We start from the raw sequence: 56521 nt of genomic DNA, 5'->3' as shown, positions 1-56521 counted from the left end.
TTTTTAAATGGTGAGGTGGTCTAATGCTTCTTCTTCGTAATGGAGTAACTGGTTTTAGTAATAGTGAAAAAGATACACCTCCATCTGTTGATGGGCAAAGGTTCGAACAACTTTGCAGGAAAGTAGCCAAACTCATTGGTGGAAAAGTTTCATCCTTTAGAAAACCATTTGCACATTATCCTTCAAATTTCTATGAAGCGAAACTTGGTAATAAGAATATTTATATTTTACTAAATGGTCATTACCCATTTGTAGCCTTTGCTTCTTTTATTCAATACACTGAAATCAAATTTATAGATGAACCCCAACTATATAAAGCATTTAATTCATTTAATTATAGGGTATTGACTACAAACGAATTAAACAAACCAATACGATTAGTGGAAAAAGATGGGATGCTTGTTGTTGAAAATCAAAATAATTTAAATGAAGGCGAAATGCTGCAAATGGAAGATTGGAAACCAAAAACCTATGGAGAGATAATATTTAACTTTTGGGATTAAATGAAAGAACGATTATTTTTTGTTTTGATATAGAAGTTATTACGCTAACGGGGTGCTTGAGTTGAAGAACAAGGGTTGCTGCGGTTAACGGGGCAGGTTCGTTTAGGAAAGGGGTTTTTTTATGAATTATTCTGAACTGCTTCAATACCAAGGTTATATTTACTTAAACTCAGTATTCGAACCCTTAATCGTTGATATTGATCGTTGTAAAATAAATGGAATTCCAGTCGGTGAGAATGATACTTCTTCGTCTTATGGATCCATAGATGTGGATGACACACTTCCCATTATTCGACTTAAATTTGATTGGTATATTGCTTACTCAGTTAGAAATGAGAGTTTTACCGCTATGGATAAGTACGAGGTTTATGAGGGAAGGGTTTTTTCGCTTTATTCAAAATCCCGATACCTAGACTTTATTGAAGTCAGCACCATAGCTGACGATATATATCCTGGACCATTCAAACATTATGGGATAAATGCTTTAAATCACATAATTGATGTGATATCGACTGAATCTCCAAGCGTTTCAGTAATACAAAGAAATGCTCAGCAAGAGTAAGGGAAAACCAATAGATTGTGAAGAAATGTACTTAAACAAACGGGGGCTTTGCTTCAATAAGAAGTAAGGCTTTTTTATTGTACTAACAGGGCAGGTTAGCTTAATAAGGATTATGATAGATATCAGGTGAAATTAATACTTTAAGGGGAAAGACTGTATGGAAAATGAACAATTAAAAACTTTTGATGAATACAGAAATCAAATAGGTGTTGCTACTCGTGAAGAGGTACATAGACTTGGATATTGGCACGAGGCTTTTCACTGTTGGTTTATTAGTAAAGAGAAGGGAATTGATTATCTTTATTTACAACTCCGTAGTAATACAAAAAAGGACTATCCAAATCTTTTGGATATTACGGCTGCTGGGCATTTACTGGCTAATGAAACAGTTCAAGATGGTGTAAGAGAGATTAAGGAAGAAGTGGGGATTGATATTTCCTTTCAGGAATTAATACCGTTGGGAATAATAGACTACTGTGTAATAAAAGAAGATTTTATAGATAAGGAATTAGCAAATGTATTTTTGTATAAAAGTGAAAAATCCCTTGATGACTTTACTCTTCAAGAAGAAGAAGTTGCAGGGATTGTGAAAGCTGAATTTAACCATTTTGTTGAACTTTGGTTTGGTGAAAGAGAAACAATTAAGATAAGAGGATTTGAAATAAAAAAGGATGGAAATAAAATTTTGATTGATGAGAATGTAGGAAGGGATAAATTTGTACCTCATCAAATTGAGTTTTATAAGAATGTTATTCAAAAAATTAAAGAAAAGATTTAATTGACTAAATGTTCTTCAACAAACGGGGCAGGTTTGTTGAACAAGGACTAGAATTAATTGTACATAGTTAAATAAACTGGATCAGAGGTGGATGTTTGTGAAACATTTTCCTGATGAGTTGGAATTTATATCACTATTTTCAAGTGAACCTGTAAAGCGTTATAACGATTTACCTTTTGAATACGAAGAGTCTACATTTAGATTTGAAAATGCTACGGAGACGTTTATTGTTAAGATGCGTCCGATTGATGGCGAATTCCTTTTAGAGGTAAAAAATAAAAATGATGGAGCATTGATAGCTCATTACGACTTTAAAACAGTTGGAAACTTAGAAATAATAAAGGATGATAAAGAATCATCAAAAGTTTTATTATTTTTAGATGATGACAGAACACGCTTTATTACAACAGTGGAACTTTCATTTAAACCGAAATTCTGCTCCATTTTTAAAGAACAGTTTGATGGATAGTTAATCTTTAACTAAAGGCGACACTACTTTAATAATAAGTGGTGCCGCCTTTTTTATTGAACAAACGGGGCAGGTTAGTGAAACAAGAAATAATTGGAATGGATGGAGTTCCCAAAAGAGTGTATCGTTCCTTTTAGGATATATAAATTTTAAGATAAAGGAAGATTACTTTGAAACTTACAAAAGGTGATTTGCTTGGTGCTGTTCTGTGGGGAGGACTAGTCACAATTATTTTAAATATCATTAACCCTTCTCAATTTAATTTTATTGTGGAATTTATCATTGTGTTTTTGATTGGGGGCTTTGGAGCGATAGTTGGGGGCTAAATAGATTTTAGGAATAGAAGAAATAAAAAAGGATAATTTTCTTCTTCAACAACGGGTAGGTTAGTTTAAAAAAAGAATAACAAAACAGATATTAAATGATTTACGCCTATTTGGTACTAATATACATTACAAGTTTCTTAAGACTGAATTTATAATATAGCTATCAACTTGTTAAAGGGGCAGGTTATGTTATATATTTTAGCAACCTTGTTTTTCTTATTTGGTGGTATTGGGATTTTCTATTTTAACTGGGAAATGATTAAGACTGAATTTGACATAATTAAAAAGGACCCTAATGAGGCAAGGTCCTGGTTTCTCATCTTATTAGAAATTGGCACTTTAAATAACTTGTCAGGGCTTTTTGGGGGATTGGTTATGACATTGATTGGAATAGGGATTCCTATCTTTTTTATTGTAGCTATGCTTCTGTAATAGGATAAACAAAAATAACGAAACTTAAATAAACCTATGTCCTTGTTAAACTAACGGGGGCTTGAGTTCAACAATCGAAGGCTGCTTCAGCAGCCTTTTTCTAATGTAGCTAATGGGGACAGAATACTAGTTAAATGCTATGCTGTTGAAAAATGCTATTTTATAGAGTGAAAGTAAGGGTGAACGGAATGAAAAATAAGTTAAAACCCATTTTAGTAACAGTGATCGTAATATTTGCTGTATATATGACTGGTAAATATGTATTGGATTCATTATTTGGTGATATGTGTGGGAATGAGGTTGTACAAAAAGTCCCTTCTCCTAGTGGTAAAAAAGTGGCTTATATTTTTACTAGAGATTGTGGGGCAACAACAGGATTTGCACCCCAGCTATCAATCTTGGACAAAGGTGATAAATTCCAAAACAAATCCGGAAATACATTTAGGTCGGATAAAGATTTCTCTATTGGCTGGATTGACGATAAGAGATTACAAGTCATTTACGATAAAAAATCTAACACTTACGAAATGGACAAAAGGGTGAATGGGATTAAGGTTGAATATGTAGGAAAGTAAGAGTTGAAAAGATTATATCTTGTTGAACGGGGGCTTTAGCTGAAGAATGGAGGTAGCTGCGGCACCTCTTTTTTATTCAACAAACGAAGCAGGATAGTTGAAGAAAGAGATGTTAATTACAACATCTCTTTTCTACCTATATACCCCTTTGTTCTTCAGTTTTCAGCATTTCCTCATCTATGATGTCAACCAATTCTTGAATACTATACATATAAAGAACAACTTCTTTAAGAAGAACTCCTTTAGGACCTTCTTGAATATGAACCTCGCCTTCAATTCGTATCTTTGTCGGCTTTCCTTTATAAATAACATCAAAGGTTCCAAATCCTTTAACTTCATTGTGTTTCATTGTGTCGATTTCAGAATGAATCGTATTGATTTCGTCTTGACTAAAACCTGAATCCAATACTGAGGATGATAAATGTTTTAAAAAAGGTTCTACTTCTTCGAGGTCAAAATTCATTCCTGCTGCATATGGTGCTTCATTATAGGCGTTTTTTTTGTTAAACATATAAATAGTACCTCCAACTAAAAGTATTATAACAAGACCGATAATTAAACCTTTAATATGTCTCCCCCCTTGCCTTTCATCTATTATAAAACAACATTTAATTGCCACTAACTATATAAATAATTCCAAATTATTCTGATAGGAAAGGATAGTGGTGGAAGGTTTCTTATTCAACAAACGGGTTAGTTCAACAAAAGCTTGAACATTTATGTTATTCTCAATGTAAATAATTGACCGATAAGGTGATGGATGTTTATGAATAAGCAGTTTGAAATAAAAATCTTGAAACAGGATTGGCTGGGTTCCCCAGAAGAAGATTTATGTTCCCACGGTGAAATATACTTGAATGTCAATGGCGTTATTATTACGCAATCTGGTATAGATGAAGACTGGGGAATTAGTGAGTCTGCTTTAGCTCTGTTAAGGACTCTTGATGGCGATTATATTTGTGATCCTGATAACGATTGGGGACTAATACTCCACGGTTGCGGCACGATTTTGATGATGGGCTGCCCTATTTCAATTCATTGGACTGTAAAGCACCTTGGGGACCAAGTGAGATTATCGGATTTTGTTAAAGTGGCTACAACAGATCATCAGACGGGAAGCATCTATTACCCAGGACTAAAGGTTACAATTAGTACAAAAGAATATAAAGAGCTGATTGTTTCATTCGCCATACAAGCAAAGAAGCTATTTAAAGATTCTAAGGAAAAACAGATTGATGATGACTTTGATGAAGAAATGTATGAAAGCTTTTGGGATGAATATAACGAATTATTGGAGCTTTACTCACAAGAAAACTAATGGAAATGTCATAAGGGTTCTTATGTAACGGGTGGCGATTCTTCAATAAGATGGATCGCTTTTTCTTATTGAACAAACGGGGCAGGTTAGTTCAATAAGGATTATGATAAAGCGGAGTCAAACTATCTTATAAAGGGTGACTTTTATGGATAATAGATACTTTGAATCAGATAATTATAAGGGTCCCCATATTCATATAGATAATTGGGAACCTTTTTGGGCAGAAGCAATTGCTTGGGAACGGATAGACGGAAGCTGGGATGTCATGTTTTATGATTTCAAGAGTCAAGAAGAATTTGACTTACTCTTTGGAACAAAAGAATACTATAAAGATGAAGTAGGAGGAGTTTTTCTCTTTAATGCTCAAACGGATGAGGAGTGTACAGACAAGTTCATTAGATGGGTTCATTCAAACTTACTGCCGTTAAGAACAAATAAGTAATACTTCTTGTTGCACTAACGGGGGCTAGAATTAAACAAGTTAGGGCTGCTGCGGCAGCCTTTTCCTTATTTGACTAACGGAGCAGTTTAGTTTAATAAGGAGACATTTTTTTGGGGAAACTACCTACCGAGGAAAAGCATAATAATTATGAAATGGAGATAACCAATTGAACGTTTCTGTAAAACTAATTCTTGGTTTATTATTGATCGTTAATTTGATATTAGGAATTGAAGCGAATTTAGTACAAGCAATTAAATATAATCATAACTCGATCACTATTCCAGAATTAAAAAAGAAAGTTGATTTTAAGGTTCTTACTCCTAAAGAGATACCGTCGCATTGGACTCTGGACATCAAAACATATCCTTGGGGTGAAAAGGAAGATATAACTGATTTCAGATTACATTATATGGATAAGTATGATGAGCATTTGATGTTTGGTATTGGAGAAAGGAAGGCTTCTGGTCGTTTAGAGAAGCCTGAGTACAGTGGGAAGACAGTTAATATAAATGGTTATAAAGGATATTTTTCACCATTTAAAGCTTCCAGAAGAAATGAACACCCTATTGGTGGAATCTTGTGTTGGGTTCAAAATGATACTTACTTAGAAATGGATAGCTCCACATTAACAAAAAATGAGATGATTAATATAGCTGAATCAATGGAATAAGAATGAATTTAAGTTGTTCTTCAGCTAACAGGGCGAGCCTTTACTAGGGTTCGTCTTTTTTCTTGAACAAACAGGGCAGATTAGTGGAAGAAGCAATGATAAAATATATGTAGTTAATTGGGCTGAAAAGTAGGTGTAGAGCTATGTTAAAGAATAATAGAGGAAATATTAACGAAATAATTTACAATAACACTGTTTACTATAATGGAAAATATAGATATTACCCGACTATTACAGGGTTAAAGGGCATATTAGAAGAAATTATTAGCTCTAATTCAACTACCGATTACATTAGGATTACACCATTCTATGTCAATGAACAGTTGGAAAGGCAAATTGAATTTGAAGAATATATGTTTTATATAGAGTGCCGAGAATGGTTTGACGAGGAAATTCAAGGGATGCACGTCAAAGAATGCTTTAATGTGGAGGATACCCAAAGAACTCTTAAGGATTTAGAGTTAGGAGCAATACTATATCCTTTATGTAAAAGCAACGATGTTGACTCTTATAAAAAGGCACTCACAAAATATAAAGAAGCTTTAAAGGAGATTCTTATCCAGATGATGAAGATTGCAAAATCAGAAATGGAATTAAAAGAAGAACATTTACCTTTTGGATATTTCTGCTTCGAAATTCATAGTGGATAATACGTTGTTTCACTAACAGGGGTACTACTTCAATAAGTAGTGCCGTCTTTTTTTCTTGAATTAACGGGGCAGGTTAGGTTGAATATGTAGGAAATTAAGAATTGAAAAGATTATTTCTTGTTTAACTAACGGTGGCTTGAGTTGAGCAACAGGGGGGCTGCGGCGGACCTTTTTTATTGTGTTAACGGGAGGTTAGTTAAATAAGAGGTATAATTTTCAAAGGAGAAATTTTAGATTAAATAATGTATAAAGGAGATTAGTGATGGAGTTTGACTTGACTATAAATTCTAAAAGACGATGTGAAAATTTTATAAGAAGAGTGTCAGAAAGTAAGACGGTTTGGGGATTAAAGAGCAAAGATGGATGGTGTGTGTGTGAATCGAACGAATATGAAGATACAGAGGTTATACTTTTTTGGTCAGATGAAGCATATGCGCGGCAATGTGTAGTTGAAGAATGGTCGAATTATAAGCCAACATCCATTGATGGTGAGTTCTTTTAGAGGTAAAGAACAAAAATGATGGTGCATTGGTAGCTTATTACGATTTTAAAACGGTTGGAAGCTTAGAAATAATAAAGGATGATAAAGGATCAGCAAAAGTTTTATTATTCTTGGATCGCGACAGATCACGCTTTATTACAACAGTAGAGCTCACATTCAAGCCGAAATTCTACTCGATTATTAAAGAGCAATTAGATGGATAATTAACCAACTTCCAATAACAGAAGAGTTCAATAAAGGAAGGTTGAAGGTTGCTGTGGCAACTTTTTTTTGTGTTAATAGGGCAGATTAGTTGAGCACGAGGATATATATTATGATTAAAGAAATGAACCAAACAGTAAGCAAGGGAGGTACACAGTATATGTCACATCCGTATGAACAATTTGAAGGCACACCTTTATGGGAAACTATTAATAAAGGTATAGATGACCTTGTAGAAAATAACGATATTGAAGAAACGACACGCAGAGAATACATAGTTGGATACCTTTGCAAGTTAATAAATGAATCAGTAACGAAAAAAAATGAATAGTTCGTGTTGAACACGAGGCAGTTAGTTCAATAAGCATATGTTAAGAATAAATGAAAGTAAGCGCAAGAATGGCGATGATGTTGGGAGGAAGTCCAATTGAATGATACAAAATTTGTTTGGGGTATATTTGTAGCAAACAGGACAGGGAAATTTCCTAACTTTTTCCCTGTAGGTATTTATTCCACTCATAAAAAGGCAGAGGAAGAACTGAAAAATTTGCCAAGAGACAATAATTATCAATTGTTAAAATTACCAATAGACAGTTTCTTCGGGTATTTTAATAAAAGTGGGGATTTAGTTGGAATGGATGCTATACATCACGAGCACTTTGACTATCGAGATGAAGAAAATTAAACAAAGCGCTTGTTAAACTAACAGATGGTATTGGCGAAAAATCTAAGGAGTATAAGATGTTTAAGACAATTGAATGGCGTATATATATAAACGCAACTTCAAAAGAAAAGGCACAAAGAGTAATAAAGAGATTAACTCAAAAAGTTGGAGATATAGAAATTTTATCGCTGCAACAATATTGGAAAGATAAGGCGTTATTTGAGTTAGAATGTAGTACTGAATTACAAATTGAAGAACCAGAAAAGGCAGTGTTTTATGTTCTTCAGTTAGCCAACCAACTTGGAAGAGATATAAATGTAACTGGTCCTTTTACATACGAAGAAAATCATATAGAGTTTGAAGGCATTTGTGCAACACCTACTGTAGTAAGGGTTAATTGGCTTCATTTTCATATAGATAATTTTAGATAAGCCTTGTTTAACTAACAAATAGCTTCGACTAAAGAATGAGGATTGATTAACCATTTAATTATTATACTCATAGGGCATTTTAGTTTAACAAGAAATGATAAAATAAAATACTTTGGAGGGAAATGATTTGGAAAATGAGCAATGGGAAGAACAAATGTTAGAAGAATATGGCTGGTATATGGACGTCATTTATGCTGAAGAGTATGATGGAATTCACTCTAATTATCATACACACGGAGTTCAAGAGAACTTTAATCATATGGATTTTCAAATAGTACTTAATATGGATCCTGAAGTGGCAAATGATGTTTTCTTTACTTTAATTGATGACATAAATAATGGTAAGAGGTTTGAGGAAGGCAAAGAATACTCTGACATAATAGAAGGACTTAAAGTGACATTTAAACAATATAGAGAAATGGGGCGGGACGTGTTAAGAGTTCTTCTGCCTGATGAAAATGGAATTCTTCCAACTGAAAATGGCTGTGATGAATATTATAAAACTCAGCTTGATGACTATGATTTTGAGAATATTGACTAAAAAAGTTACTGAACTAACAAGTGCGATTTTTCAACAAGAAGGATTGTTTTTCTTAATTAAACAAACGAGGAGTTTAGTTTAATAAGCTACTAAACTAAAATATACAGTAGATAATTCTTAAAGAGGTTTATTTATGTTTGAAATAAGAACGTTCTTAGAGTTACATTGTTATGACTATACTGACCCTTATTATAAAAAAAATCCTGAAGGAAAATACATATCTTTGGATGATTCTTCGAAATTCAGAGAGTATATTGAGCACAGTAATTTCACGTCTAAGCATATTCAAATGCTTATTACAATTAAGTACAAGAATGAAATTGTGGTTGGAATTGATGGGCCAAGTGGTCTAGATTTATGGGAACAGAGTTATATGGCTCTGGTTGAGAATTATTTAGACCAGGAAAAGGTTAATGTTATGTACGGTATCGAGCCAATTGTTATGAGAATAAAATCATTAGACAACCACTTATTCGAGTTCTCTATCACAGATGAATGGAAACCTATTGAGGTTTATGCTAAAGCTGTCCTGCCTAAGAAGGAATTCTTTGAAACAATTTTAGATGGAGCAGAGCACTTTTGGAATACATTGAACAATTATAAAGTGTTTGAAAAAATGGATATAAAAGAAAAAGGCCTAATAGAATACCCGGTACTAATGGCTGAGAAAGTTGAAAAATTAAGAGAGGAGATAAAAACCTTATTGAACTAACAGATGACTTAGATTTAAGAATAGGGATTGTTGCGGCAATCCCTTTGTTCTTGTCTAACAAACGGACCGATTAGTGAGATAAGAAAAGGAACGATACTTTTCTTATCGAATTAACAAGTACAATGATTATTTAGAAAAAAGGAGTTAAGATAATGATTAAATTAGGGGATACAGAAAATTATCTTAAAAATAAAATTGCTGAAAACTCCAGTGATATAACAAAGGTTTGGGAAGCGTTTAAATCGTTTGGACGAGAACACGTAGAAGGCGAAGAGGAGATTGCCCTTCTCTTTCAATGTGGAGTATATGACTTTACAGGTGAAGAACTATTTTATTTCCATTTTGTTAGGCAATTTACCATATATGACGATGAAGAGTATTCTCATATGGAGCAACTACACTGTGAATTTGTCTTTGAACCAACAGATGATCTGAGAGAACTGGAAACTTCACAGTGGTATTTTGAAAACGATGGTGATGTAGAGGATTTTTTCATAGAAATTGAAAATATTGAAGAGTTCAAAGTACCAATGAAAAGGAAGCCAATTCGTTTAAGTGTATATCAGGAAGAAGTATAAGTTTTATTTAGTTAACAATGCCTTGAGTTTAATAAAACAAGCTTGCAGCGACAGTCAGTGGCTAAAAATACAGTGAAGTTTATGTGAAATTAGGTGAAGAAATGGATGGATATTTCAATTAAGTTTAGCGATGTTGATTTTTCGCCTTTTTTGGGTCTAAAGGTTACTGAGGTGACTCCAATTGGAGTAGAGTTAATAAACATTAAATTTGAGAATGGTAACTTAAATGTGGAATGCCCTTGGAGATTAAGACATAGGAGCGGTATTTTAGTAGGTTCTACGGAACAACCAGGAAACGATTTTATTTCCATTTTAAAAAAGCATTTATTAAGGGCTCCAATTACAAATATTTATCATTTTGATCCAACGGAAGATTTGATAATTGAATTTAATAAAGAATTGTATTTAGACTTATTTGCTGATTCTACAGCTTTTGAACAGTATCAATTGTATGAAGGAGAAAGTCTGTTTTTGATTGGCAAATAAACGATGATCTTCAGCTAACGAGGGCGTGAGCTGGAGGTGATAACAAACAAAAGGGCCGTTTTTGGTCCTTTTTCTCCTGGTGAAATATCAACTTTGCTATTCAACAGAGCAAAAAATCAAGAGTTGAAGAAAGGTGTATGTGAAAATGAGTATAGTCAATTATCTTGGTTGCAACTTTACTCTGCCTATTAGTGATGATGATAGTGATGATAAAGTCTTAGTTGGTGAGTGGCTTATAAATGATGAAATAAAACAAAAATTGAAAAAGCACCTTTCAACTACACAAGTTTACGAAATCCTCACTGATGGACATATAGGGATAAAGTTTAACGATGATTATAAAATGCGGCACCCAAGAAGTAATATGGAAGCACAAGAGAGCTTTCTTGCGCTATGTAGACTTTTAGATAGTTATCTAAAAGAAGGCGATTATTGTGAATTGTACATTTGTTGGGCTGGTGATGAGGAAGAAGATAGAGATGTAGAATTAGACCAGACCATAAATCTTAATAATATTAACATCAATGACATCCAAATATATGAGAAGACACTATTGGTAATAAAAAAATAGTTGTTGAACGGGCAGGGCAGGTTAGTAGAAGAAGAAAAATTTATTGATTCTTTATTGTGTTTTGGGGCTAATATCGAGAAAAAAACTGTTTCTCTCGTGGAGGATTATATAATGAGTAATTATCAAGAAGGTTATTTATGTAGATGTTGTGGAAAGTATCACGATGAACTTCCAATGAGTTATGGAAGTCCTGTTCCTGATTATTGTTACGACATACCGTCAGAAGAGCAAGAAAGCCGAATAGAGATGAATGAAGATTTGTGTATTATTGACGATGAATATTTTTTTATTCGTGGGTGTATTGAGATTCCTGTAATAGATGGGGAAGAACCATTTATCTGGGATGTCTGGGTTTCATTAAGCGAAGTAAATTTTAATAAAACGAATGACTATTGGGAAGTAGAAGGAAGAGAACAAGAACTAGAGCCGATGTTTGGCTGGTTATCGACTTCAATTCCTTGTTATCCTGAAACAATAAATTTAAAAACAATGGTTCATACTCGTTCGGTTGGAGTACGTCCTTATATTGAGTTAGAACCAACTGATCATCCCTTAGCTATAGAACAAAGAGAAGGTGTGACAGTAGAGCGCATAAAGCAGATTGCACAAGAGCTATGTGATGAAGAGAAACAATAATAACTTTTCTTGTTTCACTAACGGGTGGCAAGAGTTAAAGAATGGGAGTTGCTGAGGCCTCCCTTTTTCTTATTCGACTAACGAAGCAGTTTAGTTGAAGAACAAAATAATGAAAAATTTACCACTGTAATCCTGATAAAAAATGGTTCCGTTTTAAGAATGCTCCATTTATGATTAAGAAAAATGGTTAGTCCACGATTCCTATGACGTGGCAGGAGGTCAAAAAATGGCTCAATTTTTATTTGATTTAATAGTTTTTATAGTTGTAGACATAATCATAGGTGGCATAAAGTGGTTGTTCCGTGGAGCTAAACGAATATTTAAAAAAAGTTGAATCATTCATTATTACTAAAGCTATCTGCTTTTCAGCTAACGGGGGCAGAATAGTGAAATGCTATGATTTTGAAAAACACTATTTTATGGATTGAAAGCAAGGATGTATGGAATGAAAAATAAGTTAAAACCTATTTTAATAACAGCAATCATAATATTTGTTGTATATATGGCTGGTAAATATGTATTGGATACATTATTTGGAGATATGTGTGGGAATGATATTGTACAAAAAGTCCCTTCTCCCGGTGGTAAAAAAGTGGCTTATATTTTTACTAGAGATTGTGGGGCAACAACAGGATTTTCACCCCAGTTATCAATCTTAGACAAAGGTGATAAATTCCCAAACGAATCCGGAAATACATTTAGGTCAGATAAAAGTTTCTCTATTGGCTGGATTGACGACAAGAAATTACAAGTCATTTACGATAAAAAATCTGAAACTTACGAAATGGACAAAAGGGTGAATAGTGTTAAGGTTGAATATGTAGGAAAGTAAGAATTGAAAAGATGGTATGTCAACACTAAACTAGACAGATTTTTTAAGGTGTTCAAGTTTATAATTAATTGGACTTACATAACCAAGTGTCCCATGAATTCGGATGTGGTTAAACCAGTGGACATAGTCATGTAGTTCTCTTGTTAATTCTTCTAAACTCTCAAAATGTTGACCTTTCACAAACTCTGTTTTGATGATTTTAAACGTTGCTTCAGCCACAGCGTTGTCATAGGGGCAGCCCTTCATGCTTAATGATCGTTGAATGTTAAACGTCTCTAACGCATCGTCCATTAGCTTATTTTTAAACTCATTCCCACGATCCGTATGGAAAAGCTGAATGTTACGGAGATCACCCTTGATGGAGGCGAAGGCACGATAGACGAGTAACGCATCTTTGTTCGGACCTGCGCTGTAACCCACGATTTCCCGATTAAAGAGATCGACAAATACACATACGTAATGCCATTTTTGTTTGACTCTTACGTACGTTAAATCACTTACGAGCGCTGTCATCTCTTCTTCTTGGTTGAACTCGCGGTTTAGTTCGTTCTTCTGTTCGGATTCGTTACAGGATTTCGCATGTGGTTTAAATTGAGCTATGGTGTAAGTAGAAACAAGGCCCTGTTCTTGCATAATGCGTCCAATTCTTCGTCTAGAAACGATGCGCCCACGCTTTTTTAATTCAACTTTGATTTTGCGTGTTCCATAATTTTGACGACTCGCTTGGAAAATATCAATGACATCTGAGGTCACGTCATCTACGGCTGCTCTTTCCCTAGATTCATAATAGTAGGTGCTTCTAGGCAGTTGTAGGACTTTGCACATTGCTGATATCGAGTATTTATGTTGATTGTTCCTGATCACATTTACTTTCGTCCTAGTATCAGCGCGGCTTGCTTTAAAATATCGTTCTCCATTTGAAGCTGCTTAATTTCTTTGCGAAGTCGGTTCAATTCCTGTTGCTCAGGGGATAGGTTCTCTTTTTCTTTGAACGATCCAGATGTCTGGCTTTGATTCACCCACTTGTCCAATGACGAGGGTGTCAAATCATACTCCCGGATGATGTCCTTTCTTGGTTTTCCATTAAGATAGAGCTGCACGATTTGTTCCTTAAATTCAGCTGTAAATGTTCGTCGAGCTTTTTTCGTCATAGTAGATTCTCCCCTGTAGTATTTCCTGTATTCTACTTGACCTTATCTTTTCTGTCCAACTCAGTGTAGCCTATCCAAGATTATATCTTGTTGAACGAGGGCGATTCTTTAACAAGGGATCGCCTTTCTTATTGAATAAACGGGGCAGGTTAGTAAAGAAACATTGAAGAATTGATTTTAAGAGTGGTGATATGTTGGTGAAAGTGGAAGGAATGATTCTCCTTTTAGTTGCAATTTTATCTATCCTGTTAGGAATTTATTTGTGGAGAAGGGGAAACTCGAAAGAACCATTTTGGCAGGCTTTATTTGATGTAATAGGAAATATAATAGTACGGCACCTACCGATATTTTTGACTTTCCGTGCTTGGGCTGTGTTTTTATGGCTAGTTGGATTTTTCATATTAATAGCATTTTTATTCGCAACAATCAGTAATTGGTTTTAATACAATTTTAAAGAAAAAGAAACTCGTATAATTTTTGCTTCTTCAATTAATGGGGGCTTATGTTTAAGAACGGGAGGTGCTGCGGCATCTCCTTTTCTTATTGAACTAAACCAGCTAATAGTTTGTCAACATTTTTCAATAAAAACTTAAATTATTTCATGCTATACTAAAAATACGCACACCAAATAACCTTCCACTACCTTAATTTTGGAAGGTTTTGTTTTATTTAGTTAGATATAGTCATTAAGCTATATCTTGGAAAATTGTTCTGTTTTTTAATAAGGCAAAAATCCAATGTAAGAGCTTGTTTACACAAGCAATGACAGCGACCTTAAAGGGCTTTCCTTCTTCGCGTTTCTTATCATAAAACTCCCGCATTCTTTTGTTTCTAGGGAGTATTTCATCTGTGGTTTTCTTCTTACGACAATCACGAATGGCACAACGAACTGCCATATATAAGGCATGGCGAAGTCTACTTGATCCTCTTTTAGTAATACGGTTTTGGGTAGCTCTAAATTTACCAGATTCAAATACACTAGGATCAACACCAGCGAAAGCGACAAGCTTTTTAGGGTGGTTAAATCGATCTATCTCACCGATTTCAGAAATAATCGTGGCAGCGATTTTTTCTCCAATGCCGGGGATGGATTTGATAATATTATATTCTTCAATTTCTTTAGCGAGAGCGTCTATCTCTGACTCTAATCTTGATAGATGCTCTTTGTATTGAAGAATAATGTTAATGTACATACCTAAGCTTAATATATGACTCTGGTAGACTGTTTTTTCAAAAGGATTACGAGCTGCCGCCTCTTTTAGTTTTAGAGCTTTTTCATTTGCCCATCTGATTGAGCGACTTTGACATAATTCTTTGATCTTATTCGAGATTGTTTCATCACTAGCCTTTAATATGTCTTCAGATGACGGAAACTCTTGTAATGTTAAGAGTGATACCACAGAATACAAATCACCGAAAACTCCTCGATATTCAGGAAATACCTGATCAAGTACAGCCTGAAATTGAAGCTTAGTCTGAATCATAACGCCTGTAATATTTTCGTGTTGTCTCGTAAGATTACGAAGGTTTAATAACTGAATCCCTCGCTTTTTGTATGGCTCTAATTCCTCTTTATAATACAATTCACAGAGTAGGTATGCATCGACTGCATCTGTCTTTACTTTTCTTAGACTTGAACTCTTTGCCTTATACGAAATTAAAGGATTAATAATAATTAATAAATACCCACGTTCATCTAGATATTGGACAACTGGTGTCTGATAGTGTCCAGTTGCTTCTAGAATCACAGGAGGCTTCTGACCTGTTTCTTTCTGCACATCATCTAAGAACTCTACAAGTAAACCAAGCCCATCAAGAGTATGAGATACTTTAAAGCTCTTACGAAAAGGTTTGCCTTTATCTACAAAAGCTTGAACTTGACTTTCTCCCTTTGAAATATCCAGACCAACGACTGGATTCATCCTCCATCATCTCCTAATCTCTTATTTGCCGGTACCCCTAATTCCTTCTTGCAGTGTCACAGCTTCGCTTGTTATACGAGATCTAGGTCCCAACCAGCCTCAATCATGTTTCTACAAGTAGGGGGCAAACTGTTTAGCTGACGGGATCTAGGTCCCACGGGCAGTTACGTTTTACCCCGGCTACCGTTATAATAAGACCATATAAAAAATGGTCAACCAGAAATATTTTCTTATCTGGCTGACCTTATAATACGAAAGGGGCAGTTTAGTGGAAGAAGGCTGTGTTATGTTATGCTTAAGTTTAAGAAATGCTTTAAACCATAGGCGGGTGAATATAATGGGATTGTTTTTTGAAAAAAGAAAACTAACTAAAAAGGATTTAATTCTTTTCATTCTGATATTAATAAACTTGATAATAAGTACCATTGAGTATTTTACAGATATAGATTTATTTTGGTTATATATAGTAGTGACAATAGCAATATTTGGACTTGGTGTTGCTATATATAATGAACGGAAACGAGATATAAAAGGTAAGGAATAAATCACTTATTCAAGTAACCGGGTGCTTAAGTTAAACAAGTTAGGGCTGCTTCGGCAGCCTTTTTATTGTGCTAACGGGGCAGGTTAGTTTAACAAAAACGTAGAAACTAGTCAGAAGTGAAAAGGAGTGAATGCAAATGAGTTTAGCTACATATATAGGCTCTAATGTAGAATTACCTATTAATGATGAATCGGATGATTTAGTTACCATTGGGAGTTGTTTTTCAGATGAGCGTCACCGACTAAATATAAAGAAATATCAATTTACTACGCTATATGTTTATGAAATATCAAGTAATTGGGGGATTGAAATTTCGAAATATGTGAACAAAAGAATACGTGCCGAATCGAAAGAAAAGCTAATAGCACTCTGTGAAATTATGGACAGCTATCTTGAAGAAGGTGATTTTTTTGAACTGTATAGTTGTTGGGTGGGTGAAGAAACTGAAAAGCGAGAAGGAGAATTAACCTTGAACATCAACGGTTTTGACATTGACCATATTGAAATGCCTGAAAAAACATTAGTAAGAATTGAAAAATGAATTCTTCTTATTAAACTAACGGAGGCTAGAGTTGAACAACAGGGGTTGCTGCGGCGACCCTTTTGCTTATTCGACTAACGGAGCAGGATAGTTAAAGAACAGTAGAGAAATTTTTAAGTTAGGCAATGTCAAAAAGGAGTTTTTTATCAAATGGACTTTAAAATAGGTGAAACACTAAAATTTGAAGAAATTTGGGTTAAAGTAGTTGAAATTAAAGAAGATGCTATTGTGTTTGAGGTTTTATCCACAGGTCACGAGGAAGATGAGGGCGAACTGATGGAAGTGCCAATGTGGTATATTCAATCCAATAAAGACCAAGTAAAAAGATAGCAATATTATTAAGCTAATGGGGGCTTTACTTCAATAGGGAGTATGGCTTTTTTCTTACACTAACGATTAGAATAGTTGAATAGTCAGGAAGGGATAAGGTGCAGTGCGAAAAAAGTGTTAATAAAGCAATTGTAGTGTTGAGGAGAGATTATTATGCTAATGATAACTGAAAATGTAAAGGGTAAACGCTATAAACAACTAATAAATTTACTATCAAAACATTGCGATAGCTTTGCTTTTGTTGAGAATAGACAAATGATGGAGATTGAAGAAGAGCGTCTTGCCTATATTGATAATTTAATAACCGATATTGAAGGACATTTACTCGAAAGAAAAATTCAACGAGAATGGGAAACCACAAAACTTGCCGGGGGCACAGCATTTGTTTTTTATTTTCAGTTGAATAATACTACAAGGCAATTTTTGAAAGAACGTAGCAATTCTCTTTTTGATTGGATTAGCCCAGAACTACCAGAAGACTTAATGGATAGGCTACACTGAGTTGGACAGAAAAGATAAGGTCAAGTAGAATACAGGAAATACTACAGGGGAGAATCTACTATGACGAAAAAAGCTCGACGAACATTTACAGCTGAATTTAAGGAACAAATCGTGCAGCTCTATCTTAATGGAAAACCAAGAAAGGACATCATCCGGGAGTATGATTTGACACCCTCGTCATTGGACAAGTGGGTGAATCAAAGCCAGACATCTGGATCGTTCAAAGAAAAAGAGAACCTATCCCCTGAGCAACAGGAATTGAACCGACTTCGCAAAGAAATTAAGCAGCTTCAAATGGAGAACGATATTTTAAAGCAAGCCGCGCTGATACTAGGACGAAAGTAAATGTGATCAGGAACAATCAACATAAATACTCGATATCAGCAATGTGCAAAGTCCTACAACTGCCTAGAAGCACCTACTATTATGAATCTAGGGAAAGAGCAGCCGTAGATGACGTGACCTCAGATGTCATTGATATTTTCCAAGCGAGTCGTCAAAATTATGGAACACGCAAAATCAAAGTTGAATTAAAAAAGCGTGGGCGCATCGTTTCTAGACGAAGAATTGGACGCATTATGCAAGAACAGGGCCTTGTTTCTACTTACACCATAGCTCAATTTAAACCACATGCGAAATCCTGTAACGAATCCGAACAGAAGAACGAACTAAACCGCGAGTTCAACCAAGAAGAAGAGATGACAGCGCTCGTAAGTGATTTAACGTACGTAAGAGTCAAACAAAAATGGCATTACGTATGTGTATTTGTCGATCTCTTTAATCGGGAAATCGTGGGTTACAGCGCAGGTCCGAACAAAGATGCGTTACTCGTCTATCGTGCCTTCGCCTCCATCAAGGGTGATCTCCGTAACATTCAGCTTTTCCATACGGATCGTGGGAATGAGTTTAAAAATAAGCTAATGGACGATGCGTTAGAGACGTTTAACATTCAACGATCATTAAGCATGAAGGGCTGCCCCTATGACAACGCTGTGGCTGAAGCAACGTTTAAAATCATCAAAACAGAGTTTGTGAAAGGTCAACATTTTGAGAGTTTAGAAGAATTAACAAGAGAACTACATGACTATGTCCACTGGTTTAACCACATCCGAATTCATGGGACACTTGGTTATGTAAGTCCAATTAATTATAAACTTGAACACCTTAAAAAATCTGTCTAGTTTAGTGTTGACATACCAAACCGTCTTATTAAAGTAACGGGTGGCATTAGAATAAATGAATGCAGCAAGGGTGAGGATTGAATTATGAGTAGCGATTATATGTTGCAAATGAAAAGTGAAGTGAACTGTTTTAAATTATGGGCTGAAAAAACCGACAGAAGTTATGGAGAATGGGAAACCGATTATGATGATTGGTATAAAATTTATAATGTTACAGAGAAGCTAATTAAAAACGTTCCTGTTGAACAATGGAATGGAAAAATAGTTGAAGAGTTTCTCTATATACTGGCTAGAGACAATGAAGTTGAAAACATAATTGAACAACTTATTGAACGGCCCCATCAACTATTATCGTTGGCTAAGTTGGCCGTATCTTATAAAGACCCTGATGCAAAATGGCAGATTGCTTACGGGCTAGGAGAAATTAACGGAGAGGATTCAGCAATTAAAAGCTTATTAAGTGAATTTTTGCGGGATGAATGTGAGTATGTTAGAAGGCGTGCTTTATTTGCCTTAAGAAAAAGGAATTAATTGTGCCTTCTTGAACAAACGGAGCAGGTTAGTTGAACAACAGGAGGTTGCTGCGGCAACTTCTTTTTTATTCAACAAACGGGAGTTTAGTTGAATAAGAACAACTGTTAAAATAACAATAAATCAGTTAAAAAAGGTGTTGGTATTTTGGGGAATTACCTGTTGCTTATAGATGTTTTACCTCATTTGGCAAACAAGATTCAAGAGTATTTTATTAGTAAATCCCGATTTGAATTAGCAAACCAAGTTGATAATCTTCGAATTAAGGGACTTTATGAATGTGGTGAACCTGACTGTGGTTCATTTTATCTTGCAGAATATGAAGAAAATGAGGATAAACTAGAAGGTTTTTCATTTGAAGAAATAGGAACAATCGAAGTTTATGAAGGTAAAATCGGTTTTGTTGAAATCTTTCCAAGTAATTTTGGTTACGAAATACGTTCAACACTAAAGAAAAACAATATATCTTGTTGAACTACGGGGGCTTTAGTTTAGTAAAAAACTGATTTTGGCTAATTACGTTATCCTATTTACATAGTCTTTTCAAGATAACAATAAAGCAAAATCGGAGGAATATGATGAAATTTAAATATAGATTAACTGGAACGGGTTGGGCGGAGTGTTTTTTGGAAATTAATTCGCAAACCTGTACATTTGATGTAAGTTATCTTACAGATGCTTTAAAATACCTTCTTGAAACATTACTTGAGATAAATCCTTTATATATGGATAAGGATTATGTAAAAGATGGTTCCTCCTTTAAATGGGAAGGTGAACCACAAGAACTTCATTGGAATTTTGACGTATTACCAAAAGGAAAAATTCTAATAAGAGTAACCGAAGACGATGGTTATGGAGAAGAAATTACATCAAAAATCAATGCAGAGTGCGATTATGATGAATTTTTATCGGAAATTATCAGGGAAATGAAAGCTCTTCTTAAAAAATATGGAGTTGTGGGTTACAAGGATAATTGGGGATACGACTTCCCCTTAACTGCTTTGATTCAGTTAAATTACTATCTTAAAAATAAAACATTATATCCTTTTACAATGATTATTGAGGATTACTCGGAACTTAGTTGCAGTGATTTGAACAACGATTTAAATGAACTAATTTAATTTGAAAATAATAAACTGTTTAGGTGACTATTTTTGTTCTTTCACTAACTGGGGCGATTCTTTAATAAGAGATCGCTTTCTTTATTGAACAAACGGGGCAGGTTAGCTGAAAAAGTCTGATATACTGTAAAAAATAATAAGGGAGGAAAAGGTGACCTAGATATGGATAAAAGTGTGCAGGCAGAGGTTTTTAATAACTTTTACTCCGGAAAAATTAGGGATGTTAGTGAAACAGAGAATGGGATGATACTCACGATTGATATGTCGGAGTATAATGAACCCCATTCCTCTTTCTTTAGATGTGAGTTAATCAATTGTAGGGAATTTTCATTAAAGTTTTCGAGAATGAGGGTTTTAACGGATTTGAATCAACTCAGGGATTATGAAATAGAGATGTTAGACACGCAATTAACAAATGGTAAGCTAAAGGTTAATTGCCTTGTGAATAAAATAAATAAAGCAAACCTCCTGATTGAAACAGAAACTATAAAGGTATATGGTGAATTAAACAGAGAAATACCTCTATTGGAGCTTTCGATTATAGGGGGATTATGTAGCGACGGGGTAGGAATAGATTTCTATATCGGCAATACCATAAACGAGACCTATTACACAGAAAGGTATGTAAAATTTAACGAGGAGCTACAGGGGTATCTTCGGAATAAGGAGCAATATGTCCAGCGATATAAAGAAAAGAAGCCTAAAGAGGCTTTTGATTTGCTTATAGGGTTAGACCAGTATGGGGATAAACTGTTTTCAGCTCCGGAAATAAATCAATTAATAAATATTTGCGATGGGTTATTAGGTAAGTACAAAACCGATCATATAAACAATCAAAAAATCAGATATTTTGCTGAAAAGTTAAAAGAACTTTGTGAAGAAGCCAAGCTGAAAGGCAAACTTATCATTGCAATAGGAGATTAAAGCAAGTTGAGACTAAACTAAGTAGGTGAGTTTCTTATATAACTAACTGGCAGCACTCCTTTAATAAGGAGTGCTGCCTTCTTTCTTCAACAAACGGGGCAGGTTAGTTTAAGAAGAACTGAAAATCACTTTGTTTACGGAATATAATGTAAGTTAAGGGGGGTGGTCTTGTTGATGTGGCTTATTGTTTTCATTCTTGGAATTGTAACATTTGCTTTATTGGTAGACTTGAGGAATAAAAAAATCAATAATAACCCTCATATACCAACCGATCCAAACGCTAAGCCAGGGGACAGTTCAAACTATATGATGGGGGATAATAAATACACAAATGGAGGGGAATAATACCTCTTTCTTCTTGCACCACAGAAAATGAAAGAACGTAATATTCTTTCATTTTCTGTGGTGCAGCATTGTCCTTACGCTGCATAGATGGCTAACGGGGGCTAGAGTTGAAAAACGGGAGGGAGGTAGCTGCGGCACCTCCTCTTCTTATTCAACAAACGGGAGGTTAGTGCAACAAGGAAAACTTATATAAACTAGAGAATGACAATGGTTAGAGTTTGTTCAAAGGAGAGAAAAAGATGGATGAAAAAAACATAGCCAAGATTTTTATTGAACACTTTGAAGAGTATAAGCCCATCTTACAGGAACACATTGACTTTAATGGTGAAATTTTAAACCACGTATTCTTTGGTGAGTGCAATGACCATTTTATAAAACTTATTGAGGAAGAGAAGGAAATATCCAAAATAGAACTTTTATTTGATTTTTTTGAACGGATGGCAATTCAAGGTGATGATTATGTTAAAGAACTATTAAGCGTCACCATTCTTGAAAAACTTGGCGACTCTAAATCGGTGCTAAAAACGGCATATAAGTATATGGGTCCTGAAACGAAGAAAGCATCAGACGAAATTGAAAAGTTCTGGGGGAGATTTTGAACGGGAGCTTGAGTTTAAGGATGGATGGATACGGTACCTCCTTTTCTTCTTGAACGGGGAGGTTAGTGAATGAAGGATTATCTGGTATTTGTGATGAATTTAAACAGGGTAAGGTTAACAGTTTAAGAAGGAAGAACTTTATGATAAATTGAAGAACTATCTGGAATTTATGTCAAGGAGTGAATGGGTTTGTTAAGTGTACAGGTCATTGGAAGTCTTGAAGAAATTGAAAATCTTGGCTTATATAGTGTTGATGAAGAAACGTTTAATCAACTATTTAAAAGAGGACGTGACCTTTTCTTTTTTTGTGATTTTAATAATGAACTTTCTCGGAAGATGTTAAATGAAAAATTGGTAAAGGCTAATTCACGTTTTTTAAATGGAATTCAAGGAACTATTCATTTAGAGGAAAGTTTTGTTGCACCTGAGAGTTTTCCTAATCGGATAACACAGGTTGATGACCCATTATCTACTCCAAGAAGTGATAAGGTAAGTATAAATAAATACTATTTCCAAGTCCTGGACGGTGCATCAAATAGTACCTGCGATATTTATGAAGTTGATAAAGATACGTTTAATCGAATATTTCCCCAAGGACAAAAAGTATTATTGTCTAATGAATGCCCAGAATTAGAAGATAGGTTTTGGACTGAAATGGCTTATCGTACTAACGCTAAAAAAAGCATAGTCCCAAGGTTAGATGGCATATTAATTTTATAAATATATTAAAGAGTAATACTTTGATAAAATTTAACCTTTTTCACTTATTAAAATGTAGGTTGTGAATCTATTCATTTAAACTACCATGAAAATAAGTTTCTTCAAGATTAGAAAAATGACAATACTTAAGAAGACCCTGCTCAATCGTTAAAAAAAGAGGAGAGCGTTCATTAATAAGTCTATGGATTAGGGTTGACTGGATTAAGGTCAGTATCAGTATTGACACTTCCCGACCATTTTCATTCTCTGTGGTGCAGCACTGATTTTGTGCTGCATGGATGGCTAACGGGGGCATTACTTCAATAAGTAGTGCCGCCTTTTTTATTAAACAACGGGAGTTTAGTTGAAGAAGGAAAAATGATAAATTAAAGAAAACAGATAGCGTTTTTTTTCTTTTTAGCTTGGGAATGGGGGATGGAAACAATGGGATTAGATGTGCAACTATTTGATAGTGATGATAATGAGTTATGTATGTTTGAAATTGAACAACACTTCCACGATGCTATTTTTTATGAAACGAAGAACTGGGGAAGTTACCAATATCTGAGAAAAATCAAGGATTATTATGCTCCCGATATCTATTGGAATAAAGAAGAACTTAAGGAATTTATTAATGATTTGAATAGCTACAAGATATTTATAAGCAAAGAGTATCTACCTCATTTAAATTCTTTAATTGACAGGCTAAGTGATGAGAGGATAAATAGCATTCGCATTATAGGAGATTAAGTAGCTATTCCTTCTTCAATGTAGTGTAGTGCTTTATGAAGTAAATAAATCATATTTAGGTTATTTTTATATACTGTCATCTCATGTAAAGCTTTACTTTAGCCATTTTTAATTAGTAAGCACTACAGAAACAAACGGAGGCTTTACTTCAATAAGGAGTAAGGCTTTTTTATTGCACTAAACCAGCTAATAGTTTGTCAACATTTTTCAATAAAAACTTAAATTATTTCATGCTATACTAAAAATACGCACACCAAATAACCTTCCACTACCTTAATTTTGGAAGGTTTTGTTTTATTTAGTTAGATATAGTCATTAAGCTATATCTTGGAAAATTGTTCTGTTTTTTAATAAGGCAAAAATCCAATGTAAGAGCTTGTTTACACAAGCAATGACAGCGACCTTAAAGGGCTTTCCTTCTTCGCGTTTCTTATCATAAAACTCCCGCATTCTTTTGTTTCTAGGGAGTATTTCATCTGTGGTTTTCTTCTTACGACAATCACGAATGGCACAACGAACTGCCATATATAAGGCATGGCGAAGTCTACTTGATCCTCTTTTAGTAATACGGTTTTGGGTAGCTCTAAATTTACCAGATTCAAATACACTAGGATCAACACCAGCGAAAGCGACAAGCTTTTTAGGGTGGTTAAATCGATCTATCTCACCGATTTCAGAAATAATCGTGGCAGCGATTTTTTCTCCAATGCCGGGGATGGATTTGATAATATTATATTCTTCAATTTCTTTAGCGAGAGCGTCTATCTCTGACTCTAATCTTGATAGATGCTCTTTGTATTGAAGAATAATGTTAATGTACATACCTAAGCTTAATATATGACTCTGGTAGACTGTTTTTTCAAAAGGATTACGAGCTGCCGCCTCTTTTAGTTTTAGAGCTTTTTCATTTGCCCATCTGATTGAGCGACTTTGACATAATTCTTTGATCTTATTCGAGATTGTTTCATCACTAGCCTTTAATATGTCTTCAGATGACGGAAACTCTTGTAATGTTAAGAGTGATACCACAGAATACAAATCACCGAAAACTCCTCGATATTCAGGAAATACCTGATCAAGTACAGCCTGAAATTGAAGCTTAGTCTGAATCATAACGCCTGTAATATTTTCGTGTTGTCTCGTAAGATTACGAAGGTTTAATAACTGAATCCCTCGCTTTTTGTATGGCTCTAATTCCTCTTTATAATACAATTCACAGAGTAGGTATGCATCGACTGCATCTGTCTTTACTTTTCTTAGACTTGAACTCTTTGCCTTATACGAAATTAAAGGATTAATAATAATTAATAAATACCCACGTTCATCTAGATATTGGACAACTGGTGTCTGATAGTGTCCAGTTGCTTCTAGAATCACAGGAGGCTTCTGACCTGTTTCTTTCTGCACATCATCTAAGAACTCTACAAGTAAACCAAGCCCATCAAGAGTATGAGATACTTTAAAGCTCTTACGAAAAGGTTTGCCTTTATCTACAAAAGCTTGAACTTGACTTTCTCCCTTTGAAATATCCAGACCAACGACTGGATTCATCCTCCATCATCTCCTAATCTCTTATTTGCCGGTACCCCTAATTCCTTCTTGCAGTGTCACAGCTTCGCTTGTTATACGAGATCTAGGTCCCAACCAGCCTCAATCATGTTTCTACAAGTAGGGGGCAAACTGTTTAGCTGACGGGATCTAGGTCCCACGGGCAGTTACGTTTTACCCCGGCTACCGTTATAATAAGACCATATAAAAAATGGTCAACCAGAAATATTTTCTTATCTGGCTGACCTTATAATACGAACGGGGCAGGTTAGTGGAAGAAGACATAAAGATTATTTGTATAAATTTCCCTCTATAATTCAGTTAGAAAAATGAGCTAGTATTGAAAAAGATAAAACTTGAGAAATGATGGGGAATTATGATGAAGTCACACACTAAGGGTTTTCTTGCTTGCTTTATTGCACTCATTGTCGCTTTTTTAATTCATTGGTTTAAGACAGGATCATTAGATTTAGAAACTTTGATACTTTGTATAGCTTGTCAGTTTGGTACCTATCTTATTATATCTGTTTTTAAACATTATGACAGCCGAAATAGAAGGAATTAAGGTTGAACAACGGGTGGTACTACTTTAATTAGTGGGCACCCTTTTCTTATTGAACAAGCGGTTAGTGGAAGAGAAAAATAAAGAAGGCAGGGTGAAATTTCCATTGTATCTAATGAAATAAATTCCTTATAGTAGAAATACTGATAAACATTTGAAATCAAGAGGCGGTTAGATTAAATGGAAAGATGGGAAAACGTAGCAAGGGGTATTGGAATAGTTATTGTACTTAATTTTCTTTCTTTTTATTTTGAAAAAAGGGCAACCTCTTTTTGGCTCGAATCGTTGTGTGTATTTGCTATAGTCCTTTCTGTTATGTTTATTTTATCTAAAATCAAATTTCTTCAAAAACCGGTATCAAAAAAAGTAGGATGGTTAACGTTTACTGTAGCATTTATAGTGATAACGGTTATGTTTGATTTTGTTTTAAAATAGGCTGTTGTGATCTGCTAATGGTGGAAAGATTTCAAGAATGAGGGGGAGGCTGCGGCCTCCCTTTTTCTTCAATGTAGTGTAGTGCTTTATTAGGTATATAAGTCATATTTAGATTATTTTTATATATTGTCATCTCTTTAGAAAGCTTTAGAAATCCTACGATATAACACCAATTTTAGCATGCATAAATGCACTATTCATCTGTAAGTCATATATTCAACTGCTTGTTGCACTAAATACGCAAAATCTTATATATGTAAAGCTTTACTTTAGCCGTTTTTATTTATTAAGCACTACAGAAACAAACGGGAGGTTAGTTTAACTAAAATGGGTTTTATTTTACACAATATTTTTTAGTTGTTATTTACTATGCTATTTTATAATATATGGATTTTAGAATTGTTTTTCATTGAAAGGAATCAAATATATGAAAAAGAGAACTCTGTCTTTAGTGTTAGTGCCAATTCTTATTGCCTTGGTCGGATTGGGATATTATTTGAATGAAAAATTTAATACTACTTATGGCGTTTGGGATATTAATTGGGGATTCGAAGTTCCAAAACCATCAAAAATGACCAATGTTATTGAAAGTGATCCAAGTTTTCGTGGCGAAGGAGAATCTTATATTATTGCAGATTATAGTGAAAACAAAGTAGAAAGAGTTAAAAATCAAACGTTTTGGAAAGAAATAGATGGATCTACACTTGAAGAAGTCTCAAAACAAATTTCTCAATTTCAAAAAGACGTTAAGGATATTAATTTTGAAAAAGAAGAGTAGTATGCAAAGATGTTTTCAAACAATCCTGTTCAATTTGGTGAAGGCGATTTGTACTTTTATAAATCAGAAGAAGATGGAAGTTATTTTATTGCTATTCTTAATCTTGAAAAGAAAAGGTTATATACGATGGAGTTTATCATATAAACTAAAAAGCATTGGGACAAAATCTCAATGCTCCTTTTTGATTGAGATATGTTAAATAGTGCAGCCTTTCTTCTTCAACAAACGTGGCAGTTTAGTTGAAGAAGGACTTCAAGATTTTAACATTGAATTACATATGTATATATAAAAAGTGGGTGGAAATAATGAAAAAAATTTATATTATATCTGGACCAGCAGGAGTAGGTAAATCCACAACCTCAAAGAGACTTGCTGAACAGCTTGACCAAAGTGCTTATATTGAAGGTGATTTAATCAATCATATGGTTATTGGAGGATACCTTCCACCCTGGGAAAGCGAAGAATTACTATCATTAATTTGGGAAAATATAGCGGATTTAAGTATCAATTTTGTTCAGGCAAATAAGGATGTCGTTATTGATTACGTTGCTTTTCCAAAAGAGGTAGAAGAATTTTCTCAAAAGGTTTATGCCGAAGTTAAGAATGTTGAAATTATATATATTGTTTTATTGGTTGATAGTGATGAATTGTTAAGAAGAGACGCTTTAAGGATTAAAGAACATCAGATGGGATTAAGATGTTTGGAATTAGTAAATGAATTTGAAAGTAAAGGAATAGATAAACGCTTTTTTTATAATACAACTGACCTAAAACCATCAGATTTAGATGAAATCATTTTGAATATAAGAGAAAATCCTAGATTCTTGTTGAGCTAATGGGGTGCTTTAGCTGAAAAAGGAATTATGACTTGTAGGATACAATAAGGACTTTGTTGGTGTGGCAATTTATTTTCTTAAATGAGGAGTTTATATATGGGTAGAAACGCAGATGAAAAAATTATTCCAGGCGAAAGTGTAGGGATATTTCCTTTGGGCATTAGTGAAGGAAAGCTGATACAAGAGGTCAGTATTCCTTACAAAAAGGAACAGAGGGCTGGGTGTATAGTTTATCATCTTCCTAACATTTCCTTCTTTGTAGATGAGGAAACAAGAAAGGTAGACCAAATTTGTGTTTTTAAAGGCTTTGAAGGGAAATTCCTAGAGAATTATGGGCTAGGGAACGATTTATTGGATATTGAAATTGACACCGATAAGTGGTTGGTGGATTGGAATATAGATAGTTATTACTTAGAAGAATACCCAGGAATCTTATTTAGATTAGAAGAGGAATTGGAAGTAAATGAGGTTAAGTATAACAGGCGGTCTACGATTGGTTCGATATGTATTTTCCATCCTTAAGTTGGTTGTCTTCTTCAACAACGGGGGCTTGAGTTAAACAACGGAGGTAGCTGCCGCACCTCCTTTTCTTGTTCAACAAACGGGGCAGGTTTGTTGAAGAAGCTTATTTGAATGATATTATTGAATTTAGAGCTCATGGCTTATGGTGATTGAAAAGAGGTATGGAATAGAAAAGGATGTGTTATGCAGATTTATGGAAACAAAAGTCGTGCTTTTATATGGTGGATCATTGCCTCCCTTTAAACATATTGAGAAGATTATAAATAAGTATTATAAATACTATCTGAGCGACAAGGACAAGGAAGATTTTAAAGAAGATAATTATTATGATATTTGGATTGAGGAACGATATACAGGACTCGATGCCAGGGAGAAACGTGATTATACACCTACTGTGCCCGTAAAAATTGAATTTCTGCCAAAATTCTTAAATATCTTCAGAGCATTAAAAGGAAACGTAAGTTTATGCAAAATCAATCACGAACATCCTATCGTCCAGATTTCAGATGTAGAATACGAAGGATATTGTTTTTATTTAGATAATGGAAAGGAAAAAGTGATTTTCTACGACAAGCTCTGGATGACAATAGATGTCAACGAAGACACTGAAAAAGCTTTAACCCATCTAATTTCGTCTAAATAATAGTGAAGACAGGATTAGACGTTGTTCAACTACGGGGGCTTTAGTGTAACAACACAGGGAATCGTTTCGGCAGTCTTTTTCTTCTTAAAAGGAGTGAAGTTTTTTGACAATTCATCACTATATAGCCTCAAGCAGGGAGATTCCAACTGGCTCTTTTGGAAGAAACCCTAAATTGGTACCAATTTCAAATGTATCAGACATTAAAATCAAAGGTACAAAAACCGAAAAGACTAAGAAAAATAAGTATATTAACAAGCCTAATTTAAATGAACAATATATGATCGTTTATGAAACAGATGAAGATTTTTTAGGCATACACGTTTCAGAATTAGATGGTTATGATGAAATAAGGGATAAATTTAGCAATCCTTTTGTATATCATCTTGAGTGTTCTCATTCGAGAAAAGGTTATAGGGATTTGTTTAAATATATTGATGAAAACCTTAACGACGGTGAAAGTATTGAATTATACACTTGCTTGGATGGAGATGAATTAAAGGAAAAGCAAGATATACTAAATATTGTTATTGACTTAAAAACAAAGCATTTCAAAAATGATATAGGAAATTTTAAAATGAATGAAAAACCCTTATTTGACGAATTAAGTGAACGGTTTTCATTTAGAGAGAGACAGTATGTGGTGGTAACAAAATAACACATTAAATGGGCTGTTTCGTCAGTCCTTTTTTTATTGGCGTTATTGAACTAAATGGCAGGTTAGCGCAAGAAGGATTAACAAAGCCAATATAGAAAATAAAAACAATCAATACTAGTTTGTGGAGGATAGGTAAATTGACAGCACGTATAGAAGCTTCATGTAGAATGAGTGGGGACCGTTTCTCACCTGATTTACTCGAAAAGAAAACTGGATGGCAGTTAGAAAGAAAAAAAGAAGTTGGAGAGTTGTCAAAGAGAGGACCTCTAGCTTACGGAATGGCTGATTTATGTCCTCCAGATAACCTGCCATATGATGAAAATAACCAGGTAGGGCTAGAGTGGGTTGTAGACACTGTTTACCCCTATATTCAGGTGATTAAAGACTGCGGTGCTGATGACGTATACTTGGATATCGCAGTGTATTCTAATCCTAACTCTAGTTCAGGTAATATGGTTTTTGAACCTGAACTGTTGAGGAAAATAGCCAATTTGAATATGGCATTTTGGATTAGTCACTATGAAAATTATGATGAGAACGAAGAAAATTAATGGAAATCTTGTTGAACTAACGGAGGCTTTACTTTAAGAATGGGGGTTGCTGAGACGACCCCTTTGCTTATTCGACTAACGGGGCAGGATAGTTTACAACCATTTAGTGGAACTTTCGCAAAGGAGCACACGTCTAATAAGAAAGAATAAAACATAGGGGTATAGATAAATGGATATTTTGAAATCGAAATTTATTCGAAATAAACCAAAACGTAGATGGTCTTTTTTTATTATGTTAATTATGTTTGTAGTAATAGTCTTTCTTTTTCTTTCTCCAAGTAATGTGCATAAAATTATACCAGGTGAACCAAGCATTAAGACCGTTTCACAAGGTAATCCTGTTGCGGATACTTCTAATATACGTGAACTTGTCGGAATTTCAGATAATGTATTTATAGGTAAAGTTACTGAGCAAGTTGGGACAAAATCAATAAGGGCAAGACCAGAAACACAATTCAAAGTAGAAGTCTTGAATAACATTAAAGGAGATTTACACGAAACGGTCAAAGTGAACCAACAGGGCGGCTATGAATGGAATAAAATCATTCTTATTGAGGGCGACAAGTTACTTGAGAAAGGAAAAACATATTTATTTGCAACAAGATATTTAGAAAGTGAAAATTGGCATACTGTTATCCCTGTTGATGGATATATACAAATTTTTAATCAGGAGGAACAAGCCAAACTAGTGGAAAAATATTCAAAGGCATACGAAGAAGAAATACCTTTTAAATATGAAAAATAAAAAACTAAGTGATATATGCATTTTCTTATTGAACTAAAGGGGCAGCATTAGTTCAACAAGAAAATAGAATATATAATGTATTTATTCAAAGTTTTAGGAGGAATTATAGATGGAGTGGTTCCAATGGTTGCAAGGCGGTCCTTTCCTTGAAGTTAGTTTCTTGTTGGAACTTAAAGAAACGAAAACGAAAACAATACAGGATATTATAAATAAATTGTCAAAGGTCACAAATAAAGTTGAAATCGTTGACAAAAACGTTGATGAGATTATTGATTTTTTTGATAGGGGTTATCCCTATGATGAAGAAGACCCACAATCGGTTAACTTACACACATTAAGATTAAGATTATATGTCTATTTATCAGGGAAACGCAAGGCGACATTACAAATAGAAATGGTTTCTTCAAATGCACTACTGGTTGATTTTTGGTTTTATGGAGATGAATTTGATGAACCAGAATGGGACCAAATCGGTATAAAAAAAGAAGAATTTTCACGGTTTACAAGTTTCCTTAAAGAGTTGTATTCCGTTTATGAGTTTAAAATCGGTGGAATTGCAATCGAAGAAGATGTTCTTGAATTATTTGGGTTCGGCGAAATATCCCCTAACGAATGTTATTGTTACGAGAGCGTGTCTCCTGACTATTTTCTTAAAGAACCATCTCCTTTCGTAAATATAATTTGGAATGAAAAATACCAGAAATTAAGCCATATTCCTTACAATCACAAAAGGCTTGATAAGGAAGGAATCTTTATTGAAACAGGTAGTTTTAATGGCTAACCTTGTTGAACTAACAGAGGCTTTACTTCAATAAGGAGTAAGGCTTTTTTATTGTACTAACGGGGCAGGATAGTTGAATAAGAAGTTTAATATATTATAGATGATATATGACAAATAAGATTCTCGTTAGGAGGGGAAATATGAAAAAAAGACTTCGAAAAAAAATGTCCAAGGAATGGGAATGGTATGCAGTAAAGTTATTACACGAATGCAACATCTCAGGAACCCCTTCTCCAGAAACAATTGATAAAAATTATTCCAATACACATAAGACATATGAGGAAAGCATTATTCTTGTTAAGGCACCGTCCTTTGATCAGGCTTATGTAACTGCTGAAAAGGAAGCAAAAGAGGCAGAAGTTGATTACTTAAATCCATATGATGAAATGGTTGAATGGAAATTTGTAGAGTCGCTAGATTGTTTTAAATTATTAGATGAAAAACTTCAGTCAAGTACTGAACTATATTCACGATATTTACGAGTTCCAAAAGATATATCTAAAGAGAAAGTTATTTCACATTACTATCCAGAAACGACTCTGGAAGAAGAAGTTGATTATAACTTAATTCTAAGAAATAAGGACTTTAATTTAAGACCAAATTCAAATTAATGTATTGTTGGATTGGGTCAGGATTGTTCAACTAACGTATGCTTGAGTTGAAGAATGAGGGTTGCGGCGGCACCTCCTGTTCTTATTGAACAAACGGGCAGGATACATGAAGAAGAGATAATGATATTTATGGTAATATATAGAAAAACATTAGGGGTGGAGGAATGGCAAAGGATGAGTGGGAAGATAGCTTCGAAGAAAGATTTAAAGCTAGGCACGGAATGACAATAAGTGAATGGAATGCAAAACTTGAAGAAGAATTTAAAACGAAAACAGGAATGACACCAGACGAATGGGTTATCAATAGATATAAAAATTTAACACCAGTTGACTTACTTAAAGAACATAACGATGTTGTATCTGAAGATGATGTAACACTGGTGAAGGATTTACAGGGAATTGGACTTAATGATGGTGTTATAAATGTCCTGTTGGAATATGTGATGATTGTTAATGGTATGGGTTTTGTTCACCCCTTGATTCTAGAAATGGGGAAGAATTGGTTGGAGAAAGATATAGTAACGATTGAAAAGGCTGTTGAATATGTGAGAGAAGAACAAAGGAGGTACAAGGAATCTACGAAGGGTAAATACATAATCCGTTAACAGGCAGTGCAAATGAATTTTGATTACCTTGTTAAGCTAACGGGGGCATTTCTTTAAGAAGAATGCCGCCTTTTTTTGTGCTAACAGAGCAGTAATGGTAAAGAAGGATGTTAGCATAGAATTAGAGAAAATAATTCATATTACAACAGTTTTATTCCAAAGGAGTCTAACTATGATAAAAGAGATTGATGTTGCGTGTCACTTGTCCGGTTCAAATTTTTCACCAAATAAACTGGAACAGATGACTGGGATTGAACTTGTTAGGAAAACTGAAGTAGGCGATATATTTAAGTTGGGAATCAATAGGGGTAATGTTTCAACCTATGGCTATGGTGTACTATATCCACCAAAAGAGGAATCGCAGGCTGAGGATTTCGGTTTGGATTGGGTGGCGAATGTTTTAAATCAGCAAATTGACACTTTTCAAAAATGTGGTCTAGAAGATATTGATTTAGTTATTGGAGTTTTTTACGTAGGACAATGTAATTTTACGCTTGATCCTAAAGCACTAAAAAAGATTGGCAGTTTAAATATCCCGTTACAAATTAGTTGTTATGAAACTGACAGTACCGGTGAGCAATAATAAGAGGTGCATTTTATTTCACTAACCGGAGGCATTTCTATTATAAATAATGCCTCTTTTCTTGTTCAACAAACGGGGCAGGCTAGCTCAACAACAAGTATAATTAATAGAGGTAAATTATTAATACGAAAAGGTGAATAAAGATGAGCCGTAGAGCAAAAAAGAAACAAATTCTAAAGCTGGCAGAAGAAGTTTGTTATAAGCGTGATATAGGTGAACCTTACGAGGGAGCGATGAGGAAGTTTCAAGAAAAAGTTCCTTATCCAAATGTAGAAGAGTTATTTTTTAGCGATAAAGGTCCTGAGTATATTGCAAAAAGGGCGATGAACTATAAAAATATAAAACCTGGTGATTTATCGAGAGACGAGTTGATTGAGCTAGTTAAGAAAATCATAAATAACCCTGGGGTTAGTGAACACCAGGCTGACCTTTGGATTCAAATACTAGAAGACGCTGTTGTAGACCCTGAGATTACTAATTATATTTTCTGGGAAGATGGCTTAACTCCAGAAGAAATAGTGGATAAAGCTCTTTCATATAAACCGATTGTTCTCTAATCTCTACCAGAATGAGTCTTGTTAAACGGGGGGCAAGAGTTGAAGAACCGAGGTGGCTCGGCACCTCCTTTTCTTAGTGAACTAACGGACGGGTTAGCCCAAGAAAGGTAACAGGGAATATTAAAGAAATATGTGAAAAAGAGGAGTAATTAAAATGATTGTAGAGATTTCTCTAGGAGGCGTGGATTCACAATATATTCAATGTCCTGCCAAAGTAGGAAGAAATATTCGTCAACTTCAAATGGAATTTTTCGATTGGCTTTTCGATAGAAACAATGACCATAAGTATTGGGTATACCACGAAGAGGCAGGATATGGTGTTGATTACGATGCGGAGGCTCTTGTTTACTGGCTTAATCACGTTAGATTTAAAAAAGGAAAAAAGGTTGCTGCATTAATAGACCAAACAAACATTTCTCCGAAGAAAAAAATTGCATTTTAAGCAATTCTTCTTCAACTAAAGGAGGCTAGAGTTTAAGATCCGGGTTGCTGCGGCAACCTCTTTTTTCTTGAACAAACGGGGCAGGTTAGTTTAACTAAGGTTTGCTATAATGTCCCTTATAAAAATGAATTCGGAGGAAAAAATGCTATCTAAATTAAAAGAACTTGTTAGCTATTTTTTATTTAAAGTTGGACTAAAATCAAAACATAGTTCAGGAGGATGGACCATATTCGCCCCATTAAAAATTCAACCTGAATATACAAATATTGATTTAGAGAAAAAACAAGTCACAGGGGTAGTAAAATACAATGATAAGGTATATTTATCAGTTATTGTTGATGTTCAAAATAATAAAACTAAAGTAAAAGGAAATCTAAGAGGCATTATCAGAATAACAAAACCTTTTAAAAAGAGTAACTACATTGAAATCATTAAATCCGAAGCTGAATTTTTCATTGAAAATGGAATAACAAATCCAAAAGAATATTACGATAATCATTAATTGTTTCTTGAACTACCATGGGAGAACAGTAGATCTTCCATCTTCTGTGGTGCCACTCTGTGGCATGGATGGCTAACGGGTGGCTTGAGCTGAAGAACAGGGGTTGCTACGGCAACCTTTTTTTATTGAGCTAAAGGATAAGATTAGTGAAAGAAGGATTTCTAAAGTGGATATAAAAAATAAAAACAATCAATGATAGGGTTAGCAGAAGGCCGAATATGCATTATTGTGAGTTTTAGGGAAAGATACTTAGAAAAAGGATAAAAGGTGTGACGAAGTGAAATTGTTGAAAATATTTTTAGTTAGTATGATGTTGAACTTATCCTTTATCGTAGCTGCTTCCGCTAATTACACTAGTGCTGAATTCCAAAAGTCCCTTGTTGATGTTGGTTATAAATCAGTCTTTGAGGCATTAGAAGAAAGCAATAACCATTTTCAACGTGATATCGCGTTACCGGTACAATTACCACCAATCTCTTTTACACACAGCCTTGGGAGACTTACTAATTTAGATGGTGAAATAAATGATTCATTTGAAATTACATACATGAATAAAGATTATATAAAAAATCATTATGAAATTCGGGTCGTACCTTCAATGTATCGAATAGAGTTCAGGGATGGGCAAATTGACCAAACTTTCAAACTAAAAGACGGTAATAAAGCGATTTATAGTACCAATAAGACTAGAGGATTCAACCTATTGGCATTTGAAAAAGACAATTGGCAGTATATTTTAAGTATCAACAAGAGTGTTTCAGACAAAGTGCCCGCAAGAATTCTAGTAGAAATTGCAGATTCTATAAAATAAATGAATGGCCTAAGAATTTGAACAGTTTTTTCGAAATAATACTTATTCCTTCTCTCACTAACAGAACCTTGATTTGAAAAATGAGGACCGCTGCGGCAGTCCCTTTTTACTTCTTGAAAAAAATGGCCCCGATTAGTTAAACAAGACAAAAGATGTTGTGATAACATACTATTTGTACTCGAAAAATGAAGATAACTGATCAGAGGAGGAAGGTAATTGGTTTACCATTCAAAAATGAAAAAAATACGAGGGTGGAAAAGACATAAAAGGAAAGTTGAAAGATGGAAGCAAGAGGTAATCAATTTAGATATAGATTATCTATCAGATTATCAAAGAACTTATGCGAAATTATGGATTCATCCCTTTTACACTCTTATTCATAGGAATCCTCCTCTTTGGTATAATCGGCTTTTGCTTGAAGCGATGATTGATGTATATTTGGCTTGGCATCAAAAGATGAGAGAAGAAGATGAAGATTTTTATTTAAAAATCTGGTTGTATGATCCTCATTTTATTGAATCTCAAATTGTTGTAGCATATAAAGATTGTCTTGATTATTATAATAAGACTTTTGAAGTGAGACCTAATATAAAGGAATTTCCATACGCTAAATTTCATTCTTTGAGGGATAAATTAGAAAAATTTGAATGGCAACTATTTATTGATAGTGAGCATTATGATGATAATGAATTAAAAGAACAGATAGAAGAAGGGTTTGCAACAGAAAAGGAAGTATCGAAAATAAAGAGAAAAGCTTATGAAACCCTAAGAATCGAAAATGAGGATGGGAGTTTCCTACAATATAGCCTTGATAAAGGAGATGTTTGGGTAGGAACACTAAAGAAATGGAGAAGATGTAGTGCTTTATTATAACGGAATGAATTTTTGGGATACAAATGCTGAAGAATCGAGCCCTTCTTTAACCACTTTAACCATCCAAGAGGCTGAAAAGGAATTGGCAGTTAAACTTCCTCAATCCTATTTAAAGTTACTTAAAGAACAAAATGGCGTGGCTCCTAATTATCCTTATTTTTTTATAGATGAAGAACGCATTTGTATGAGCTATCTGAATGGCATAGACTTTGAAGGAGCAGAACGAGGAATAGGTATTTTAAAATCAAAAGAGTGGACTGAAGAAGAAGGGTTACCTGAAAATTTAATCGTTCTGTGGACTGATATCCACACCTGGATTGTTTTAGATTATAGAGGTAGAATTGAAGATCCGTCAGTAGTTTATTTTTATAAGGATTATTCTTCGGCAAAAGATAGAGAATGGAAAAGCGTTGAAATTGCTCCTAATTTCGATGCCTTTTTAAATAAATTATTTCGTGGTTCTAAATTAAATCCAAAAAAATTAAAACCAAGCTATGGAAGGAAGAAAGAGTGATTATAAATTGAATTATTATAAAAATAAAGTAGCCTGGTGCCCAATTTGCAGCCAAGGCTGGGTACAAATCTTCAAGGATAAAGAAACAAATGAGTTTTTTGTTTGCTGTGATGAATGTGAGTCTAGATGGGAACACCCTACTGAAGTTAAATATACAAATAAGGCTACAACAATATTTGATACAGATATACAAATTCAAGATCCGACGGAGGACGAAATTCGAGTCAAAGGATGGGAGAGATACATCGTAGAAAACTAAAAGAAAAAAGCCCGTTGATCAATTAAAGAATGACAGTAATTGAATAGGAACTACATAAATTATTACGAGTTAAAAAATGAAAGCAACAAGAGAAAAAACCTCCAGTTGCTTTCAAGACTTTGCGTCTAATAATGTCTGTAATGTTTGACATTCTGCCAACAACCTTTTATGTTTGAGTATCGCCTCTTCTAATTCCATTTCCTTTACTTCTCTTCGTTTCTTTTCCTTTTCAAGGTCATTTTTTAACTTTTCATTCATTCTATGAGCTTTGAGCAATTGTTTGTTCAAGTCTTCAATTTGTTTCATCAGATCATTAATTTCTTTTGAATATTTTACTTCTAGTTTTTTTTCAGCTCTACTTTTTTTTGCGTATCGTTCTTCCCATAATTCGGGGTTCCAGATTTTCAATACGTGTTCTTTGTAAAGAGTAGGGCGCGATAAATCTGTATACTTTAAAATCTTATGCGCTGTTATAATTGCAGTAGCTCCTTCTATAGACTCTATAGTGTCAAGGGCAGTTTGCAGCTTATCAAGCGTTTCCTGTCGTCTCTTATTTTGATGTTCTTTTATCCCTTCATTATATCTGCTCAACTAGACCAACTCTCCTGTTCCAATTTTTGCTCTATTTCTTTTTTGTATTTTTCAATACCGTTCTCACAAATTTTGACTATACGTTCTAAACAGTTAACATTTCGGATGGAATTTTCGTAAGTGGCAGCGCGTTTAGGTTGACCAGCTGTAGATTTCATCAAGTTCTCCCAATATACGAGTTCTTTTTGGTAGTCTTCATAATATTCAGCCTTGGGAACAAACCAATCACATTCGTAACACTCAAAGTGAATGGCAGTACCCTTTGGATTGCAGCCCGAAATCATACTGCACAAACCAACACCTTTTTTACTATTCGTTTCCCAGGTTAAATACATTCTAGGGTCTCTAGAAAGTGTATCCATTATTTTTTTGTCATCAAGATTTATGATTCGACCTTTAAACTCCACAGGTGCTTCATTAGGACTTGTTAAACCTGTAGACTCCACCCACATCTTCTTGTGCATTTCTTTTTGTTGATGGATATATTGCATTGGCATTGTTGTTCCCTTATCATTTCTCAACACCATCAATTGATCCACAGTGTAGCCACCAACATATAATCTATCCGTAGAGGCATTATGTCTAAATTGATGACTCGTAATTTTATAGATATTTCCTTCATAAGTAATGTTGCATAGTACTGCTATTCGGTTCATAATATTGTTAAATCTTGCAGAGTCGAATGGAAGCAGTTTATTATGTTTATCAGTTAAGCCGTCTCTTAATTTTCTTGAAATATTCTGTTGGCTTCCTGCTCTAAAATATCCTGCTTGGGCCATCTTTTCGGCTAATTCCGTATACGTTGCCTTTGGAAAAGTTTCACGTAATTCCGAAAGCTTCGAATATGATTCAAAGTGATTATAAGAGAGCAGTCTTCCTTCTTTAATATGAAGTTCAAAAGTCGATGATAATAATAAGAAATTTTTATTTATTTTATCAACCGGGACCACATTTAGTAATTCTTTCGTTTGCTTTTTGACTTTTTTAATTAAATCAACGATATATTTACCGTGACCACTGTTCAAAACCGGAATGGTCTTTATTTCTTCAATCAAATACCCGCCATTTTGTTTTGTAGTTGGGACATTGATTACATACATATCGTAAAGGCTTTTAAGACAACCTATCGGTAAAGAAGTAACTTCCGAAATTCTATTAGGAAAAGAACGCTGTAACCAGTAGGTAAGCCTAAAAACAGAGGGGATTCCATTGTTTTCGTCGAACATTATCTTATCAAACTGCTTAACAACTTCAGTAGGGATATATTTTTCCGGATTTTTTTCAGAGGTGACACGAAAAGGACTCTTACTCTTTATAGGAACGATTGTTGGAAATTCAGGAAAATCACTCATCATTAAAAAGAAATCCTGCAACGCCGTATAAGACCTGCTTTTCACATTTTCTGATTTATCCGATTCTCTTAAGGAGTTTTCATAATAGTCTATAATTTTTCGATTAATATTCACTAACTTTAAATCAGGAAATTGAGCCTTAAAAAAATGAAGGAAGACACCGATAAGGGACACCTTACGTTTAAGTGTTTTAACATTGTCTTCTTTCATCAAAACGTAGTATTTCACTTCATTCTTGTACTCTGGGACAATATCAGAAAATGATATTGTATAAACATTTGGCAACTCGGATGTTTTGTGCATTTTATTATAGTACCACTCGTCATCCTCAAATTTGAAGTCTCCGTACTGGTGTACTTTTAATTTCAGTTGTTGCTTAAATGTTTCGATATCAGGGATATCGTTAATCAGTTGTGACTGATTCCTTATATTGCTCAATAGGAATCTTCCTTTCCTTTGCAAATTTTTCTACTTTCTCAATCGTCTCTTTATATACATTGAGCAAGTGAATTTCTTGTTGATATGAACGGTGTTCCTCGTAATTCTCCACATCAGCTTGTTTTAATTCTGTAACTAGATCTTCTACATATCGTTGTTGCTCTTTATAGAGACGATACCATTTTGGCAGTTTTTGCGGTCCCGTTACGAGCATTTTACAACCCACACACTTCTTTTTATGGCAGGGGCCGAACGACACGTGTTTTACACAAGTTCCGTGTCCTTCTGGGGTCTCCCGTGCACCAAGTTTAATTTCCTTATAAAGAGCTTTTTTTTCTTCTTCTGTGTACTGGTCTTTCACTTCTTCATCAATGATCTCTTCGAATAGCTGCTCGAACATTTCGTTGTCTAATTGAGCTATTTTTTTCTTTTGTACATCTCTATAACTTCTTGCTGTTGTCTGTTCGTGTTGACCAATGAAATCAGCTACTTGTCTCAAAGTCAATTCTCTGGAAAATAATTCAGCGATTAGGGTTTTACGGCATTGATGGTTGGTGTAATGATAAACTTCGCCATTGGCATCCCGAATATTATGTTTTTTTATTAACCTATTTATTGGTCTTGCTAAGCTTCTACCTTCCAACGGAATCACTGCTAAACCGTTGTGAGTAATAAAGATTTTCATAGTTCCTGCTAACAATCTTAAGTCAGCCGTTAATTCTTTTTGACTTTCTACAGCAAATACAACAGCCTCTGAAACGGGAATTTTATGGTCTCGCGACTGTCCGCCTTGTATTCGCTTTTTCTCGGATTTAACATTCAAATAGGTAAGAATATATGATTGAATTTCTTTATCATATTTTATACAATTCTCATCCAACAGCGGGATATCAGAGAAGCGCATACCGGTGTTCATCATAATTGTCCAAGCGTTTTGAAGCATTTGAGGCAGCTCATGTAAGACATTCTCCAATTGTTCCACTACTGTTTCAGGTATATATTCGATACTCTCGCTAAATGATTTTATATTCTTGATTACTAATCTTTTAAATGGATTGTCCCGATTTAGTTGCTTTTCTTCTAGCAGCCAATCAACAAATGGTCTCATATAAGTAAAAAAGCCATAAATAGTAGGAAGGGCATACTTTCTTTTTCCGTCTTGCTGGATTTGTTGGAAGTAAGTAAATAAATGAGAAATATGTTGATAATTCATTTGCAACACGGATTTCACATTTTTATACGGTAATTCTTCAAAATGCAAAAGGACATGTTTAATAGAGCGATGACGGCTCTGAGCAACCCCGATGCTCTCTGGTGTCTTCTGCAGTATTTCATTAATGTATGATTTTAAATATGTTTTATTAGGTTCAGGAAGATCAGAGAAATCAAAGGTGTAAGTGTGAAAGCCTTGCTCATTTTTTTCTCTAAGAATCCAAACATCATCGGAAAATTTATAAGAGTTATCCTTGTTTGCGATTGCCGTATATACTTCTAAAGCTACTCCACGAAAAATTTCTAAACGATGAAGTTTATTAAATCTGTTACCATTTCCTTTCTTAGTTGTATCTCCCGAAAAAATATATCTTGTGATTTCAGTAGCAGAAAGGGCTTGTCCATCTTCAATTAAACTTTCTCCAACTTTTTTTACAAAGGATTCAAAGATTTTTACGCAATCCTCATTTTCGTAAATTCTGTTTATTAAGCTTTGGTCTCCAAGGCAGGGGGAGACCTTACGAACAAGTTGTAAATCATTCACTTTACAAGCAGATATAAATTCCTCAAACTTATTGTTAAAGTACTTTTCAATAACAATTTGCGGAGTGCTTGTAACCGTGAGATATTCTCTTCTGATTGCTTTGTACTTAAAAGCCGATTCCGTGTCGTTGGTCATTAAAAATTGAATAAGTGCTTTATGGCTAAACACCGATTGATTTAACTCTTCCACAAAGTAATCGCAAATATATAATAGATATTCTTCAAATTCCTTCTGATAAAGCATTTCCATACAACGGAAAAAGAAGAGGTTAAGTAGTTTGTATTTATTAAAAATAGAGAAAAGACCTGAGATGTTTTTGGTGACTAAGTAAGTCCCAATATCGTCAAGTATTCCCGGTAACTCTTGTTCAATCATTGTAGTAGAAAATTGGACTGAAAATTCATGACCGTTTATGCTTATTTTTCTACTATTTTTATTACTTTCTAAGATATTGATTTCAAATAGCATTAATCTTCGCCATCCTTTTTAACGGGTGGTAATTTAATTCGTTTTTCTACAATTTGTTTAGCCACTTTTGCTCTGCCTTTTTCATTGTGAGCACGAATATAGGGCTTCATCGTTGAAATGTTTGCCCACCCCATTTGCTGAAGGATGTAGCCTTCAGTTACCTTCCCATCATATAACTCATCTAATAAGTATTGAGCGTGAGTACTTCTGCCGGCGTGAGTAATAATTTCTTTAGGATCGAAATCAGCTTTTTCAGCCGCTTTTTTTAGGATTTTAAGATAGTTTTTCTGTTCTAAAGCTTTTCCTTTAGTCGGACCTTTGTGGTTTAAAAAAAGGAAATTAGAGAAATTAATATCCGCTTCGAACCTATCTGCTCTTATATAATCCAAAAGCTCATCGGTCAACAGAGAGCTTATATACGTATCACGTTCACCTGTTTTGGCACTTGCTTCGTTTTCAATATTTGAATTTTTTCTAATTTGTAAGGTTCCGGTATGATGGTCAAAGTGGTCCAGATGAAGCCCAAGAACCTCTCCAATTCTAGATCCGGTTTCCACCAAAATTTTGAAAACCAATTTATCTCTTCTAGTAGGTAAAGCTTCAATTATCTTTTCGATTTCATTATCTTTATACCATTTCAAATGATTTCGTTTTTCTTGATATTTGAGCTTACCGGTAACATTGTTAACATCCACATCAAAATTGAATATTTGACCATAAAGGAATTTCTTCTTTAAGTGTTTACGCCCTGTTTTTTTGTTTGTTTTAGAACCATATTTAATAGGGTTATCTTCGATTATTTGCTCTTCTTCTAACCATTCATAAAAACCTTTTACCACACTAATATGTTGCTTAACCGCGGAAAGAGAGCTTTGTCCATCCATTTTCACCATAACCTCATCGCCATACAACAAATACTTTACATAATCCTCTATAATGAGTTTTTTTGTCACATCCCTATAATGCATTTGATATTTCCCCTTTAAAAATCTTAGGAACTTTACAAGTTTGTAGGCGTATGCTTCTCCAGTTTTGTAACTGTTAAAACTTTGTTTCTCTAACCATCTATTGACTTCATACATAGGAATGGCATCCTCTGTGATGTAATATTGAAGTGTTTCGCCACCTTCTAGGGAAGGGGCTTTTTTTATTGCTTGTTCCACCAATAAACCATAATTTTCTATGTTCTTTTTCTTGCTCATTTTTATCCCAATCCTTACTTTTAATTGTTTTCTTCGAGAAAATTGTACAGAATCAATTCTCCTGTATAAGTAGCCGCTGATTTGTTTTGATCTTGTTGGTCAATCTTGTTTCTTACTACTTTTCTTTGGTTTCGAATAGGAATAGTTTCCGGTGCCCAGCCTTCTGAAATTGCTTTTCTAATAAATGCAGCGTGATTTTTTACTTTATTTGGAGATTGCTGAATTACGAGAAGAATCTCCAAAGCTCTCTTAATCCCCACATAAGATAATAAACCGATGATTTCTTCAGTGGGAGGGGAGAGTGTAACGGCTTGGTAAGCTAAAATCACACATTCTGTAACATAATATTTTATTTCCGGTTCATTTGACTCCCCAGCAATTTGTTTGTTAAACGTGGAAGGGGAGGGTACTGTTCTGTTGGATTTCACTAGGCGGGTGGCTAATTTATTTAAGGCTGCTTGCGAAATGCGATAACCTTCTCTGTCAGTTCTTTTGGAAGCCTCCAATTTGCCATCACGTATATATCTTTTGACGGTTTCTGTACTTTTTCCCAGTACCTTTGCTGCTTCATTAACTGTGAGCATTTTTTCATCCATTCGAACTCTTCCTTTCAAGGTATTAATACAGTTTATTGAAACGAAAGGGGAATAGAGAAGCCTTAGAATAGTTGTATATTTTGAGGAAAATCCAAATTCCCTTTTTATTATTCGTGACATTTAATTTGGGTGTAGATCAACAACAACAACATTTTTTTGTGTTGTTGTTGTTGTTAAATTATCAGTGATAAAGGGTCTGTTTCCAAACTAACAAAATGTAATATACTGGTAAATTTGTTATTTTTATATTAACAAATACTGGGAAGTGTGTAAAGTATACAGATGGAATATCTGTATACTATTTAATCCTTTTACTATTAGTGATTTGTAATAACTGTTTACTATAGTTACAATGATAAACAGATAATTAACAAAAGATTTGGACGTGGAAATTAAATTCACGATGGGATCTGTCCCGTACTCGATTGATGTACATAAAAAACATATTGAAGAGTTAAAAGATTTATATAAAGCATTGCTGGCCATTGCGGAAATTTCGCATGAAAATGAGATTTCTTTAGCATATGCGAAGCAAAGCCTGGATTTAGCTTCCACTACATTAAGCCGGGTGGCAAGCAGCGAGAGCAATTTCGCCGAGCAATTCAATAAGTTGAATGAATCGGCGTTCTCCTGGCTCATGGAGACACGAAAGAAATATAGTGTAAAAGATTTTGGAGATGTATTTGAGCGGTATATCAATAATTAGAAATTGAACGACAAACGAAAAAGAACGGCCCTTGCTTCTCGTTGGAGCGAGGGCTTTCATTCTGAAAATGGCTGTGATGAATATTATAAAACTCAGCTTGATGACTATGATTTTGAGAATATTGACTAAAAAGGTTACTGAACTAACAAGTGCGATTTTTCAACAAGAAGGATTGTTTTTCTTAATTAAACAAACGAGGAGTTTAGTTTAATAAGCTACTAAATTAAAATATACAGTTGATAATTCTTAAAGAGGTTTATTTATATTTGAAATAAGAACGTTCTTAGAGTTACATTGTTATGACTATACTGACCCTTATTATAAAAAAAAACCTGAAGGAAAATACATATCTTTGGATGATTCTTCGAAATTCAGAGAGTATATTGAGCACAGTAATTTCACGCCTAAGCATATTCAAATGCTTATTACAATTAAGTACAAGAATGAAATTGTGGTTGGAATTGATGGTCCAAGTGGTCTAGATTTATGGGAACAGAGTTATATGGCTCTGGTTGAGAGTTATTTAAACCAGGAAAAGGTTAATGTTATGTACGGTATCGAGCCAATTGTTATGAGAATAAAATCATTAGACAACCACTTATTCGAGTTCTCTATCACAGATGAATGGAAACCTATTGAGGTTTATGCTAAAGCTGTCCTGCCTAAGAAGGAATTCTTTGAAGCAATTTTAGATGGAGCAGAGCGCTTTTGGAATACATTGAACAATTATAAAGTGTTTGAAAAAATGGATATAAAAGAAAAAGCCTCAATAGAATACCCGGTACTAATGACTGAGAAAGTTGAAAAATTAAGAGAGAAGATAAAAATCTTATTGAACTAACAGATGACTTAGATTTAAGAATAGGGATTGTTGCGGCAATCCCTTTGTTCTTGTCTAACAAACGGGACCGATTAGTGAGATAAGAAAAGGAACGATACTTTTCTTATCGAATTAACAAGTAGAATGATTATTTAGAAAAAAGGAGTTAAGATAATGATTAAATTACGGGATGCAGAAAATTATCTTAAAAATAAAATTGGGGAAAACTCCAGTGATATAACAAAGGTCTGGGAAGCGTTTAAATCGTTTGGAAGAGAACACGTAGAGGGCGAAGAGGAAATTGCCCTTCTCTTTCAATGTGGAGTATCTGACTTTACAGGTGAAGAACTGTTTTATTTCGATTTTGTTAGGCAATTTACCAGCTATGACGATGAAGAGTATTCTCATATGGAGCAACTACACTGTGAATTTGTCTTTGAACCTACAGATGATCTGAGAGAACTGGAAACTTCACAGTGGTATTTTGAAAACGATGGTGATGTAGAGGATTTTTTCATAGAAATTGAAAATATTGAAGAGTTCAAAGTACCAATGAAAAGGAAGCCAACTCGTTTAAGTGTATATCAGGAAGAAGTATAAGTTTTATTTAGTTAACAGTGCCTGGAGTTTAATAAAACAAGGGTACAGCGACAGTCAGTAGCTAAAGACGGAAATCAGCCATAATGGAACCAATAATACAGTGAAGTTTATGTGAAATTAGGTGAAAAAATGGATGGATATTTCAATTAAGTTTAGCAATGTTGATTTTTCAATTTTTTTGGGTCAAAAGGTTACTGATGTGATTCCAATTGGAGTAGAGTTAATAAACATTAAATTTGAGAATGGTAACTTAAATGTGGAATGCCCTTGGAGATTAAGAAATAGGAACGGTATTTTAGTAGGTTCTACGGAACAACCAGGAAACGATTTTCTTTCCATTTTAAAAAAGCATTTATTAAGGACTCCAATTACAAATGTTTATCATTTTGATCCAACGGAAGATTTGATAATTGAATTTAATAAAGAATTGTATTTAGACTTATTTGCTGATTCAACAGTTTTTGAACAGTATCAATTGTATGAAGGAGAAAATCTGTTTTTGATTGGTAAATAAGCGATGATCTTCAGCTAACGAGGGAGTGAGTTGGGGATGATAACAAACAAAAGGGCTGTTTTTGGTCCTTTTTCTCCTCGTAAAATATTAACTTTGCTATTCTACAGAGCCAAAAATCAAGAGTTAAAGAAAGGTGTATGTGAAAATGAGTATAGTCAATTATCTTGGTTGCAACTTTACTCTGCCTATTAGTGATGATGATAGTAATGATAAAGTCTTAGTTGGTGAGTGGCTTATAAATGATGAAATAAAACAAACATTGAAAAAACACCTTTCAACTACACAAGTTTACGAAATCCTCACTGATGGACATATAGGGATAAAGTTTAACGATGATTATAAAATGCGGCACCCAAGAAGTAATATGGAAGCACAAGAGAGCTTTCTTGCGCTATGTAGACTTTTAGATAGTTATCTTAAAGAAGGCGATTATTGTGAATTATACATTTGTTGGGCTGGTGATGAGGAAGAAGATAGAAATGTAGAATTAGACCAGACCATAAATCTTAATAATATTAACATCAATGACATCCAAATATATGAGAAGACACTATTGATAATAAAAAAATAGTTGTTGAACAAACGGGCAGATTTGTTAAAGATGACATATTGATCATTAATAAAGCTAATCCCTTCTGCTTTTTGTTTCCCATCTAAAAAAAGCATTAGTAAAGAAAAAGGTAGTTATCCCTGCTACGCTTGAGATGATTAAATTTTTGATACTTAATAATCCGTGTTCGTGGTAATAGGGCACTAAAATGAACGGGTCTTCAGCAGATATGGCTATAAAGATAGTTAAAGCAATTTTATGAGCTAATGGAAAAAAGAAAGCAAACAAAATAAGAAATATCAGGTATTTTTTCATCCTATCAGTCCTTTAGGAAGATTCATAAATCATATATATGAGACAACCTATGAATTATTGTATGGTTGTTCAAAAGAATCCTCTGGTGGAGAGAGATTTTATTAGCTAACGGGTGCGATTCTTCGTGCGAAATGTTCCTGGCTCAAATGAAATGTGGTCACACATTTTCGGTAAAGGTCAGGCAGTTTTAGATTTCTAAAACTGAAGGGTTATGTCGAGGAGTCGAATGAGGAGGTAACGCTCTGAAAGGCTTCCCCTGCGTCGAATAGCACGCTAATCAGTAAGGAAAGGCGTGTTATAAGCTCGACTAATAGGCATGAGAATTTACCGTAACAGTCTGGCTGACGAAAGCCTACCCGATGGGGTGGTGTAAATCATGGTGCTTGGGTTGAACAGATATGGTGAGAATGCAATGTAAATACAATAAGATACTGTATTGCTGACGAACTTCTGAATGGTGCGAGACGTTGTTCTCAAAAGTAAAGCTAATAACTTTATGGGGAGAGAACGGCTCTGAGTAACTCAAATAATAGTTACAAAGAGAACAACTTTTTCGATGAGAGAATGAAAAGATAGGGTAACGCCTTGAAGCTTCTCCAGTAAGATACCCTAACCTCCAGTCGATTGCAGTCGGCTAGGGCAACCATAGCTGGGTAATGAAGGTTGAAACTACCGAAGTGCCGTAAAGGTAACCGAAAGCCAAAGGGAGTAATAAACCCAATGGGATTGTAGTGAATACTCTCTGCCGTTTAAATATGGTGAGAATGTCGTTCCAACGACTGACGAATCCCTGAAGGTAACCCTCGACAGAAGTACGGTTTAGAAATGAATCGAGCGTGAAAATATCGCTTGTCTAAAGGGCTTAATCACAGGGTTGCTGCTGTAGTCCGTCATAAGTTTTACATAAAATAGATATTCATTATCTGAATATGCTCATTTCAATGACTACATCTGTTACTAAAAACGTACGTTTATGGAACTTTTGCATACTAGGTCGAAAAATTATCTTATTTGATCGTTTTGTAGGTCCAAAACTCATTCCCATAAACAAAGTCCCATACTTACAGATTGTTACCGTTTTTGGTACACACATTTTGATCCGAAACAACAAGTTTATTTACAGTTTATGTAAGTGATGTGACGGACTAGAGCAAGAACCCTGTGACTAGGCCTAAAGGGTTGAAATTTTCGTTCGGAGAGTAAATCCTAACGCAGTTACAGGCTGCGGAGCTAGACACGGGGAAAAGGAGACACCTAAGTTTTAACAATGATAATCGAAAAGGAACGTCGGAAGCGGTCAACGTTGCTCGTTAGAGCGAGGGGCACCTCTAGTTAAACAGGAAACGTGTAAACGAGGGAACTGTTTTTAATGACCGATGAAAGCAGTGGCACAACTGATGACAGCTTTTGTAATGAGAGAAGGAGGAACAGCCACAAGTCGAAAATTATGGAAGGAATATCTATCATTCAGTCCTCGCATGGATTCTGGTGAGACTCAAAAGGTCACCTAAATTCTCATATAGGAAGGTGATAGACCATGAATGATAAATCTGAGGACAGGATACTCAAGGACAATAAAAACAGACATGCAGAATACTATGGTATGCAGGTAGTGTTTGATGAATTGTACAAAAAGTCTAATGAAGGGAAAAAGTTCAAACATCTCATGAGGACTATAACGTCAAAGGATAACATCCTTCTTGCTTACAGAAATATTAAGCGAAACAAAGGGAGTTATACACCTTCGGTGGATAGAATAACTATTGAGACGATTGAACGGATGTCCCAAGACCAATTTTTAAAGAAAATAGAAAATCGATTTAATAACTACCAACCTAGCAAAGTTCGCAGAAAGGAAATTCCAAAATCAAATGGAAAAACGAGACCGCTCGGAATACCATCGCTTTGGGATAGACTCATCCAACAATGTATATTGCAAGTCTTGGAACCAATCTGTGAAGCTAAATTTAACACTAGAAGCTACGGTTCTAGACCAAACAGAAGTGCAGAACACGCTATCGCAGATGCAAACTTCAAGATAAACCAAACAAATCTAATGTACGTGGTTGATGTAGACATTAAAGGCTTCTTCGATGAGGTAAATCATGTGAAACTGATGCGTCAATTATGGACGCTCGGGATACAAGACAAACAGCTACTTGTTATACTACGAAAGATATTAAAGGCACCTATACAGTTGGAAGATGGGACAATCGTCAACCCGACAAAAGGAACCCCTCAAGGGGGGATACTCAGTCCCTTATTAGCTAACGTCAACCTAAATGAGTTTGACTGGTGGATAAGTGACCAATGGGAAACAGCGAAAACCCGACATAGCTTCAAATATAAAAATAAAGAAGGTAGAACAGGTAGAGACAACAGAGCCTTGAAGAAAACAAAGTTGAAGCCAATGTACATTGTACGTTACGTAGATGATTTCAAAATCTTCACAGCCACACGAAGCAACGCAATGAAAATATTTAAAGCTGTGCAAATGTGGCTAGAAGAGCGCCTGAAGTTGCCAATCTCAAAAGAGAAATCAAAGGTGACAAACTTAAAGAAGCAAAAGAGTGAATTCTTAGGGTTCACGCTTAAAGCAGCTAAAAAAGGTAAAACGAAAACAGGTGCAACAAAGTACGTGGCGGAAACACACATGTCCCAAAAAGCAATAAAAACAGCGAAAGGGAAACTAGCTGAGCAAATTAAAAAGATACAAAAAACCCCCAACACCTCAAACTGCATTAAGGAAATCGCAAAGTATAACAGCATGATAATTGGGATACACAATTATTATGAAATCGCTACGCATGTGAACCTAGACTTGAAAAGAGCAGGTTACGACCTACAGAAACAAATGTACAACCGATTTCCAAAAAGCAAGCCGAACGACAAGAATACAAATGGTTTTACCAGATATGGGGAATATAGGGGCAAAGACAAAGGGATAGCGAAATATACTAAACGAGGGAACAAATACATTCGATACCTCATGAAAAGGCCAATACTTCATCTCTCTGATGTTAGAAATAAAAATCCAATGATGAAACGTAATGCCATTAATAAGTACGCTGAAGAAGGACGAAAGTTAATTCATACGAATCTAACAAACGTATCCGAAACAGAACTTAAATGGTTGCGAGAGCACCCTATATTAACAGGTAGAGCGACGTTAGAATACAACGACAATCGCTTGTCACTTTATGTGGCTCAGAACGGAAAATGTTCGGTTACTGGCGAGCAGTTAGATCTATTAGACATGCACTGTCATCATAAAATACCGTGGCATATAACACGTGATGACAGCTACCAAAACCTAACGTTAATCAAATCAGACGTTCACAAGCTGATACACGCAACAAAAACAGCTACAATAAAGGCTCTCCTGAAAAGACTAAATCTGAATAAAAAAACCATTAAAAATCTGGATAAATTAAGGGTGCTAGTGGGGAACAATTGTATCGATGAAAAAAGAAAATAATCTAGATAGTTTCAATGAAGTTAGATATGAACAACTAACGTTGTTCTAAATACAAAATAGGAAAATCATAAGGTCCAGAGGAAAAATCATGATTGAATGATAAAGAAAACATAATTTTCGAGGGAGCGCCGTGTGAGATGAAAGTCTCACGCACGGTGTGGGACGAGGGAAAACTGAAAAGAGAATGGAACTCGCAAGAGTTTTACACTTAGTAGGTTACCTATCGTTATTACGGGTCTAGACGCGCATGATATAGAAATGTATTTACTACTAAATGTAGGGTTAGCTGTGGATGAGTAAGAATGAAGAATATGAAAATCTATCTTGTGTTACAGGCACATGCAAGGCTAACAGGCTCATAGGAAGCACCTAAGTTTGTTCCATAATAGATGTAACTCAACGTTGTAAGCTGATAACGTGGAGAGCTTACTCTCGGTGAAGCGTTGGAAAGGAAAATAGTCGTGAGAATAGCGATTGTATAACTTTTCTTCATATCAGTGAAAGTGGTGGCACAGTACCAATGAAATGTCTAATCCACATGGAGGGATAGCCACTAGACTAATGAAGAATCAGTTAATCATGTAAGGCAAGTCTTTATCGGTTAATAAGGTTCTCGTAAGACTAAAAGAGGTTTACCTCCCACGGGAGGCACCGACTTATTGAAACGAAAGAGTTGAGACACATAAAGTGTTGATGATTAAATTGAATTGGATTAGTTGGAACGCCGTATGAGGTGAAAGTCTCATGTACGGTGTGAACAGGGGGAAAAGGGAGCGATAACTTCAAACCCTTACCTATCTGTATAATAAGGATTTTACAATATACCGTTATCTGACGTTTGTATCTTTACAAAGTAATAAAGAAATAAAGAAATAAAGAAATAAAGAATGTTCTCTATCCAAATGCTTGCTATTTAGCCCCCTAATGAATTTGGACACCTGCTAAGAGTAGTTTTATACTTGAGGTAGCCAAAATAAGGGGGATTTTTTGATGCAAAGACGAAAACATTCTGCTGAATTTAAACAACAGGTGGTACAAGAAGCCATTGAAACTGGCAATAAAGCTTTGGTCGCGAGACGTCATGAACTCAGTCCCAATCTCGTAAATAAATGGGTAAAAGCTTTTCAGGAACAAGGCAATCTAGATTATTCCGCCCAAGAAATCGTTTCTCCCTTAGAGATCAAACAGTTGGAGGATGAGAATGACCAGCTTAAAAAGCTGTTAGGCGAAAAAGATTTAGAAATCGCCATTCTCCGTGACGTACTAAAAAAGAAGAACCCTCACTTACTGAAACGCTTGAAGTAGCGAATGAGTGGATTGCGAAAGGGTATGCCGTCCGCAAAGTCCTGAAGATTTTAGAGATTTCTCCTTCTACGTATTATTATCAACATAAGAAAGAAGAGAAGTCAGTAAGTGAGGGCCGGCCGATTCCCGGCTATTCACTCACTAAGAACGGCAAGAAGATACCGGATGAACAAATACAGGAATGGCTGATGGAACTCATCTCAGGCGAAGCCGGTGTCTATGGCTATCGAAAGTTGTGCCTCCGCCTTCGAAGCGAGTATGCGCTACAGATTAACAAAAAGAAAGTGTACCGGTTATGTAAGGAGCTCGATATCCTACAGCCACAGCGAGAAGTGAAGTTCCACTATCCAAGAAAATTAGCAAGGAACCGGATCATCACTGAATCGAATCAGCTGTGGGAAGCAGATATTAAATACGGCTACATCGAAGGTGAAGAGCGTTTCTTCTTTATTCTGTCGCTCATTGATGTATATGACCGTTCCATCATTGACTATCATATTGGTTTACATTGTACCGGATACGATGCTGGCCAACTCGTGCAGCGTGCCTTGTTTAAACGCCAGCAATTTGAAAGAGAAACAAAGCCAGTCATCCGAACGGATAATGGCCCACAATTTATTTCTCTGGCATTTCAGAAAGCCTGTGAAACGTTCCACATCGAACATGAACGCATTCCGCCGAGAACACCAAATATGAATGCCCATATCGAGTCGTTTCACCGATTACTAGAGTATGAATGTTTGAGACGGTTCGCTTTTCATTCCTACGCAGATGCGTATCATGAGGTGGCTGAATACATGGATTTCTACAATAATCGAAGAATCCATTCGAGTATTTTAGATTTAGCACCAAATGAATTTTATCAACGAAACCAAACGGAAGAGCTAACGATTAAAGAAGTGAGAGTGTGAGGCAGGATGATTTTCTTGCCTCACCTAAAATAAAGAGCAATTCTATGAAATAATGAGCTAAGAGTAGTATGTGTCCAAAATTAGGGGGTTAACCCGATAACATAGGCTATGTAGAATAAATGCTGTTTAAATATTGTTTGTTATTTATCGTTATCCTATTGTTCGCTTGTTCGGAACATACAGAGATAAAAGTAAAAAATAATTCTTCCGAATATGGAGAATTACATGATCAAATTGGAGATAACCAAGAGCACACAGATTTTATCGCATTACCTGCCAATTTTAATGGGAATTTGAGTGGAAAAACGGGATATGGTTCTCAAACAGGTAAGGGGTTTATAGGGGATAAGGGAGGACATATCGGTTTTGCCATTTCATCTGGTGAAGTTACTCCAAAATCAGAGGTTGATATTACATTGGATTCTTTTCCTGAAAACCGAAAAGTACAATTTCAGTTATCAGATTATCTTGGTTGCAACTTTACTCTGCCTATTAGTGATGATAAAGTCTTAGTTGGTGAGTGGCTTATAAATGATGAAATAAAACAAAATTGAAAAAACACCTTTCAACTACACAAGTTTACGAAATCCTCACTGATGGACATATAGGGATAAAGTTTAACGATGATTATAAAATGCGGCACCCAAGAAGTAATATGGAAGCACAAGAGAGCTTTTTTGCGCTATGTAGACTTTTAGATAGTTATCTAAAAAAAGACGATTATTGTGAATTGTACATTTGTTGGGCTGGTGATGAGGAAGAAGATAGAGATGTAGAATTAGACCAGACCATAAATCTTAATAATATTAACATCAATGACATCCAAATATATGAGAAGACACTATTAGTAATAAAAAATAGTTGTTGAACTGGCGGGGCAGGTTAGTAGAAGAAGAAAAATTTATTGACTCTTTATTGTGTTTTGGGGCTAATATTGAGAAAAAAACTGTTTCTCTCGTGGAGGATTATTGGTATGTCAACACTAAACTAGACAGATTTTTTAAGGTGTTCAAGTTTATAATTAATTGGACTTACATAACCAAGTGTCCCATGAATTCGGATGTGATTAAACCAGTGGACATAGTCATGTAGTTCTCTTGTTAATTCTTCTAAACTCTCAAAATGTTGACCTTTCACAAACTCTGTTTTGATGATTTTAAACGTTGCTTCAGCCACAGCGTTGTCATAGGGGCAGCCCTTCATGCTTAATGATCGTTGAATGTTAAACGTCTCTAACGCATCGTCCATTAGCTTATTTTTAAACTCATTCCCACGATCCGTATGGAAAAGCTGAATGTTACGGAGATCACCCTTGATGGAGGCGAAGGCACGATAGACGAGTAACGCATCTTTGTTCGGACCTGCGCTGTAACCCACGATTTCCCGATTAAAGAGATCGACAAATACACATACGTAATGCCATTTTTGTTTGACTCTTACGTACGTTAAATCACTTACGAGCGCTGTCATCTCTTCTTCTTGGTTGAACTCGCGGTTTAGTTCGTTCTTCTGTTCGGATTCGTTACAGGATTTCGCATGTGGTTTAAATTGAGCTATGGTGTAAGTAGAAACAAGGCCCTGTTCTTGCATAATGCGTCCAATTCTTCGTCTAGAAACGATGCGCCCACGCTTTTTTAATTCAACTTTGATTTTGCGTGTTCCATAATTTTGACGACTCGCTTGGAAAATATCAATGACATCTGAGGTCACGTCATCTACGGCTGCTCTTTCCCTAGATTCATAATAGTAGGTGCTTCTAGGCAGTTGTAGGACTTTGCACATTGCTGATATCGAGTATTTATGTTGATTGTTCCTGATCACATTTACTTTCGTCCTAGTATCAGCGCGGCTTGCTTTAAAATATCGTTCTCCATTTGAAGCTGCTTAATTTCTTTGCGAAGTCGGTTCAATTCCTGTTGCTCAGGGGATAGGTTCTCTTTTTCTTTGAACGATCCAGATGTCTGGCTTTGATTCACCCACTTGTCCAATGACGAGGGTGTCAAATCATACTCCCGGATGATGTCCTTTCTTGGTTTTCCATTAAGATAGAGCTGCACGATTTGTTCCTTAAATTCAGCTGTAAATGTTCGTCGAGCTTTTTTCGTCATAGTAGATTCTCCCCTGTAGTATTTCCTGTATTCTACTTGACCTTATCTTTTCTGTCCAACTCAGTGTAGCCTATCCATATATAATGAGTAATTATCAAGAAGGTTATTTATGTAGATGTTGTGGAAAGTATCACAATGAACTTCCAATGAGTTATGGAAGTCCTGTTCCTGATTATTGTTACGACATACCGTCAGAAGAGCAAGAAAGCCGAATAGAGATGAATGAAGAATTTAGTTAGAACCAACTGATCATCTCTTAGCTATAGAACAAAGAGAAGGTGTGATAGTAGAGCGTATAAAGCAGATTGCACAAGAGCTATGCGATGAAGAGAAACAATAATAACTTTTCTTGTTTCACTAACGGGTGGCAAGAGTTAAAGAATGGGAGTTGCTGAGGCCTCTCTTTTCTTATTCGACTAACGGGGGTTGGTTCAAGAAGATTTGTTAGGAAATTTCCATTTTATTTATTTGAAATAAAAAATATTGGTGATTTTTTATATGAACCATTAAAATTACTTACATAATGTGGGAGAGGGGTTGAGGAGTTTGAGTGAAAAAATTGCTGACTTTATAATCGGCAGTTTATGGACTTTTTTCTTGTTCGGTTTATGGTTACTATTGTCGCTCAACCAAGGCACAGAAGGTGAGTGGTGGTCGCTTTTCACTCTTGATCTAGGAAGACCAAGTGATTCGGCTTTAGGAATATCATTTTTTAGAATGTTCATCGCCTTCTCTCTTTCTATATTAATAGCTTATTTTCTTACAAGTTGGTGGGGAAGAAAGAAAAAACATAGTAGTTCTTGAACGGGGGCTTGAGTTGGACAAGGGAGGTAGCTGCGGCACCTCTTTTCTTATTGAACAAATGGGGTAGTTGAACAAGGATTGAAACCTTATTGGTGGGTTAATTTGGCAAGGCGTCGATTGAAACATCATTGGTTCGGGAAACGTATAAAAAGAAACGCTAAAAAAGGAATAACTTT

Annotated in this window: 74 protein-coding genes and 1 pseudogene; 65 read left to right on the top strand and 10 right to left on the bottom strand. The window is 35.0% G+C overall.

What is annotated here, in order from left to right:
- The first annotated feature begins 23 nt into the window (after window positions 1-23).
- The 7 genes from BK575_RS13100 to BK575_RS13075 all read left to right on the top strand — a co-directional run bounded on the left by BK575_RS13100 (window position 24) and on the right by BK575_RS13075 (window position 3645).
- Window positions 24-503 (top strand): hypothetical protein, encoded by a 480-nt coding sequence (locus BK575_RS13100; RefSeq protein ID WP_078410765.1) that lies wholly within the window; start codon window positions 24-26, stop codon window positions 501-503.
- A 121-nt stretch (window positions 504-624) separates the two neighbouring features.
- Entirely contained in the window at window positions 625-1065 is a 441-nt protein-coding gene (locus BK575_RS13095) for a hypothetical protein (RefSeq protein WP_078410764.1), read from the top strand.
- A 157-nt stretch (window positions 1066-1222) separates the two neighbouring features.
- Entirely contained in the window at window positions 1223-1843 is a 621-nt protein-coding gene (locus BK575_RS13090) for an NUDIX hydrolase (RefSeq protein ID WP_078410763.1), read from the top strand.
- Window positions 1844-1940: 97 nt separating this feature from the next.
- Window positions 1941-2312 (top strand): hypothetical protein, encoded by a 372-nt coding sequence (locus BK575_RS13085; protein ID WP_078410762.1) that lies wholly within the window; start codon window positions 1941-1943, stop codon window positions 2310-2312.
- A gap of 170 nt (window positions 2313-2482) precedes the next feature.
- Window positions 2483-2638, top strand: coding sequence for a hypothetical protein (locus BK575_RS28610; RefSeq protein ID WP_169907778.1), 156 nt, complete (start codon window positions 2483-2485; stop codon window positions 2636-2638).
- 186 nt (window positions 2639-2824) lie between these two features.
- A complete protein-coding gene (locus BK575_RS13080) occupies window positions 2825-3070 on the top strand; it encodes a hypothetical protein (RefSeq protein ID WP_078410761.1) in 246 nt (81 codons plus the stop codon).
- A 188-nt stretch (window positions 3071-3258) separates the two neighbouring features.
- Complete coding sequence (locus BK575_RS13075) at window positions 3259-3645, top strand: hypothetical protein (RefSeq protein WP_078410760.1); 387 nt, start codon at window positions 3259-3261, stop codon at window positions 3643-3645.
- Between the two features lie 136 nt (window positions 3646-3781).
- On the opposite strand, the gene BK575_RS13070 is transcribed toward BK575_RS13075, so the two are convergent.
- Entirely contained in the window at window positions 3782-4156 is a 375-nt protein-coding gene (locus BK575_RS13070; protein WP_078410759.1) for a hypothetical protein, read from the bottom strand.
- A 255-nt stretch (window positions 4157-4411) separates the two neighbouring features.
- On the opposite strand from BK575_RS13070, the gene BK575_RS13065 reads away from it, so the two are divergent.
- The 16 genes from BK575_RS13065 (at window position 4412) to BK575_RS12995 (ending at window position 12879) form a co-directional block, all read left to right on the top strand.
- Complete coding sequence (locus BK575_RS13065; protein ID WP_078410758.1) at window positions 4412-4963, top strand: hypothetical protein; 552 nt, start codon at window positions 4412-4414, stop codon at window positions 4961-4963.
- A 145-nt stretch (window positions 4964-5108) separates the two neighbouring features.
- Entirely contained in the window at window positions 5109-5405 is a 297-nt protein-coding gene (locus tag BK575_RS13060) for a hypothetical protein (protein ID WP_078410757.1), read from the top strand.
- A 166-nt stretch (window positions 5406-5571) separates the two neighbouring features.
- Window positions 5572-6075, top strand: a complete 504-nt coding sequence (locus tag BK575_RS13055) for a DUF4367 domain-containing protein (protein ID WP_078410756.1) — start codon at window positions 5572-5574, stop codon at window positions 6073-6075.
- A 143-nt stretch (window positions 6076-6218) separates the two neighbouring features.
- The gene (locus tag BK575_RS13050; protein ID WP_078410755.1) at window positions 6219-6725 is read left to right on the top strand and encodes a hypothetical protein; all 507 of its coding nucleotides are present in this window, start codon (window positions 6219-6221) and stop codon (window positions 6723-6725) included.
- 262 nt (window positions 6726-6987) lie between these two features.
- A complete protein-coding gene (locus BK575_RS13045; protein WP_078410754.1) occupies window positions 6988-7227 on the top strand; it encodes a DUF2750 domain-containing protein in 240 nt (79 codons plus the stop codon).
- Window positions 7228-7253: 26 nt separating this feature from the next.
- Window positions 7254-7430, top strand: a complete 177-nt coding sequence (locus BK575_RS28605) for a hypothetical protein (RefSeq protein WP_169907776.1) — start codon at window positions 7254-7256, stop codon at window positions 7428-7430.
- 110 nt (window positions 7431-7540) lie between these two features.
- Window positions 7541-7759 (top strand): hypothetical protein, encoded by a 219-nt coding sequence (locus tag BK575_RS13040; protein WP_078410753.1) that lies wholly within the window; start codon window positions 7541-7543, stop codon window positions 7757-7759.
- A 96-nt stretch (window positions 7760-7855) separates the two neighbouring features.
- Window positions 7856-8113, top strand: coding sequence for a hypothetical protein (locus BK575_RS13035; protein WP_078410752.1), 258 nt, complete (start codon window positions 7856-7858; stop codon window positions 8111-8113).
- 56 nt (window positions 8114-8169) lie between these two features.
- Window positions 8170-8523 (top strand): hypothetical protein, encoded by a 354-nt coding sequence (locus BK575_RS13030; RefSeq protein WP_078410751.1) that lies wholly within the window; start codon window positions 8170-8172, stop codon window positions 8521-8523.
- 127 nt (window positions 8524-8650) lie between these two features.
- Window positions 8651-9064, top strand: a complete 414-nt coding sequence (locus tag BK575_RS13025) for a DUF4262 domain-containing protein (RefSeq protein ID WP_456238397.1) — start codon at window positions 8651-8653, stop codon at window positions 9062-9064.
- Between the two features lie 133 nt (window positions 9065-9197).
- Entirely contained in the window at window positions 9198-9776 is a 579-nt protein-coding gene (locus tag BK575_RS13020; RefSeq protein WP_078410750.1) for a hypothetical protein, read from the top strand.
- Window positions 9777-9928: 152 nt separating this feature from the next.
- Window positions 9929-10354, top strand: a complete 426-nt coding sequence (locus tag BK575_RS13015; protein WP_078410749.1) for a hypothetical protein — start codon at window positions 9929-9931, stop codon at window positions 10352-10354.
- 105 nt (window positions 10355-10459) lie between these two features.
- Entirely contained in the window at window positions 10460-10840 is a 381-nt protein-coding gene (locus BK575_RS13010) for a hypothetical protein (protein ID WP_078410748.1), read from the top strand.
- A gap of 145 nt (window positions 10841-10985) precedes the next feature.
- A complete protein-coding gene (locus tag BK575_RS13005; RefSeq protein ID WP_078410747.1) occupies window positions 10986-11411 on the top strand; it encodes a hypothetical protein in 426 nt (141 codons plus the stop codon).
- Between the two features lie 111 nt (window positions 11412-11522).
- The gene (locus tag BK575_RS13000; protein WP_078410746.1) at window positions 11523-12047 is read left to right on the top strand and encodes a DUF2199 domain-containing protein; all 525 of its coding nucleotides are present in this window, start codon (window positions 11523-11525) and stop codon (window positions 12045-12047) included.
- Between the two features lie 445 nt (window positions 12048-12492).
- Window positions 12493-12879 carry a hypothetical protein gene (locus tag BK575_RS12995; protein WP_078410745.1) on the top strand — a complete coding sequence of 129 codons (387 nt, stop codon included), beginning with the start codon at window positions 12493-12495 and terminating at the stop codon, window positions 12877-12879.
- 30 nt (window positions 12880-12909) lie between these two features.
- Here BK575_RS12995 and BK575_RS12990 read toward each other — a convergent pair.
- Window positions 12910-14030, bottom strand: a protein-coding gene (locus BK575_RS12990) for an IS3 family transposase (RefSeq protein ID WP_139368028.1) whose coding sequence is annotated in 2 segments (ribosomal slippage) — window positions 12910-13781 and window positions 13781-14030 — 1122 coding nt in all. Because the reading frame shifts where the segments join, the coding sequence is not laid out codon by codon here.
- A 191-nt stretch (window positions 14031-14221) separates the two neighbouring features.
- Between BK575_RS12990 and BK575_RS12985 the strand changes: the two genes are divergently transcribed.
- On the top strand, window positions 14222-14473 hold the full coding sequence (locus BK575_RS12985; RefSeq protein ID WP_078410744.1) for a hypothetical protein: 252 nt from the start codon (window positions 14222-14224) through the stop codon (window positions 14471-14473).
- Window positions 14474-14716: 243 nt separating this feature from the next.
- Here the strand turns inward: BK575_RS12985 and BK575_RS12980 are convergent, their stop codons facing one another.
- Entirely contained in the window at window positions 14717-15952 is a 1236-nt protein-coding gene (locus tag BK575_RS12980) for an IS110 family RNA-guided transposase (protein ID WP_078410279.1), read from the bottom strand.
- Between the two features lie 268 nt (window positions 15953-16220).
- On the opposite strand from BK575_RS12980, the gene BK575_RS12975 reads away from it, so the two are divergent.
- The 13 genes from BK575_RS12975 to BK575_RS12920 all read left to right on the top strand — a co-directional run bounded on the left by BK575_RS12975 (window position 16221) and on the right by BK575_RS12920 (window position 24018).
- Entirely contained in the window at window positions 16221-16496 is a 276-nt protein-coding gene (locus tag BK575_RS12975; RefSeq protein ID WP_078410743.1) for a hypothetical protein, read from the top strand.
- A 136-nt stretch (window positions 16497-16632) separates the two neighbouring features.
- On the top strand, window positions 16633-17037 hold the full coding sequence (locus tag BK575_RS12970; protein ID WP_078410742.1) for a hypothetical protein: 405 nt from the start codon (window positions 16633-16635) through the stop codon (window positions 17035-17037).
- 150 nt (window positions 17038-17187) lie between these two features.
- The gene (locus BK575_RS12965) at window positions 17188-17367 is read left to right on the top strand and encodes a hypothetical protein (RefSeq protein WP_078410741.1); all 180 of its coding nucleotides are present in this window, start codon (window positions 17188-17190) and stop codon (window positions 17365-17367) included.
- Window positions 17368-17520: 153 nt separating this feature from the next.
- The gene (locus BK575_RS12960; protein WP_204524864.1) at window positions 17521-17868 is read left to right on the top strand and encodes a stage III sporulation protein AH; all 348 of its coding nucleotides are present in this window, start codon (window positions 17521-17523) and stop codon (window positions 17866-17868) included.
- Between the two features lie 60 nt (window positions 17869-17928).
- Window positions 17929-19049, top strand: a protein-coding gene (locus BK575_RS12955) for an IS3 family transposase (RefSeq protein ID WP_139368028.1) whose coding sequence is annotated in 2 segments (ribosomal slippage) — window positions 17929-18178 and window positions 18178-19049 — 1122 coding nt in all. Because the reading frame shifts where the segments join, the coding sequence is not laid out codon by codon here.
- 84 nt (window positions 19050-19133) lie between these two features.
- Window positions 19134-19580 carry a HEAT repeat domain-containing protein gene (locus tag BK575_RS12950; RefSeq protein WP_078410740.1) on the top strand — a complete coding sequence of 149 codons (447 nt, stop codon included), beginning with the start codon at window positions 19134-19136 and terminating at the stop codon, window positions 19578-19580.
- 147 nt (window positions 19581-19727) lie between these two features.
- Window positions 19728-20054, top strand: a complete 327-nt coding sequence (locus BK575_RS12945; protein ID WP_078410739.1) for a hypothetical protein — start codon at window positions 19728-19730, stop codon at window positions 20052-20054.
- Window positions 20055-20155: 101 nt separating this feature from the next.
- On the top strand, window positions 20156-20701 hold the full coding sequence (locus BK575_RS12940; RefSeq protein WP_139368031.1) for a hypothetical protein: 546 nt from the start codon (window positions 20156-20158) through the stop codon (window positions 20699-20701).
- A 162-nt stretch (window positions 20702-20863) separates the two neighbouring features.
- A complete protein-coding gene (locus BK575_RS29075; protein ID WP_235867383.1) occupies window positions 20864-21625 on the top strand; it encodes a hypothetical protein in 762 nt (253 codons plus the stop codon).
- A 171-nt stretch (window positions 21626-21796) separates the two neighbouring features.
- Entirely contained in the window at window positions 21797-21970 is a 174-nt protein-coding gene (locus BK575_RS28600) for a hypothetical protein (protein ID WP_169907774.1), read from the top strand.
- Window positions 21971-22209: 239 nt separating this feature from the next.
- A complete protein-coding gene (locus BK575_RS12930) occupies window positions 22210-22569 on the top strand; it encodes a DUF7674 family protein (protein WP_078410737.1) in 360 nt (119 codons plus the stop codon).
- A 189-nt stretch (window positions 22570-22758) separates the two neighbouring features.
- Window positions 22759-23289, top strand: a complete 531-nt coding sequence (locus BK575_RS12925; RefSeq protein WP_078410736.1) for a hypothetical protein — start codon at window positions 22759-22761, stop codon at window positions 23287-23289.
- 423 nt (window positions 23290-23712) lie between these two features.
- Window positions 23713-24018, top strand: a complete 306-nt coding sequence (locus BK575_RS12920) for a hypothetical protein (protein WP_078410735.1) — start codon at window positions 23713-23715, stop codon at window positions 24016-24018.
- Between the two features lie 315 nt (window positions 24019-24333).
- On the opposite strand, the gene BK575_RS12915 is transcribed toward BK575_RS12920, so the two are convergent.
- Window positions 24334-25569: an IS110 family RNA-guided transposase gene (locus BK575_RS12915; protein ID WP_078410279.1), complete on the bottom strand. Its 1236-nt coding sequence runs from the start codon at window positions 25567-25569 to the stop codon at window positions 24334-24336.
- Between the two features lie 739 nt (window positions 25570-26308).
- Between BK575_RS12915 and BK575_RS12910 the strand changes: the two genes are divergently transcribed.
- The 18 genes from BK575_RS12910 (at window position 26309) to BK575_RS12825 (ending at window position 37572) form a co-directional block, all read left to right on the top strand.
- Window positions 26309-26563 carry a hypothetical protein gene (locus tag BK575_RS12910; protein WP_078410734.1) on the top strand — a complete coding sequence of 85 codons (255 nt, stop codon included), beginning with the start codon at window positions 26309-26311 and terminating at the stop codon, window positions 26561-26563.
- 427 nt (window positions 26564-26990) lie between these two features.
- Entirely contained in the window at window positions 26991-27341 is a 351-nt protein-coding gene (locus BK575_RS12905) for a hypothetical protein (RefSeq protein WP_078410733.1), read from the top strand.
- A 305-nt stretch (window positions 27342-27646) separates the two neighbouring features.
- Complete coding sequence (locus tag BK575_RS12900; RefSeq protein WP_078410732.1) at window positions 27647-28177, top strand: AAA family ATPase; 531 nt, start codon at window positions 27647-27649, stop codon at window positions 28175-28177.
- 96 nt (window positions 28178-28273) lie between these two features.
- Window positions 28274-28699 carry a hypothetical protein gene (locus BK575_RS12895; RefSeq protein ID WP_078410731.1) on the top strand — a complete coding sequence of 142 codons (426 nt, stop codon included), beginning with the start codon at window positions 28274-28276 and terminating at the stop codon, window positions 28697-28699.
- A gap of 142 nt (window positions 28700-28841) precedes the next feature.
- Window positions 28842-29342, top strand: a complete 501-nt coding sequence (locus BK575_RS12890) for a hypothetical protein (protein WP_078410730.1) — start codon at window positions 28842-28844, stop codon at window positions 29340-29342.
- Between the two features lie 103 nt (window positions 29343-29445).
- Window positions 29446-29997 (top strand): hypothetical protein, encoded by a 552-nt coding sequence (locus tag BK575_RS12885; protein ID WP_078410729.1) that lies wholly within the window; start codon window positions 29446-29448, stop codon window positions 29995-29997.
- Between the two features lie 137 nt (window positions 29998-30134).
- Window positions 30135-30548, top strand: coding sequence for a hypothetical protein (locus tag BK575_RS12880; protein ID WP_078410728.1), 414 nt, complete (start codon window positions 30135-30137; stop codon window positions 30546-30548).
- Window positions 30549-30717: 169 nt separating this feature from the next.
- The gene (locus BK575_RS12875) at window positions 30718-31293 is read left to right on the top strand and encodes a hypothetical protein (RefSeq protein ID WP_078410727.1); all 576 of its coding nucleotides are present in this window, start codon (window positions 30718-30720) and stop codon (window positions 31291-31293) included.
- 109 nt (window positions 31294-31402) lie between these two features.
- Window positions 31403-32074, top strand: a complete 672-nt coding sequence (locus BK575_RS12870) for a protein kinase family protein (protein ID WP_078410726.1) — start codon at window positions 31403-31405, stop codon at window positions 32072-32074.
- Between the two features lie 140 nt (window positions 32075-32214).
- Window positions 32215-32685 (top strand): DUF4288 domain-containing protein, encoded by a 471-nt coding sequence (locus BK575_RS12865; protein ID WP_169907772.1) that lies wholly within the window; start codon window positions 32215-32217, stop codon window positions 32683-32685.
- Between the two features lie 164 nt (window positions 32686-32849).
- Window positions 32850-33290 (top strand): replication initiation and membrane attachment family protein, encoded by a 441-nt coding sequence (locus tag BK575_RS12860; protein ID WP_078410724.1) that lies wholly within the window; start codon window positions 32850-32852, stop codon window positions 33288-33290.
- Window positions 33291-33462: 172 nt separating this feature from the next.
- Window positions 33463-33873, top strand: a complete 411-nt coding sequence (locus BK575_RS12855; RefSeq protein ID WP_078410723.1) for a hypothetical protein — start codon at window positions 33463-33465, stop codon at window positions 33871-33873.
- Between the two features lie 143 nt (window positions 33874-34016).
- The gene (locus BK575_RS29070) at window positions 34017-34430 is read left to right on the top strand and encodes an e9imm peptide (RefSeq protein WP_235867382.1); all 414 of its coding nucleotides are present in this window, start codon (window positions 34017-34019) and stop codon (window positions 34428-34430) included.
- Window positions 34431-34584: 154 nt separating this feature from the next.
- A complete protein-coding gene (locus BK575_RS12845) occupies window positions 34585-34872 on the top strand; it encodes a hypothetical protein (RefSeq protein ID WP_078410722.1) in 288 nt (95 codons plus the stop codon).
- A gap of 142 nt (window positions 34873-35014) precedes the next feature.
- Window positions 35015-35374, top strand: coding sequence for a hypothetical protein (locus BK575_RS12840; protein ID WP_078410721.1), 360 nt, complete (start codon window positions 35015-35017; stop codon window positions 35372-35374).
- A 277-nt stretch (window positions 35375-35651) separates the two neighbouring features.
- Window positions 35652-36185, top strand: coding sequence for a hypothetical protein (locus BK575_RS12835; RefSeq protein ID WP_078410720.1), 534 nt, complete (start codon window positions 35652-35654; stop codon window positions 36183-36185).
- 216 nt (window positions 36186-36401) lie between these two features.
- On the top strand, window positions 36402-37058 hold the full coding sequence (locus BK575_RS12830; RefSeq protein ID WP_235867381.1) for a hypothetical protein: 657 nt from the start codon (window positions 36402-36404) through the stop codon (window positions 37056-37058).
- On the top strand, window positions 37045-37572 hold the full coding sequence (locus tag BK575_RS12825; RefSeq protein ID WP_078410719.1) for an SMI1/KNR4 family protein: 528 nt from the start codon (window positions 37045-37047) through the stop codon (window positions 37570-37572). Before BK575_RS12830 ends, BK575_RS12825 begins: the two co-directional genes overlap by 14 nt.
- A gap of 370 nt (window positions 37573-37942) precedes the next feature.
- Here the strand turns inward: BK575_RS12825 and BK575_RS12815 are convergent, their stop codons facing one another.
- The 5 genes from BK575_RS12815 to BK575_RS12795 are packed head-to-tail and all read right to left on the bottom strand — an operon-like array spanning window position 37943 to window position 44234.
- Entirely contained in the window at window positions 37943-38422 is a 480-nt protein-coding gene (locus tag BK575_RS12815) for a hypothetical protein (RefSeq protein WP_078410717.1), read from the bottom strand.
- Entirely contained in the window at window positions 38419-40212 is a 1794-nt protein-coding gene (locus BK575_RS12810) for a hypothetical protein (protein WP_078410716.1), read from the bottom strand. Before BK575_RS12810 ends, BK575_RS12815 begins: the two co-directional genes overlap by 4 nt.
- Entirely contained in the window at window positions 40178-42436 is a 2259-nt protein-coding gene (locus tag BK575_RS12805; RefSeq protein WP_078410715.1) for a tyrosine-type recombinase/integrase, read from the bottom strand. Before BK575_RS12805 ends, BK575_RS12810 begins: the two co-directional genes overlap by 35 nt.
- Complete coding sequence (locus BK575_RS12800) at window positions 42436-43638, bottom strand: tyrosine-type recombinase/integrase (protein WP_235867380.1); 1203 nt, start codon at window positions 43636-43638, stop codon at window positions 42436-42438. Before BK575_RS12800 ends, BK575_RS12805 begins: the two co-directional genes overlap by 1 nt.
- 20 nt (window positions 43639-43658) lie before the next feature.
- On the bottom strand, window positions 43659-44234 hold the full coding sequence (locus BK575_RS12795; RefSeq protein WP_169907770.1) for a helix-turn-helix domain-containing protein: 576 nt from the start codon (window positions 44232-44234) through the stop codon (window positions 43659-43661).
- A gap of 370 nt (window positions 44235-44604) precedes the next feature.
- On the opposite strand from BK575_RS12795, the pseudogene BK575_RS12790 reads away from it, so the two are divergent.
- The 8 genes and pseudogenes from BK575_RS12790 to BK575_RS12750 all read left to right on the top strand — a co-directional run.
- Window positions 44605-44940, top strand: a pseudogene (locus tag BK575_RS12790) (YvbH-like oligomerization domain-containing protein); the annotation flags it as partial.
- Window positions 44941-45292: 352 nt separating this feature from the next.
- Window positions 45293-45781, top strand: coding sequence for a hypothetical protein (locus tag BK575_RS12780; protein ID WP_078410711.1), 489 nt, complete (start codon window positions 45293-45295; stop codon window positions 45779-45781).
- 153 nt (window positions 45782-45934) lie between these two features.
- The gene (locus BK575_RS12775) at window positions 45935-46360 is read left to right on the top strand and encodes a hypothetical protein (RefSeq protein WP_078410710.1); all 426 of its coding nucleotides are present in this window, start codon (window positions 45935-45937) and stop codon (window positions 46358-46360) included.
- Between the two features lie 133 nt (window positions 46361-46493).
- Window positions 46494-46874, top strand: coding sequence for a hypothetical protein (locus BK575_RS12770; protein ID WP_078410709.1), 381 nt, complete (start codon window positions 46494-46496; stop codon window positions 46872-46874).
- A gap of 145 nt (window positions 46875-47019) precedes the next feature.
- Window positions 47020-47445: a hypothetical protein gene (locus BK575_RS12765; protein ID WP_078410708.1), complete on the top strand. Its 426-nt coding sequence runs from the start codon at window positions 47020-47022 to the stop codon at window positions 47443-47445.
- A gap of 1831 nt (window positions 47446-49276) precedes the next feature.
- Window positions 49277-51217, top strand: coding sequence for a group II intron reverse transcriptase/maturase (gene ltrA / locus BK575_RS12760; RefSeq protein WP_078410707.1), 1941 nt, complete (start codon window positions 49277-49279; stop codon window positions 51215-51217).
- Between the two features lie 990 nt (window positions 51218-52207).
- Window positions 52208-53433, top strand: a protein-coding gene (locus BK575_RS12755; protein WP_139368029.1) for an IS3 family transposase whose coding sequence is annotated in 2 segments (ribosomal slippage) — window positions 52208-52499 and window positions 52499-53433 — 1227 coding nt in all. Because the reading frame shifts where the segments join, the coding sequence is not laid out codon by codon here.
- 119 nt (window positions 53434-53552) lie between these two features.
- Window positions 53553-53987 (top strand): hypothetical protein, encoded by a 435-nt coding sequence (locus tag BK575_RS12750; protein ID WP_078410706.1) that lies wholly within the window; start codon window positions 53553-53555, stop codon window positions 53985-53987.
- Window positions 53988-54420: 433 nt separating this feature from the next.
- Here BK575_RS12750 and BK575_RS12740 read toward each other — a convergent pair.
- Window positions 54421-55541, bottom strand: a protein-coding gene (locus BK575_RS12740; protein WP_139368028.1) for an IS3 family transposase whose coding sequence is annotated in 2 segments (ribosomal slippage) — window positions 54421-55292 and window positions 55292-55541 — 1122 coding nt in all. Because the reading frame shifts where the segments join, the coding sequence is not laid out codon by codon here.
- A gap of 83 nt (window positions 55542-55624) precedes the next feature.
- Between BK575_RS12740 and BK575_RS29490 the strand changes: the two genes are divergently transcribed.
- Both BK575_RS29490 and BK575_RS12735 read left to right on the top strand, forming a co-directional pair.
- Entirely contained in the window at window positions 55625-55780 is a 156-nt protein-coding gene (locus tag BK575_RS29490; protein ID WP_328589503.1) for a DUF2199 domain-containing protein, read from the top strand.
- Between the two features lie 307 nt (window positions 55781-56087).
- Complete coding sequence (locus BK575_RS12735; protein ID WP_078410704.1) at window positions 56088-56345, top strand: hypothetical protein; 258 nt, start codon at window positions 56088-56090, stop codon at window positions 56343-56345.
- Window positions 56346-56521 lie beyond the last annotated feature (176 nt).

It is taken from the genome of Priestia abyssalis, from assembly GCF_002019595.1.
Classification (GTDB): domain Bacteria; phylum Bacillota; class Bacilli; order Bacillales; family Bacillaceae_H; genus Bacillus_BA; species Bacillus_BA abyssalis.
The sequence above is the reverse complement of the archived record's forward strand: the minus strand, read 5'-3'. Positions and strand labels throughout refer to the sequence as shown.

Bases quoted from the DNA above. Each gene is read 5' to 3' on its own strand.
- BK575_RS13100 (WP_078410765.1), top strand. From the start codon at position 24: ATGCTTCTTCTTCGTAATGGAGTAACTGGTTTTAGTAATAGTGAAAAA.
- BK575_RS13095 (WP_078410764.1), top strand. From the start codon at position 625: ATGAATTATTCTGAACTGCTTCAATACCAAGGTTATATTTACTTAAAC.
- BK575_RS13090 (WP_078410763.1), top strand. From the start codon at position 1,223: ATGGAAAATGAACAATTAAAAACTTTTGATGAATACAGAAATCAAATA.
- BK575_RS13080 (WP_078410761.1), top strand. From the start codon at position 2,825: ATGTTATATATTTTAGCAACCTTGTTTTTCTTATTTGGTGGTATTGGG.
- BK575_RS13075 (WP_078410760.1), top strand. From the start codon at position 3,259: ATGAAAAATAAGTTAAAACCCATTTTAGTAACAGTGATCGTAATATTT.
- BK575_RS13070 (WP_078410759.1), bottom strand. From the start codon at position 4,156: ATGTTTAACAAAAAAAACGCCTATAATGAAGCACCATATGCAGCAGGA.
- BK575_RS13065 (WP_078410758.1), top strand. From the start codon at position 4,412: ATGAATAAGCAGTTTGAAATAAAAATCTTGAAACAGGATTGGCTGGGT.
- BK575_RS13060 (WP_078410757.1), top strand. From the start codon at position 5,109: ATGGATAATAGATACTTTGAATCAGATAATTATAAGGGTCCCCATATT.
- BK575_RS13050 (WP_078410755.1), top strand. From the start codon at position 6,219: ATGTTAAAGAATAATAGAGGAAATATTAACGAAATAATTTACAATAAC.
- BK575_RS13045 (WP_078410754.1), top strand. From the start codon at position 6,988: ATGGAGTTTGACTTGACTATAAATTCTAAAAGACGATGTGAAAATTTT.
- BK575_RS13040 (WP_078410753.1), top strand. From the start codon at position 7,541: ATGATTAAAGAAATGAACCAAACAGTAAGCAAGGGAGGTACACAGTAT.
- BK575_RS13030 (WP_078410751.1), top strand. From the start codon at position 8,170: ATGTTTAAGACAATTGAATGGCGTATATATATAAACGCAACTTCAAAA.
- BK575_RS13020 (WP_078410750.1), top strand. From the start codon at position 9,198: ATGTTTGAAATAAGAACGTTCTTAGAGTTACATTGTTATGACTATACT.
- BK575_RS13015 (WP_078410749.1), top strand. From the start codon at position 9,929: ATGATTAAATTAGGGGATACAGAAAATTATCTTAAAAATAAAATTGCT.
- BK575_RS13010 (WP_078410748.1), top strand. From the start codon at position 10,460: ATGGATATTTCAATTAAGTTTAGCGATGTTGATTTTTCGCCTTTTTTG.
- BK575_RS13005 (WP_078410747.1), top strand. From the start codon at position 10,986: ATGAGTATAGTCAATTATCTTGGTTGCAACTTTACTCTGCCTATTAGT.
- BK575_RS13000 (WP_078410746.1), top strand. From the start codon at position 11,523: ATGAGTAATTATCAAGAAGGTTATTTATGTAGATGTTGTGGAAAGTAT.
- BK575_RS12995 (WP_078410745.1), top strand. From the start codon at position 12,493: ATGAAAAATAAGTTAAAACCTATTTTAATAACAGCAATCATAATATTT.
- BK575_RS12985 (WP_078410744.1), top strand. From the start codon at position 14,222: ATGTTGGTGAAAGTGGAAGGAATGATTCTCCTTTTAGTTGCAATTTTA.
- BK575_RS12980 (WP_078410279.1), bottom strand. From the start codon at position 15,952: ATGAATCCAGTCGTTGGTCTGGATATTTCAAAGGGAGAAAGTCAAGTT.
- BK575_RS12970 (WP_078410742.1), top strand. From the start codon at position 16,633: ATGAGTTTAGCTACATATATAGGCTCTAATGTAGAATTACCTATTAAT.
- BK575_RS12965 (WP_078410741.1), top strand. From the start codon at position 17,188: ATGGACTTTAAAATAGGTGAAACACTAAAATTTGAAGAAATTTGGGTT.
- BK575_RS12960 (WP_204524864.1), top strand. From the start codon at position 17,521: ATGCTAATGATAACTGAAAATGTAAAGGGTAAACGCTATAAACAACTA.
- BK575_RS12950 (WP_078410740.1), top strand. From the start codon at position 19,134: ATGAGTAGCGATTATATGTTGCAAATGAAAAGTGAAGTGAACTGTTTT.
- BK575_RS12940 (WP_139368031.1), top strand. From the start codon at position 20,156: ATGATGAAATTTAAATATAGATTAACTGGAACGGGTTGGGCGGAGTGT.
- BK575_RS29075 (WP_235867383.1), top strand. From the start codon at position 20,864: ATGGATAAAAGTGTGCAGGCAGAGGTTTTTAATAACTTTTACTCCGGA.
- BK575_RS12930 (WP_078410737.1), top strand. From the start codon at position 22,210: ATGGATGAAAAAAACATAGCCAAGATTTTTATTGAACACTTTGAAGAG.
- BK575_RS12920 (WP_078410735.1), top strand. From the start codon at position 23,713: ATGGGATTAGATGTGCAACTATTTGATAGTGATGATAATGAGTTATGT.
- BK575_RS12915 (WP_078410279.1), bottom strand. From the start codon at position 25,569: ATGAATCCAGTCGTTGGTCTGGATATTTCAAAGGGAGAAAGTCAAGTT.
- BK575_RS12910 (WP_078410734.1), top strand. From the start codon at position 26,309: ATGGAAAGATGGGAAAACGTAGCAAGGGGTATTGGAATAGTTATTGTA.
- BK575_RS12905 (WP_078410733.1), top strand. From the start codon at position 26,991: ATGAAAAAGAGAACTCTGTCTTTAGTGTTAGTGCCAATTCTTATTGCC.
- BK575_RS12900 (WP_078410732.1), top strand. From the start codon at position 27,647: ATGAAAAAAATTTATATTATATCTGGACCAGCAGGAGTAGGTAAATCC.
- BK575_RS12895 (WP_078410731.1), top strand. From the start codon at position 28,274: ATGGGTAGAAACGCAGATGAAAAAATTATTCCAGGCGAAAGTGTAGGG.
- BK575_RS12890 (WP_078410730.1), top strand. From the start codon at position 28,842: ATGGTGATTGAAAAGAGGTATGGAATAGAAAAGGATGTGTTATGCAGA.
- BK575_RS12875 (WP_078410727.1), top strand. From the start codon at position 30,718: ATGGATATTTTGAAATCGAAATTTATTCGAAATAAACCAAAACGTAGA.
- BK575_RS12870 (WP_078410726.1), top strand. From the start codon at position 31,403: ATGGAGTGGTTCCAATGGTTGCAAGGCGGTCCTTTCCTTGAAGTTAGT.
- BK575_RS12865 (WP_169907772.1), top strand. From the start codon at position 32,215: ATGAAAAAAAGACTTCGAAAAAAAATGTCCAAGGAATGGGAATGGTAT.
- BK575_RS12860 (WP_078410724.1), top strand. From the start codon at position 32,850: ATGGCAAAGGATGAGTGGGAAGATAGCTTCGAAGAAAGATTTAAAGCT.
- BK575_RS12855 (WP_078410723.1), top strand. From the start codon at position 33,463: ATGATAAAAGAGATTGATGTTGCGTGTCACTTGTCCGGTTCAAATTTT.
- BK575_RS29070 (WP_235867382.1), top strand. From the start codon at position 34,017: ATGAGCCGTAGAGCAAAAAAGAAACAAATTCTAAAGCTGGCAGAAGAA.
- BK575_RS12845 (WP_078410722.1), top strand. From the start codon at position 34,585: ATGATTGTAGAGATTTCTCTAGGAGGCGTGGATTCACAATATATTCAA.
- BK575_RS12840 (WP_078410721.1), top strand. From the start codon at position 35,015: ATGCTATCTAAATTAAAAGAACTTGTTAGCTATTTTTTATTTAAAGTT.
- BK575_RS12805 (WP_078410715.1), bottom strand. From the start codon at position 42,436: ATGCTATTTGAAATCAATATCTTAGAAAGTAATAAAAATAGTAGAAAA.
- BK575_RS12800 (WP_235867380.1), bottom strand. From the start codon at position 43,638: ATGAGCAAGAAAAAGAACATAGAAAATTATGGTTTATTGGTGGAACAA.
- BK575_RS12795 (WP_169907770.1), bottom strand. From the start codon at position 44,234: ATGGATGAAAAAATGCTCACAGTTAATGAAGCAGCAAAGGTACTGGGA.
- BK575_RS12775 (WP_078410710.1), top strand. From the start codon at position 45,935: ATGATTAAATTACGGGATGCAGAAAATTATCTTAAAAATAAAATTGGG.
- BK575_RS12770 (WP_078410709.1), top strand. From the start codon at position 46,494: ATGGATATTTCAATTAAGTTTAGCAATGTTGATTTTTCAATTTTTTTG.
- BK575_RS12765 (WP_078410708.1), top strand. From the start codon at position 47,020: ATGAGTATAGTCAATTATCTTGGTTGCAACTTTACTCTGCCTATTAGT.
- ltrA (WP_078410707.1), top strand. From the start codon at position 49,277: ATGAATGATAAATCTGAGGACAGGATACTCAAGGACAATAAAAACAGA.
- BK575_RS12750 (WP_078410706.1), top strand. From the start codon at position 53,553: ATGCTGTTTAAATATTGTTTGTTATTTATCGTTATCCTATTGTTCGCT.
- BK575_RS29490 (WP_328589503.1), top strand. From the start codon at position 55,625: ATGAGTAATTATCAAGAAGGTTATTTATGTAGATGTTGTGGAAAGTAT.